Here is a 57671-nt window from a genome sequence, read left to right as displayed (position 1 = left end):
GGGCTCACCGGCCTGTGGCAGATCAGCGGACGCAGCGACCTGTCGTGGGAGGAGGCCGTTCGGCTGGACCTGCGGTACGTGGAGGACTGGTCGCTCGCCCTGGACACGGTGATCTTGTGGAAGACGCTGCGTGCGGTGCTCTACGGGCAGGGGGCCTACTGATGCACGGGGGGCGCCGAGCCGGCGCGCGGACCGCAGGCCGCCAGGGCCTGCCTGGGGGGAGGAACGGATCATGAGAGTCAGCGTTTTCGGGCTCGGCTACGTGGGCTGCGTGTCGGCCGCGTGCCTGGCCAGCATGGGTCACGAGGTCATCGGGGTGGACGTGAACCAGGTGAAGGTCGACCTGGTCAACGACGGCAAGGCCCCGGTGGTGGAGGAACGTATCGGCGAGCTCATCGCCGAGGTCGTGCGGACCGGGGCGCTGAGCGCCACCGGTGACGTCCGCGAGGCCATCATGAACAGTGACGTGTCGCTCGTCTGCGTGGGCACGCCGTCGGAGCCCAACGGCAGCCTGTGCACCACGTACTTGGAGCGGGTCACCGAACAGATCGGCGCCGCGCTGGCCGAGCGGGGCGGGCGGCACACCGTCGTGTTCCGCAGCACCATGCTCCCGGGCACCTGCCTGAACCTGCTGGTGCCGATCCTGGAGAAGTACGTCGGCGGCACGGCCGGGGTGGACATCGGAGTCGCGGTCAACCCGGAGTTCCTGCGCGAGGGTACGAGCGTGCGGGACTTCTTCGACCCGCCCAAGACCGTCATCGGGGAGCTGGACCCGGCGAGCGGCGACGCGGTGGTGGCGCTGTACGACGGCGTACCCGGCGAGGTGTTCCGGGTGCCGGTCCCGACGGCCGAGGCGATCAAGTACGCGGACAACGCGTTCCACGGCCTCAAGATCGGCTTCGCGAACGAGCTGGGCGCGGTGTGCCAGGCGCTCGGGGTCGACTCGCACCAGGTGATGGACGTGTTCCTGGCCGACCGGAAGCTGAACATCAGCCCCGCCTACCTGCGGCCCGGCTTCGCCTTCGGCGGCTCCTGCCTGCCCAAGGACCTGCGCAGCCTGGTCCACGCGGCGCAGCGGGCCGACGTCTCGGTGCCCATCCTCTCCCATGTACTGCCCTCCAACTCCGACCATCTGCAACGCGCGGTGGAGCTGGTGGAGCGCACCGGCAAACGCCGGGTGGGCCTGTTCGGGCTGTCCTTCAAGCCCGGCACCGACGACCTCCGCGAGAGCCCGCTCGTCGAGCTGGCGGAGAGACTCTTCGGCAAGGGGTACGACCTGCGGATCCACGACGCCAACGTGAGCCTCTCCCGGCTGCTGGGAGCGAACCGCGAATACGTCGAGACCCGGCTGCCGCACCTCGCGCAACTGCTCGCGGATTCCGTCGAGGAGGTGCTCGACCACGCCGAGGTGTGCCTGGTCGGGACCAGGGATCCGGCCGTGCTGGCGGCGCTGCCCCACGGCGGCGACGGCCCGGTGATCGTCGACCTCATCCACCTTCCCGACGCCGACGAGCGCCGGACCGAACCGGGGTACATGGGCCTTGCTTGGTAACACGACCAGCGACGACCGGCCGGACCGGCGTGCGTTGATCCTTGTGGAGAACCTGTCGGTGCCGTTCGACCGGCGGGTGTGGCAGGAGTGCACGACACTGCGCGACGCGGGCTGGGAGGTGCACGTCATCTGCCCCCGCGGCACCAAGCGGGACACGGAGCCGGAGGCGGTGATCGACGGGGTGCGGATCCATCGCTACCCGTTGCGCGCGGCCACCGGAGGCCCGGCCGGCTATCTGCGGGAGTACGGATCGGCGTTGTGGCACACCGTCCGGCTGGCCCGCAAGGTCGGCCCGGTCGACGTGGTCCACGCCTGCAACCCGCCCGACCTGCTGTTCCTGCCGGCCCGGTGGATGAAGCGGCGCGGCGCACGTTTCGTCTTCGACCAGCACGACCTGGTACCCGAGCTGTACCTCTCCCGGTTCGACCGCGGCGAGGATCTGCTCTACCGCGCCGTGTGCGCGCTGGAACGGCTGACCTACCGGGCAGCGGACGTGGTGCTCGCCACGAACGAGAGCTACCGGGACGTCGCGGTGAGCCGCGGCGGCCGGCGGCCCGAGGACGTCTTCGTGGTGCGCAGCGCGCCCGACATCGACCGGTTCCACCCCGTGCCACCCGAGCCGGAGCTGAAGCGCGGCAAGCCTCATCTGCTGTGCTACCTGGGCGTGATGGGCCCGCAGGACGGCGTCGACTACGCCTTGCGGGCGCTGGCGAAGCTGCGCGACGAGCTCGGGCGGACCGACTGGCACGCGGTGTTCGTCGGCGCGGGCGACACCTTCGACGCGATGGTCGAGCTGTCCCGGCAGCTCGGGCTCTCGGACCAGGTGCAGTTCACCGGGCGCATTCCGGACGCCGATCTGGTGCGCTACCTGTCCACCGCGGACGTGTGCCTCTCCCCCGACCCGCACAACCCGCTCAACGACGTGTCCACCATGAACAAGGTCCTGGAGTACATGGTGATGGGCCGGCCGGTCGTCTCGTTCGAGCTCCGGGAGGCACGGGTCTCCGCGGGTGACGCCGCCGTCTACGCCCCCGCCAACGACGAGGCCGCGTTCGCCGGGCTCATCGCGCTGCTGCTGGACGATCCGGAGAAGCGGGCCCTGATGGGCAAGATCGGCCAGGAGCGGATCAGCGGACCGCTCTCCTGGCGCAACTCCCAGCGAGCGCTGCTCGCCGCCTACGCCGCCGCCTGCGGTGACCACGCACCGGTCCCGACGGGCGACCAGAACCATGCAGGGCGGAGGCCGCGCAGTTGAGCGACGACACGATACGCCTGGTCACGATCGGACGGATTGTCCGCCGGCGCTGGCGGCTCCTCACCATCCTCACCCTGGTGGGGGCGCTCGCCGGCTACGGCGCCTCCCTGCTGTTCCCGCCGCGCTACACGACCTCGGCGTCGGTACTGCTGCCGGGAGCGTGGGAGGAGCGCGAGCTGCTGACCCAGGAGGAGATCGCGACCAGTTCGGTGGTGGTCGACCGCGCGGCCGCCACGCTCCACTGGCCCGGGGTCAGCGGCAACGACCTGCGGGACCAGGTGGGCGCCACGGCCGCCGACGGGAACATCATCAAGATCTCGGGCACGGCCGACACCCCGCAGCGCGCACAGCAGCTCTCCGACCAGGTGGCCCAGCAGTTCGTCACCTTCGCCGCGCGGGTCGTGGACGGCAACAGCGACCCCGAAGCGGCCGAACAGCTCGACGCACTGCGGCAGACGGTGGTGCAGACCAACCGCCGCATCACCGAGCTGGCCGACGCGGCCGATCCGGGGCAGACCGTGGAGAGCGTGCAGTCCCGCACCGAGCTCGAGAAGCTGCGCACCTCGTTGCAGGAGGCCATCAACAAGCTGGACCAGGCCGGCCCGGCCGCCAACAAGGCCAACATGGTCGTCATGGGGCCGGCCGCCCGGCCGTCCGGCGAGGCACCGCCGACGAGGACGCAGCTCATCGCCGCCGGGGCGCTGCTCTTCTTCCTGCTCACGGTCGTCGGCCATCTCACCGCCGCGCGCATGAGCCGCCGGCTGCGCACCGAACCGGAGATCGCCGCGGCGCTGGGCTCGACGCTGCTGGGCACCGTCGACGTACCTGGTGAACGGTCCGCGCACCGGACGGAGGGCCGCGGCCCTCGGGCCCGGCTCCGGCGGCTGCTGGGCACCGACGTCCGGTGGGACCTGCCCACTCCGCAGACGTCCGGCGACGAGGCCGGCCGGCAGATCCGCTACCGGCGGGTGTGCGCCCGCGTCCGGGCCCAGCTCCCGGCCCCCCGGCGGCTGCTGGTCGTCGTCCCGGACGGCGACGGGATCGCCCGCCGGGCCGCCGGGCAGCTCGTCGCCGAGGCCGGAAACGATCCGACGCTGCGGGTGGTGGGGGTCTCGGTGTCCCACCCGCTGGTGCCCGACCGCGACAACGAGGCCGGTGCCCTGGTCGTGCTCAGCGCGGGCTCCTGGACCGCGGTCGAGCTCGCCGGCATCGCCGAGGCGTGCGCGGACGCCAAGCACGAGGTCCTCGGCATCGTCCTCGCGGGTCCGGTCCGGGCCCGCGCGACGCAACCCGCCGGCCGTCCTCGGGATGCCGCCGTACCCGTGTTCGCGGTGGGCGACGATGCGAAGGGAAGTTCAGGGTGACGACGAGTACGAACGCGGAGTCGTCGGCCGCCGCTCCGCTGCTGGACCTGCAGGCACTGGTGGTGGCGGTGCGCAGGCGCCGCCGCCTCTGGTGCTCCATGGCGCTGCTGGGGCTGGTCGTCGGCGCGGCGCTGGCGGTCCTGCTGCCGCCACCGCCGACCGCCGTGGCCAAGGTGCTGGTCGCGCACCAGGAGGACCAGCCGAACGACCCCGGGACGCTGATCCGCACCGACGTCGGACTGCTCCAGACCACACGGATCGCCGGCACAGCCCTGCGGTCCCTCAAGTCCCCGGACAAACCCGAGGACTTCATGCGGGACTACACGGCCGTCGGCCTGACCAACAACCTGCTCCAGATCACGGTGACGGGTGACAGCGACGCGGACGCGGTGGCCCGCGCCAAGGCGCTGGCCGACGCCTTCGTCGCGGACCACGTGAGACGGATAGAGGACGCCGCCAACGCCGAGGCCAAGGCCCTGCTCGACCAGCGCGACCGGATGCAGGGCGAACTCGCCCAGGTCAACAAGGCGATCGGGGACGGATCGTCGCAGAGCGGGCCGAAGGCCTCGGCGAACCTGGAGTCGCTCTTCGCCAGCCGGGCCGAACTCACCTCGCGCATCACCGACTTCAGCCAACGCGCCGCGGAGGCGCGCATCGGCACGCCCCAACTGGTCGCCGGCACACAGGTCGTGGACGCCCCGCGCGCGATGCGGCACTCGCTGCCCAAGGCCGCCGCCACCAACGCCGCGATCGGGCTCGTCCTCGGGCTCGTCCTCGGACTCGCGGTGGCCGCGGTCGGCACGGTGGTGGCGGACCGCCCCGTGCTGCGCCGGGACATCGCGGCGAACCTCGGCGCCTCGGTCGTCGCGGAGCTGCCCCGCCGGCCGGGCAGGCTCTGGCGACGCCGACGGACCCGGGCGGCACGCCAACGACTCACCACCTCCCTGGCCCGCACCGTGCGCGGCTGCGCGGAACCGGTGTCGCTGCTGGAACTGGGCTGTGCGCGCAGCACGAGCGACATCGCCATGGACCTGGCCAGGGCACTGGCGGCGGACGGCCCCGTGGTCGTCGTCGACGGTCTGCCCGGCTCGCAGCTCGCGGGCCGGCGCCCGAAGCCGGGAGACCCGGCCGTGGTCGGCGGCGAGCGTGCCGCGGCCGTGCCGCAACAGGAACTCCGGCTCGGCGTCGGCTCGGTGGCGCCCGGCACGGCGTGGACCGACCTCCAGTACCTCGGCACGCAGACCGTGCTCGTCGTGCGCGCCGGCCGCGGCAGCGCCGCATGGCTGCACACCGTGGCGCGGCAGCTCACGGACCAGGGCATTCCGGTGATCGGTGTGGTGCTGATCGACCCCGATCCGCGTGACCGGACCGACGGCACGCTGTGGGACGGGCTGCACACCGCCCTGCGCGGCCAGAACGAGCGGCTGGCCCGACAGAACGCGTCGGGCCCACGGCGGACGGAGCGGCTGCCGATGTGGGCGGCACGCGTCCCGGACAGCGACCAGGAGGCGAGGTAGACATGTGTGGCGTCGCAGGCACGTACCTATGGCCGGACGGGAAGGCCGTGGCCGACCGGCTCACCGATGTCCTCGCCCACCGCGGTCCGGACGGGGCGGGCCGTTACAGCCACCCCGTCGGTGACGGCGAAGTACACCTCGGCCACCGCCGGCTGGCCATCGTCGACCTGTCCGAGACCGGCGCCCAGCCGATGGCCTCGGGCGGCCTCGTCCTGACGTACAACGGCGAGCTGTACAACGCGCCCGAGCTGCGTGCCGAACTGGCGGCCGCCGGGGTGCGCTTCCGCGGTACCTCCGACACCGAGGTGCTGCTGGAGGCCTGGCGGCGCTGGGGCACGGACTGCCTGCCCCGGCTGCGCGGCATGTTCGCGTTCGGGATCTTCGACGAGCGGACCGGTGAGCTGACGCTCGCCCGCGACCAGCTCGGCATCAAACCGCTGTTCCTGCTCCGGCGCGGCGGGGGTCTGGTGTTCGCCTCCGAGCTCAAGGCGCTCGCCGCCGTGACCGGCGGGTCGCTGGAGGTGGACCACGCGGCGCTGGTGGCCTCGCTCCTGTACTACTGGGTGCCGGACTCGCGCTGCGCGTTCCGCGAGGCGGAGAAGCTGCCGCCGGGAAGCTGGATCCGGTTCCGGCCCGACGGCGGGGTGGAGCGCGGCCGGTACTGGAACCTGCGGGAGGTCGCGTCCGAGGGCCGCGAGCGTGCCCTCAGCGGCGACCTGCCGGACATCGCCGCCGTCGTGGAGGAGTCGACCCGGCGCCATCTGCTCTCCGACGTGCCCGTGGCGACGTTCCTCTCCGGAGGGCTCGACTCCAGCTATCTGACCGCGCTGGCGGCCCGCGACCGGCCCGGGATCTCGGCCTACACGATCGGATTCCGCGCCGAGGACGCCAAGTTCGAGGCGATGCCGGACGACCTGCGCTACGCCCGGCAGGTGGCGGAGCAGTTCGGCGTCGACCTGCACGAGATCGAGATCGCTCCGAACGTACTCGACCTGCTGCCGCGGATGACGTACCACCTGGACGAGCCGATCGGCGACCCCGCCGCGATCAACACGTTCCTGATCTGTTCGGCCGCCCGGGAGGCCGGGGTCAAGGTGATGCTCTCGGGGATGGGTGCCGACGAGCTGTTCGCCGGCTACCGCAAGCACCTGGCCAACCTGCTCGCGCTGCGCTACCAGCGCGTCCCGCGGCCGCTGCGGCGCGGCCTGTCCGGGGCCGTGGACCGGCTGCCGGTCGCCTCGGCCCGCCGGGGGTACCGGTCGGTGCGTTTCGCGAAGCGGTTCCTCTCCTTCGCCGATCTGCCGGAGGAGACCGCGTTCCGGCGCAGCTACACCATGTACGACCAGGAGGAGTTGCTCGCCCTGGTCGATCCTGACCTGGCCGGGACGGTCGAGGACGTGCTGACCGAGCACGCGGACGTCTACCAGGACAACGACCTCGACGACTTCGTCAACCGCATGTGCCTGGGCGACGCCCGGATGTTCCTGCCGGGCCTGAACCTCGCCTACACGGACCGGTCGAGCATGGCCGCCTCGACCGAGGTGCGGGTGCCGTACGTGGACGTCGAGGTGGTCAGGGCGGCGTTCGCCGTGCCCGGTGATCGCAAGATCGTCGGACGGCAGGGCAAGGCCGTCCTCAAGGAGGCGGCCACCTCGATCCTGCCGCGGGAGATCGTGTACCGGCCCAAGGGCCTGTTCAGCGCCCCCCTGCGCGCCTGGATGAGCCGGGATCTGGCACCGCTGGTGCGCGAGGTGGTCAACGACGGCGTGCTCGTCGGTTCCGGGCTCCTGCGCCGGGACGCGCTGGCGCGCATGGTCGCCGAGGACGCCGCCGGGCAGCGGGACTTCTCCAAGCATCTGTGGCATGTGCTGACCCTCGAGTACTGGTACCGCGACGCGATCTCCGGGTCCGGCCGAAGCGCTCGCTCGGCGGCGTAGAAGACGGCGTAGAAACAAGGGGACTTCGGGTGAAACAGGTTGTACAGAACTACAAGAGCGGCGAGCTGGCGGTGCTCGACGTGCCGGTGCCGGGGTGCAAGCCGGGCGGAGTGCTGGTCCGCAGCGCCTACTCGCTGATCTCCACCGGGACCGAGCTCATGAAGGTGTCCGAGGCCGGCATGTCGATGCTGGGCAAGGCCCGTTCCCGGCCGGACCAGGTGGCCAAGGTCATGCAGAGCGTGGCCACCAACGGGGTGCCCGCCACCTACCGCAAGGTGATGGGCAAGCTGGACTCCTACACGCCGCTGGGCTACTCGCTGTGCGGGGTGGTCGAGCAGGTCGGCACCGGGATCGACGACGTGAAGGTCGGCGACCTCGTGGCCTGCGCCGGCAACGAGCACGCGCTGCACGCCGAGCTGAACTGGGTGCCCCGGAACCTCTACGCGCCGGTGCCGGACGGTCTCGCGCCACGGCACGCGGCCTTCGGCACCGTCGGGTCGATCGCGATGCAGGGCGTCCGCCAGGGTGAGCCGCAGCTCGGCGAGGTGGCGCTGGTCATCGGCCTCGGGCTGATCGGGCAGCTGGTGGTGCAGCTCCTCGCCGCCTCGGGGGTCCGCGTCGTCGGGGTCGACCCCGACCCGGCGCGCTGCGAGCTCGCCGAGCGGGTGGGCGCCGCGGCCTGCGGCGATCCCGCGTCCGCGGCCGTGGAGGCCGCCGTCGCCGAACTCACCGGCGGTCACGGCGTGGACCAGGTGTACCTGGCCGCCGGCGGGAGCAGCAACCAGCCCGTCGAGCTGGCCGCCCGGCTCTGCCGGGACCGCGGCCGGGTCGTCGACATCGGCAAGTGCCGCCTGGACCTGCCGTGGAACGCGTACTACGAGAAGGAGCTCGACGTCCGCTTCTCGCGCTCGTACGGCCCCGGGCGCTACGACCCGGAGTACGAGCTCGAAGGGCGGGACTACCCGATCGGCTATGTGCGCTGGACCGAGCGCCGCAACCTGGCGTGCTTCCTCGATCTCATGGCCCGCGGCCGCGTCGACGTGGAGCCCCTGGTCTCCCACGTCGCCGAGTTCGACGACGCCGTCGACACGTACCGGCGCCTGAAGGACGGTGACCTGAAGGCCGTGGCCGTGCTGTTCCGGTACCCCGGGCGGAAGGACGAAGCGGGGGAAGCGGGGGAAGCGGGAGAAGCGCTGGCCCCGGTGCAGGCCGTGCCCGCGGTGCGGCGCGGCGGCGGGGCGTCCGCCCCGGCCCGGTCCGCCCAGGCGCCGGTGAAGCTGGCGTTCGTCGGCGCGGGGAACTACGCGACGTCGATGCTGCTGCCGCACCTGGCACAGCGCGACGGCGTCGAGTTGTCCACGGTCGTCACCACGACGGCGCTGTCCGCGGCCAACGCGCAGCGGAAGTTCGGCTTCGCCGAGGCGACCACCGATCTCGACGCCGTGCTCGGCGACAAGGACATCGACGCGGTGTTCGTCGTCACCCGGCACAGCTCGCACGCCGAACTGACCCGGAAGGCGCTGCTGGCCGGCAAGACGGTGTTCGTGGAGAAGCCGTTGGCGCTCACCGAGGACGAGCTGGCCGGGGTGCTCGCGGCGGTGGAGGAGTCCGGCAACGACCGGCTCCAGGTGGGCTTCAACCGCCGGTTCGCGCCGCTGTTGCAGGAGGCCAAGAAGCGGTTCGGAGCCCGGACCGGTCCGGCGAGCGTCCGCTACCTGGTCAACGCGGGCCGGTTGCAGCACGGCAGCTGGTACCTCCAGCAGGGCACGGAGGGCTCGCGGTTCGCCGGCGAGGGCGGACACTTCATCGACACGGTGAGCTGGCTGCTGGACGCCGACCCGGTGTCGGTGTACGCGGTCGCCCCGTCCGGCAACGAGGACCTCCAGGTCCTGCTGCGCTACCCGGACGGGTCCACCGCCACCATCAGCTACGTCACCACCGGCGCGGCCGGCTTCCCCAAGGAGACGCTGGACCTGGTCGCGGACGGCAAGGTGCTGCGGCTCGACGACTTCGTCCGTGCCTCGCTGTACGCGGACGGCACGGCCGGCCGCAAGCGGTGGGTCAGTTCCCGGCTGCCCAAGGCCAGGGACAAGGGCCAGTCCGCCGAGCTGGCCGCGTTCGTCAAGGCCGTGCGGACCGGGGGGCCGATGCCGGTGCCGCTGGAGTCGCTGGTCGCCACCACGTCGGCCACCCTCGCCGTGCAGGCCGGCCTGGTCGGCGGCGCGCCGGTGACGCTGGCGAGGGCCCGATGACCGTGAGCTCGGGGAGTCCGGGCTGGTACCTGCGGCGGCTGTCCCGGATGGGACCGCGGGAGGTCGGCGGCCGGGCGGGCGACGCGCTGCGCAGACGGCGGTGGCGGTCCGCGCGCCCCGACTGCCCGACCGTGACCGGCGCCCGGTTCACCGCGGTGCTGCCCGCCGGGACGATCGCCGCGATACCTCCGGACGCCGCGAAACGTCTCGTCGCCGAGGCGGACCGGCTGATGTACGGGCACATCGAGTACTTCGGGGTGGTCCGCGACGACCTGGACGACCCCGACTGGTGGTGCGACCCGAAGACGGGGCGCCGGGCTCCCTGGGGCTACGCCTTCGACGTGCCGTACCGGGACGAGGACACGGTCGGGGACATCAAGCAGATCTGGGAGCTGTCCCGGCATCAGTACCTCACCGTGCTCGCCGCCGCCTACGCGATCACCGGGGAGGAGCGGTACGCCGAGCGGGTGGCCGAGCACCTGCGGTCCTGGTGGACGGCCAACCCGCCGCTGCGCGGCGTGCACTGGATCAGCGGCATCGAGCTGGGCATCCGGCTGCTGTCCTGGGTGTGGATCCGCCGGCTGCTCGACGGCTGGCCGGGCGCGGCCGGGCTGTTCGAGGACAACCCGGTGGCGCTGAACCAGATCTGGCACCACCAGCGCTGGCTGGCCGCCTTCCCCAGCCGTGGGTCCTCGGCGAACAACCACGTCATCGCCGAGGCCGCCGGGCAGTTCGCCGCGGCCTGCGCGTTCGGGTGGTTCCCCTCCTCGGCGCGTTGGCGGGCCGACTCGCTGCGGTCGCTGGAGCGGCATGTGCGCTCCAACACCTTCGACTCCGGCCTCAACCGCGAACTGGCCACCGAATATCACGGACTGGTGCTGGAGCTCGGTCTGGCCGCCGTGGCCGAGGCGGACGCCGCGGGCGTGCAGGTCCCCGCGTCGATCCGGCTGGTACTGCTGCGGATGACCGACGCGCTCGCGGCCGTCGTGGACAACCGGATACGGCCGCCGCGCCAGGGGGACGCGGACGACGGGCACGGGCTGGTCGTGGACGGCGCGGGCACCGACCGCTGGGCCTCGTTGCTGGCCACCGGTGACGCCGTGTTCGGCCGGCTCGCCTGGTGGCCGACGGTGACCGGCACCGATGTGCGCACCCCGCTGCTGGCCGCGCTCATCCGGCCGTACGCGGAGAACAGCACCGCCCCGGCCGTGACCCGCCCGGCAGGCCGGCCGGCCCATTTCGCCGACGCGGGCATGACCATCCTGCGCGGTCCGGGGGAGATCTGGTGCCGCTGCGACGGCGGTCCGCACGGGTTCCTGTCCATCGCGGCGCACGGCCACGCGGACGCGCTGTCCGTGGAGGTCCGGCACGACGGGGTCGACGTGCTCGCCGACCCGGGGACGTACTGCTACCACGGGCAGCCCGAGTGGCGGGAGTACTTCCGCTCGACCCTCGGCCACAACACCCTGCAACTGGACGGCGCCGACCAGTCCGTCTCCGGCGGACCGTTCCTGTGGACCCGGCACGCCCGCAGCCGCGTCCTGACCGCCGACGCCTCGGACGCCTCGGACGCCTCGGACGCCTCGGACGAGGCAACGAGCAGCTGGTGTGCCGAGCACGACGGCTACCAGCGCTCCGTGCACCGCCGCCGGGTGGAACTGGCGTCCGCGAGCCGGGAGTTGACGGTCGTCGACGAGGTGAGCGGCCCGCGCCGTGCCGTACGCCTGGCGTTCCACCTCGGCCCGGCGATCGCCGCGGACCTGACGGGCGACCGTGCCCTGCTCACCTGGACCCGGGACGGCGAGGACCGCTCCGCGGTGCTCGACCTGCCAGGGCAGCTGAGCTGGCAAGCGCATCGCGGCGAGAGCGATCCGCCGCTGGGCTGGTACTCCGCCGGCTTCGGGCGCAAGGAACCCGCCACCACGCTGGTCGGCACCGGCTTCGTCGACGGCACGGAGGGGTTCACCACCGTGCTCAGGTTCCGCGGCTAGGGGGGCGTGTGGGGAGCAAGAAGCGGCACTGGGCACTGGCGGCGGCACCGCTGGCGCTGGCCCTGCTGGCGGCGACCGGCTGCGAGAGCACGCCGGGCGCCCGGGCAAAGCCGGCCGCCGCGCCGTCCACGCCCGTGGCCGGGGTGTGCGCCAAGCCCGGGGCCGGGCCGGCGAAGGCACCGGCGGGCGCGGTGACCGTCGACCCCGGGGTGGTCGGTGACCTGGCGGCGAAGACCAAGAGCAGCCCGCCGAACACCACGTTCTGGCTTCGCCCGGGCGAGCACAGGCTCGAACCGGACCGCTACGCCCAGGTCATCCCCAAGGAGGGGGACAGCTACCTCGGTGCGCCGGGCGCGGTGCTCGACGGCCGGAAGAAGAACCAGTACGCGTTCGGCGGTACCGCCCGCGACGTCACCATCCGCTACCTGACCGTGCGGAATTTCGCCGCGCCGCGCGACGAGGGCGTGGTCAACCACGACTCGGCCGACGGGTGGGTGATCGAGCACGCGACGGTCCGGGACAACTCCGGCGCCGGACTGATGGCCGGTGCCCACCAGGAGGTCCGCGCCAGTTGCCTGCGCGACAACGGCCAGTACGGCATGAACGCGTACAAGGCCGACGGCCGTATCAGCGGCCTGGTGGTCGAGGGCAACGAGATCGTGGGCAACAACACCGACGACTGGGAACGGCGGCGGCAGGGCTGCGGCTGCACCGGAGGCATCAAGTTCTGGGCCGTCGACGGCGCCGACATTCGGGGCAACTGGGTGCACGACAACCGCGGAGCCGGGTTGTGGGCGGACACCAACAACAACGACTTCCGCATCGAGGACAACGTGCTCGAAGCCAACGACGGGGCCGCGCTGATCTACGAGACCAGCTACAACGCTGTCATCCGGAAGAACACGATCCGGCGGAACAACTGGGTCGAGGGCCGCAAGTACGCCGACCGCGGCGACAACTTCCCGTTCGCGACCGTCTACCTGTCGGAGTCCGGCGGCGAACCACGGATCCGGGCCCGCACGGACAAGATCGACATCTATCGGAACGTGCTGGAGAACAACTGGTCCGGGATCACCCTGTGGGAGAACGCCGACCGGTTCTGCAACAGCCCGGCCAACACCTCCTCCGGTGACTGCACGTTGCTGGTGAAGGACACCGACCGCTGCGCACAGCCGGCGATCGCCACCGCGCCGCTCTACGCCGACTGCCGGTGGAAGACGCAGCGGGTGGACATCCACGGCAACCGCTTCGTGCTGGACAAGTCCGTCGTCGACTGCACGGTGAAGTGCGACCGCATGGCGGTGCTGGCCAACTACGGCACCTATCCGGACTGGTCGCCGTACCAGGGCGAGCGGGTGGCCGAGGCGATCACCGGCAAGCAGCACAACCGCTGGCACGACAACGTCTACGTCGGACCGTGGAAGTTCGTCGCCCACGACCCGAGCCGAATCCTCGACTCCGGGCAGTGGCAGGGCACGCCGTACCAGCAGGACGCGGGCAGCACCTTCCGCGCACAGGACGGTGGTTGAGATGGGCGCGGACCGCACGCCGAAGATCATCGGGACAGTCTGGGGGCTGCTGGTCCTCAACACGCTCGGCTCCGCCGGGGCGAAGACCATCGTCCCGCTGCCCCGCTCCCTCATCCAGATGGTCACCATGGGCGCGCTGGTCGCCGCGTTCGCGCTGGCGCTCGTGGTCAATCTGCGGCTGCGCATCCGAGCCAGCGCCTTCCTGTTCCTGCTCACCCTGCTGCTGGTGGCGAGCGTGATCTCCAGCGCGCACCTGGAATCCGGGTTCGGCGCGCTGTTCCGCTGCTTCCGGCTGGCTCTCTTCGTCGGCACGCTGTGGCTGCTCAGCCGCTGGTGGGACGGCGGCCCGACGTTCGTCCGGCACCACATCCGGATGTACCTGGCGGTGCTCGGGACGGTCGCCGCCGGCCTGATCGCCTCACCGGGCGCGGCGCTGCCCGATCTCTACGGCGGGCGGCTGGTCGGAGCGTTGTGGCCGCTCACCCCGCCGCAGATCGGACAGTACGCGGCGGTGATCATCGGGCTCACCGTGCTGCTCCTCCTGGGCCGCCGGACCGACAGGACCAGCGCGGCCCTGGTCATCGTGCCGTCACTCGTCCTGCTCGCCCTGACCCATACCCGCACGGCCACGCTCGGCCTGCTCATCGGGCTGGCGCTGGCGATCGGCTCGCTCGTCCTGACCAGCGCCGCCGCCCGCCGGTTCTTCACCTGGGCGGTGGTGGTCGGCACGGTGGCCGCGGTGGGGTTCGCGTCCGCGCTGCAGACGTGGTTCCTGCGCGGACAGAGCCAGGAGAACTTCTCCAGTCTCACCGGCAGGGCCAAGGTCTGGCACGCCCTGCTGGCGGCACCCCGGACGACCTCGGAGTACCTGTTCGGCGTGGGCCTGGGCGACAAGTCGTACAACGGGCTGCCGATCGACAACAGCTGGCTGGCCGTCTACAACGAGCAGGGGATGACCGGCGTCGCCCTGGTGGCGGCGATCGTCATCGTGCTGGGCGCCGTCGCGCTGCTGCGGCCGCCCTCGCTCTCCAGGGCCTGCGCGATCTTCCTGATCAGCTACTGCGCGATCGCGTCGTACACCGAGGCCGGACTGGGCGACGCCTCGCCGTATCTGCTGCACCTGGCCGTGGCCGCGTCGCTGCTGACGGCACCCGCCGCGGCCGCTCCCCTCCCGGCGCCCGTACTCCCCCGGCGGCACATCCCACGATGGGCCCAGAGATCGGAGGTGACGTGAGCATGCACGTCCTGGTGGTGCACAACCGCTACGCCTCGGCACAGCCGAGCGGGGAGAACAAGGTCGTCGACCAGGAGGTGGCGCTGCTGCGCGAGGCCGGCCACCAGGTCGGGGTGTTCGAGCGGCGCAGCGACGACATCGCCGCCCGCTCCCTGCCGCGCAAGGCCGCGATACCGCTGCTGGTGCCGTGGAACCCGGCGGTCCGCGCGGAGCTCGCCGCCCGGCTGCGCACCGAGCGGCCGGACGTGGTGCACGTCCACAACGTCTTCCCGCTCCTGTCGCCCGCGGTGCTGGCCGCCTGCGCCGACGCGGGCGTGCCCGCCGTCGCCACCCTGCACAACTACACCCAGGTCTGCCCGCCCGGCACGTTGCAGCGGGACGGCCGGCCGTGCACCGAGTGCGTCGGGTCCGCGCCGCTGCCCGCCGTCCGGCACGGCTGCTACCGGAACTCCCGGCTGGCGACGGTGCCGCTCGCGGTCAGCCTGTCGGTCAACCGGCGGCGGTGGTGGTCCGGTGTGGACCGGTTCTTCTGCATCTCCGCGGCGCAGCGCGACGTCCTGGTGCGGGCCGGCATGCCCTCCGAGCGACTGGTGGTGAAGCACAACTTCGTGCCCGAACCGGGTGCCCGCCGGGAGGGCGCCGGCGAGCATCTGCTCTATCTCGGCCGGCTCGCGGAGGCCAAGGGCGTGCGGCTGCTCATGGCCGCGTGGGACGAACTCGCCGCCGGCGGCGGTGTGGGCGTGCCGCTCGTGATCGCCGGTACGGGGCCGCTGGAGCCCGAGGTGACCGCCTGGGCGGCGGGCCGGGACGACGTCCGCTACGTAGGTCTCTACGACACGGCGGAGTGCCGGAAGGCGATCGCGCGGGCGGTCGCCGTGGTGGCTCCCTCGACGTGGCTGGAGGCGTTCGGCCTGGTGGTCGTCGAGGCGATGGCGGCCGGGGTCCCGACCGTCGCCGCCGGTCACGGCGCCTTCGTCGAACTCGTCGCGGACGGGGTGACCGGTCTGCTGCACCGGCCGGGCGAGGCCGACTCCCTCGCGTCCTGTCTGCGCCGGATCACGGCCGAGCCGGACCGCAACCAGGAGATGGGCCAGGCGGCCCGACGCCGTTACGAGCAGGGGTTCAGCCCTGCCGTCGGCCTCGATCGCCTGCTGGAGGGGTACCGCACCGCGATCGCGGTGCGGTCCGGCGGCGGGGACAGCCCGTCGCCGGTAGGGGAGAAAAGTACTGGCTCGCGGCGGGTGCACCCGCGCGAGCGGAATGGGGGCAGTAGATGACACGATGCCGACTCTGCGGCTCGGCGGCGCTGGCGAGCGTCGTCGATCTGGGGGCGACCCCGCCGTGCGAGAGCTTTCTCGCCGCGGACCGACTGGACCAGCCGGAACCGGCGTACCCGCTGCACCTGCGGGTCTGCACCGACTGCTGGCTCGCGCAGATCCCTCCGCTGATCACGCCGGAGGAGACGTTCAGCGAGTACGCGTACTTCTCCTCCTTCTCCACCTCCTGGGTGGAGCACGCGCGCACGTTCGTCGCCGACGCCGTCGAGCGGGTGGGGCTCGGCACCGACGCCTTCGTGGTCGAGGTCGCGAGCAACGACGGGTACCTGCTGAAGCACGTGGTGGACCGGGGGATCCGCTGCCTGGGCGTCGAGCCGTCGGTGAACGTCGGCGCCGCGGCGCGGGACGCGGGTGTGCCCACGCTCACGGAGTTCCTGTCCCCCGACACCGGGGCGGCCGTCCGCGCCGAGCACGGCCCGGCGGACCTGGTCGTGGCCAACAACGTGTACGCGCACATCCCCGACGTGGTCGGGTTCACCCAGGGGCTGCGTGCCCTGGTGGCCGACGACGGCTGGGTCTCCGTCGAGGTGCAGCACCTGCTGACCCTGATCGAGGAGAACCAGTACGACACGATCTACCACGAGCACTTCCAGTACTACACGGTCGCGTCCGCGATCCGGGCGCTGGCGAGCGGCGGACTCACGCTCGTGGACGTCGAGTTGCTGCCCACGCACGGCGGCTCCATCCGGCTGTGGGCCCGTCCGGCCGAGGTGGCCGGCGAGCCCTCCGCCCGCGTGGCCGACGTCCTGGACCGGGAGAAGGCGGCCGGACTCCAGGAGCTGTCCGGGTACACCGAGTTCTCCGCCCGCGTGGCCAAGGTGCGCCGGGACCTGCTGCGGTTCCTCATCGACGCGGCCGAGCGCGGCGAGCGGGTCGTCGGCTACGGCGCCCCGGGCAAGGGCAACACACTGCTCAACCACTGCGGCATCCGGCCCGACCTGCTCGCGTACACGGTCGACCGCAACCCCTACAAGCACGGCAGGTTCACCCCGGGCACCCGCATCCCGATCCTGCCGCCCGAGCAGATAGCCGCCGACAGACCCGACTACGTCCTCGTCCTCCCGTGGAACCTGCGGGACGAGCTGGTCGAGCAGCTGTCCTTCGTGCACGAGTGGGGCGGCCGGCTGGTCTTCCCCATCCCGGAACTGAGCATTGTCGAGGTCGCGTCGTGAAGGTCGTCCTGTTCTGCGGCGGTTACGGGCTGCGCATGCGCAGCGGAGCCTCCGACGACATGCCCAAGCCGATGGCGATGGTCGGACCGCGTCCGCTGATCTGGCACGTCATGCGCTACTACGCGTACTTCGGGCACACGGAGTTCATCCTGTGCCTCGGGTACGGGGCGCACCACATCAAGAACTTCTTCCTCAACTACGAGGAGACGACGTCCAACGACTTCGTGCTGCGGGGCGGGCGGACCGAGCTGCTGTCCACCGACATCGCCGACTGGACGATCACGTTCGCGCAGACCGGTATCGAGTCGCCGATCGGGGAGCGGCTGCGCCGGGTGCGGCACCATCTGGACGGCGACGAGATGTTCCTCGCGAACTACGCCGACGTGCTCACCGACGCGCCGCTGCCGGAGATGATCGACCGGTTCGCCCGGCGCGACGCCGGCGCGTCGATGATGGTGGTGCCGCCGCAGTCGTCGTTCCACTGCGTGGACCTGGGCGAGGACGGCCTGGTGGGGGGCATCACCGCGGTGAGCGACATGCCGCTGTGGGAGAACGGCGGCTACTTCGTGCTCCGCCAGGAGGTCTTCGACCACATTCCGGAGAACGGGGACCTGGTCGCCGACGGATGTGCCCAACTGGCCAAGCGCGGACGGTTGGTGGCGCATCAGCACCGCGGCTTCTGGAAGCCGACCGACACCGTGAAGGAGCGGGCGGCGCTCGACGACGCGTACGCCCGCGGCGACCGCCCGTGGGCCGTGTGGGAACACGACGGCGCGGGAGCGGGCGCGGCCGGCGGCACGTACGGCGCCGGAGCGAGCACGTGATCCGGCTCGGCGCCGGGCGCCTGGACCGGATCGTCGCGGTGGGGGCGCACTGCGACGACATCGCCATCGGCGCCGGCGGCACGCTGCTGACGCTGTGCCTCGCGCGGCCGGGTGTCCGCGTCGACGCGCTGGTGCTCTCCGGCGGTGGCGGCGAGCGGGAGCAGGAGGAGCGGGCCGCGCTCACCGCCTTCTGCCCGGGCGCCGATCTGCGGCTGACCGTGCTCAAACTGCCGGACGGCCGGATGCCCGCGCACTGGGACGAGGCCAAGGCCGCCGTCGAGGAGCTGCGGCTGCGGACCGAGCCGGACCTGGTCCTCGCCCCGCGTACCGACGACGCGCACCAGGATCACCGCGGTCTCGCGCGGCTGCTGCCCACCGCGTTCCGCGACCACCTCGTGCTCGGCTACGAGATCGTCAAGTGGGACGGCGATCTCGGCCGTCCGGCGGTGTACCAGCCGCTGACGCCGGAGGCCGCCGAGGAGAAGGTGCGGCTGCTGGAGGAGCACTACCCCTCACAGCGGCACCGCTCCTGGTACGACCGGGAAGCCTTCCTCGGGCTGGCCCGGATCCGCGGTATCGAATGCAACGCGCGCTACGCCGAGGCGTTCGCCGTCACCAAACTCATGCTCGATCTGGGGGAATGAACCTTGCGCGTACTGCTGACCGGACACCAGGGCTACCTGGGCACCGTGATGGCCCCGGTACTGACGGCCGCCGGACACGAGGTCGTCGGTCTCGACGCCGGCCTCTTCGCCGACTGCGTGCTGGGCCCGGCGCCCGCGGACCCCCCGGGGCACCGGGTGGACCTGCGCGACGTGACGGCCGAGCACGTGGCCGGGGTGGACGCCGTGATCCACCTGGCCGCCCTCTCCAACGACCCGCTGGGATCGCTGGCGCCGGAGCTCACCTACGACATCAACCACCACGCGTCCGTGCGGCTGGCCCGGCTGGCCCGCGACGCCGGGGTGCGGCGCTTCCTGTACGCGTCGACCTGCTCCGTCTACGGCGCCTCCGGCGGCGCCGACCTGGTGGGCGAGGACGCCCCGCTGCGGCCGGTGACGCCGTACGCGGAGTCGAAGGTGCGCGTGGAGGACGACCTGCACGCGCTGGCCGACGGCGACTTCACCCCGGTGTTCATGCGCAACGCCACCGCCTTCGGCCACTCGCCGCGGCTGCGTGCCGACATCGTGCTGAACAACCTGGTGGGCCACGCGCTCCTGTCCGGCGAGGTGCTGGTGCTCTCCGACGGCTCCCCCTGGCGCCCGCTGGTGCACGCCGCCGACATCGCGCGGGCCTTCACGGCCGCGCTGACCGCGCCGCGCGAGGCGGTGCACGACCGGGCGTTCAACATCGGCAGCGAGATCAACAACGTCACGGTCGCCGAGATCGCCGAGCAGGTCGCCGAGGCGGTGGCCGGCTCGAAGGTGGTGATCACCGGGGAGAGCGGCGCCGATCCGCGGTCGTACCGGGTGGACTTCTCCCGGTTCCGCGCCGCGGTGCCCGGCTTCGACTGCGAGTGGACGGTGAAGCGGGGCGCGCTCGAACTCGCCGACGCCTACCAGAAGTACGGACTGACCCGGGAGGACTTCGAGCGCCGCTTCACCCGGCTGGCCGTGCTGCGCGCGGCGTCCGACGCCGGCGCCGTCGACGACACCCTGCGGTGGCGCCGATGACCGAGGCGGGCGAGGAGATGTACGCGCTGGTGGAGCGGTTGTACCCGCTGTGCCGGAGCATCACCGGCGACGGGGTGCGCGCCACCCTGGAGATCGTCGGCGAGTACGTACCGCTACAGGTGTACGAGGTGCCGACCGGGACCCAGGTGCTCGACTGGACGGTGCCGCAGGAGTGGAACATCAGGGACGCGTACGTCGCCGACCCGGCCGGCAATCGGGTCGTCGACTTCGCCGCGTCCAGTCTGCACGTGCTCGGCTACAGCGTGCCGGTGTCGGCGACCATGCCGCTGACCGAGCTCCGCGCGCACCTGCACACCCTTCCGGAGCACCCGGCCTGGGTGCCGTACCGCACCAGCTACTACACGCCGGAGTGGGGTTTCTGCCTGGCCCAGGAGACCTTGGACGCGCTGCCGGAGGGCGATTACGAGGTGCGCGTCGACTCCACACTCGCCGACGGTCACCTCACCTACGCCGAGCACGTGATCCCCGGGCAGGTCGCCGACGAGGTGATCGTCTCCTGCCACGTCTGCCACCCGTCGCTGGCCAACGACAACCTGGCGGGCATCGCGGTGGCGACGTTCCTGGCCCGGGCGCTGGCGCGCGAGACCCCGTACTACACGTACCGGTTCATCTACGCGCCCGGCACCATCGGAGCGATCACCTGGCTGGCCCGCAACGCGGAGCGGATCGAACGGGTCAAGCACGGGCTCGTCCTGGCCTGCGCCGGCGACCCGGGCCGGCTGACGTACAAACAGAGCAGGCGCGGCGACGCGGAGATCGACCGGGTGCTGCGGCATGTCCTGGACGCCTCCGAACGCCCGCACCGCATCACCGAGTTCACCCCGTACGGCTACGACGAGCGGCAGTTCTGCTCGCCCGGGTTCGATCTCGGCGTGGGCTCGCTCAGCCGGACCCCGTACGCCGGCTACCCCGAGTACCACACCTCGGCGGACAACCTGGACTTCGTCTCCCCGGAGGCGATGGCGGACACTCTCGCCCTCTGCCGTGAGGCGTTCACCGTCCTCGACCGCAACCGGCGGTACGTCAACCTCAGCCCCTACGGCGAACCACAGCTCGGCCGACGCGGGTTGTACGACTCCCTCGGCGGCCGCAGCGACGCGAAGCAGGCCCAGATGGCCATGCTCTGGGTGCTCAGCCTCTCCGACGGCGAGCACAGTCTGGTGGACGTCGCCGAGCGGTCCGGGCTGCCCTTCGACGCCGTCGCCGCCGCGGCCGACGCCCTGTGCGGCGCCGAACTGATCAAGGCATGACGCCGATGACCACCGAGGGGGAGAATCCGCGGACAACGGCGCAACCGGCCGGCTCGGCCCGGCGGGCCCTCGTCGGCCGGCTGTCCTGGGGACTGGCCGACCAGGCGGCCTCCAGCGTCAGCAACTTCGCGGTGGGCATCTACGTGGCCCGCTCGCTGGGGGTGACCGCGTTCGGCGTGTTCAGCCTCGCCTGGGTGACCTACGGCGTGGTGCTCAACGTCTCCCGCGGGCTGGCCACCGACCCGCTCGTGGTGCGCTTCAGCGGCGTACCGGACGCGTCCTGGCGCGGGGCTGTGGCCCGGTCGACGGGTACCGCGCTCGGCGTCGGCGCCGCCCTCGGCGCGGCATGTCTGGTGGCCGGGCTGGGGCTCGGCGGCCGCGTCGGGCCCGCGTTCGCCGCCCTCGGTGTCATGCTGCCAGGGCTGCTGCTCCAGGACGCCTGGCGGTTCTCGTTCTTCGCCGCCGGAGCAGGACGCAAGGCGTTCGTCAACGACGTCGTGTGGGGTGTCGCGCTCGTCCCGGCCATGGTGGTGGCGGCCCACGTGGGCACCGTGGCGGCCTTCGTGCTCGCCTGGGGCGCGTCCGCCACGGTGGCGGCGGGGTACGGCTACCTCCAGTCCGGCATCCTGCCCCGGACGACCCTGGCCCGCGGGTGGCTGCGCGAGCAGCGCGATCTCGGCTACCGGTACCTGGTCGAGAACGTCAGCCTCAGTGGCGCGAGCCAACTGCGGGCGTACGGCCTCGGTGCGATCGTCGGGGTGAGCGCGGTGGGCGCGGTGCGGGGCGCCGAGCTCCTGCTCGGCCCGTTCCTGGCGGTGCTCATGGGGCTCTCGCTGGTCACCGTCCCGGAGGCGGCACGGGTGCTGCGACAGGCCCCGCACCAACTGGGCAGGTTCTGCCTCCTCCTCGGCGGCGGGCAGGCCGCCGGAGCTCTGCTCTGGGGCTCGGCGCTGCTGCTGATGCCGGACCGGCTCGGTGAACTCGCACTCGGCGACGTCTGGCGCTCCTCCTCGCACCTCATCGTGCAGATCACCCTCAGCGTCGCGGGAGCGGGCCTCGGCACCGGCGCGGCGGCCGGGCTGCGCGCGCTCGGCGCGGCCCGGCGCAGCCTGCGCTGCCAGCTGTTCGCCTCCGCCTGCTACATCGGCGGCGGGCTCGGCGGGGCGGCCGTCGCCGGCACGGCCGGCTCGGCCTGGGGCGTCGCCGCCGCGACCGTCAGCGGCTCGGCCGTGTGGTGGCTGCAACTGCGGTCCGCCCTGCGCGAGCACCACCACAAACCCGTCCCCGAAGTGAGGACCTCATGACCGCCCGACCCAGGCTGAGCATCGGCCTGCCCGTGTACAACGGCGAGGAGTACCTGGCCGAGTCGTTCGACGCCCTGCTCGGGCAGACCTACGAGGACTTCGAGCTGGTCGTCTCCGACAACGCCTCGACCGACCGGACCCAGGAGATCTGCCGCGAGTACGCCGCGCGGGACCCACGCATCCGGTACCTCCGGCTGCCACGGAACATCGGTGCCACGCCGAACCACAACCACGTGCTCGCCGAGTCCCGCGGCGAGCTGTTCAAGTGGGCCTCGCACGACGACCTGTACGGCAGGGACCTGCTGCGGCGCTGCGTGGAGGCGCTGGACGAGCGGCCGGACATGATCCTCGCGCACACCGGCCAGGCGGTCATCGACGGCGACGGCCAGGTGAAGGTCCCCTACGAGTACACGCTCGCCACCGACTCCCCGCACGCCCCGGACCGCTTCCGCAGTCTGCTGTTCGAGCCGGGCGGCGACGACTTCTACGGGGTGATGCGGACCGACGTGCTGCGCCGAGTGAAACCGATGGACAGCTACCACCACGCGGACCGCACGTACGTCGCCGAGATCACCCTGCACGGCCCCTTCCACCAGGTGCCGGAACTGCTGTACTTCCGCCGGGACCACCCCACCCGCGCCGAGCGGGCGAACCCGTCCAAGCGCTCCCGGTGCGTCAACCTCGACCCGCGCCGGGCCGGACCGCTGCACCCGACACCCCGGCTGCTCGCCGAGTACGTCTGGGGCTTCGCCTCGGCGATCCGGCGGGCGCCGCTGTCCCCGGCCGACCGGCGCGCGTGCTATCGCCACCTGGCCGCGTGGATGACCAGCCGGGTCCGGCCGGGCGCCGGCGAGCGGGTCGAGGACCGTGCCCCGGTCGACCCGGCCCTGCTCACGGTCTCCGTCGACGCCCTCGTCGCCGGCCGTGAGGGGAGGCGGGCATGACGTCCGCGGACGGAACGCCGGTGCGCGTCGGGGTGTTCGGCCTGCTCGGCTCCGGCAACCTCGGCAACGACGGATCGCTCGAAGCCGTGCTCGGGTACCTCGGCGCCGAACACCCGGAGGCGGTCGTGGACGCGCTGTGCGGCGGCCCCGAGGCCGTGACGACCCGGTTCGGGATCCCCGCGACGCGGCTGCACTGGTACCGCGGGGAGTACCGGACCGCGTCGCGCGCGGGCGCGGTCGCGGCGAAGGGGCTGGGCAAGCTCGTCGACGTCTTCCGCACCGCCGCCTGGGTGCGCCGGCACGACGTGGTGATCGTGCCGGGCATGGGCGTCCTGGAGGCCACCCTGCCGCTGCGGCCGTGGGGCTTCCCGTACTCCCTGTTCCTGCTCTGCGCGAGCGGCCGGCTGCTGCGCACCCGGGTCGCGCTGGTCAGCGTCGGCGCCGCGCCGATCGGCAACCGGCCGACCCGGGCCCTGGTGCGCTGGTCGGCGCGGCTGGCCACCTACCGGTCGTACCGGGACGCGCAGTCCCGCGACGCGATGCGGGCGATGGGCGTGGACACCGCGCGCGACGAGGTCTACCCGGACCTCGCGTTCGCCCTGCCGGCCCCACGGGCGGGCGCGCCCTCGAACCCGTCGCTCCCGTCGGGTCCGGTCTGCGTCGGCGTCATGGACTTCCACGGCGGCAACGACGATCGCGCCCGGGCCGAAGAGATCTACCGGCGCTACCTCGACGGGACGGTCCGGTTCGTCCGCGCGCTCGTCGAGGAGGGCAGGGCCGTCCGGCTGCTCACCGGTGACGAGTGCGACGCGTCGGTGGTCGCCGCGATCCTCGACGCGGTGGACTCGCCGCTGGTCACCGCTGCCGAACCGGCCTCACTGGCCGACCTGATGAAGGAGATGGCGGCTGCCGAGACCGTGGTGGCGATCCGGTACCACAACCTGATCTGCGCGCTGAAGACCGGTACGCCGGTGCTCGCCCTCTGCTACGCGGCGAAGAGCGACGCGCTCATGGCGGAGAGGGGCCTCGGCGCGTTCTGCCACCCGGCGCGCGAGGTCGACGCCGACCGGCTGCTGGAACAGTTCCGTGCGCTGGAGAAGCGGTCGGCCGAACTGCGGCAGCTGCTCGCCGAGCGGAACCTGGACGCGGCCCGGCAACTCGACCACCAGTTCACCGCCTTGACCGCGGCCCTGTTCCCGGCGACCGACCACACCCACGCCCACGCTCGGCAGGAGTCTCCATGAAAGCGACCGAAGTCCCGGAGATCACCGGCGCGTTCCTCTTCGAGCCCACGCCGTACGCCGACGAACGCGGCTTCTTCTGCCGCACCTTCGACGCCGACGTGGTCCGCTCGGTGGGCCTGGATCCGCACGCCTTCGTCCAGGACAGCGTGTCCCGCTCGGTCCGCGGCGTGCTGCGCGGCCTGCACCTGCGCTCCGGCGCCGGCGAGGCCAAGCTGGTGCGGTGCTCGTACGGGAGGATCTTCGACGTCGTCGTGGACCTGCGGCCGGACTCTCCCACCTACCGCAACTGGGCCTCCTTCGAATTGTCAGGAGAAACACAACCAACTCTTTACATTCCCGCGGGATGCGCGCACGGTTTTCAAGCACTGACCGACACCGCAGACACCTCGTACCGCATCGACCGCCCGCACGATCCGGCCGAGGACGTGACCATCGCCTTCGACGACCCGGAACTCGCCATTCCGTGGCCGCTGCCGGTCGCACTGATGTCCCAACGGGACCGTGAGGCGCCGAGTCTCGCCGAGGTTCTGAAGCACCGAGAAAGTTGAGGTCCCCGTGGACACCGAAGAGCTTCACCTGCCCCTGTCGCGCACCGCCAACGAGCGGCTGCACGCCATGATCCCCGGGGGTGCGCACACCTACGCCAAGGGCGACGACCAGTACCCGGAGAACCTGGCCCCGGTCATCAGCCACGGCAGCGGTGCCCACGTGTGGGACGTCGACGGCAACCGTTACATCGAGTACGGCTCCGGCCTGCGGTCGGTCAGCCTCGGCCACGCCCACCCACGCGTGCTGGAGGCCGTACGGCGGGAGCTCGACCGCGGCAGCAACTTCGTCCGCCCGTCCATCGTCGAGGTCGAGGCCGCGGAACGCTTCCTGGCCACGGTACCGACCGCCGAGATGGTGAAGTTCGCGAAGAACGGCTCCGACGCCACCACAGCCGCGGTGCGTCTCGCCCGCGCCGCCACCGGGCGCCCCCGGGTGGCCCTCTGCGCCGACCATCCGTTCTTCTCCGTCGACGACTGGTTCATCGGCACCACGCCGATGTCCGCCGGTGTTCCGTCGGCGACCAACGAGCTCACCGTGGCGTTCCCTTACGGGGACCTGGCCGCCACGGAGGAGCTGCTCACCCGGTACCAGGACGAGGTCGCCTGCCTGATCCTCGAACCCGCCACCCACACCGAGCCGCCGCCCGGATACCTCGCCGGCCTGCGCGAGCTGGCCGACCGGCACGGCTGCGTACTGATCTTCGACGAGATGATCACCGGCTTCCGCTGGTCCGAGGCGGGCGCCCAGGGCCTGTACGGCGTCGTCCCCGACCTCTCCACCTTCGGCAAGGCGCTGGGCAACGGATTCGCCGTGTCCGCGCTGGCCGGGCGCCGCGACCTGATGGAGCTTGGCGGACTGCGTCACTCCGGCGACCGGGTGTTCCTGCTGTCCACCACGCACGGGGCGGAGACGCACTCCCTGGCCGCCGCGATGGCCGTGCAGGCCACCTACGTCGAGGAGGGCGTGACCGCACGGCTGCACGCCCTCGGCGAGCGGTTGGCCGCCGGCGTCCGTGACGCGGCGGCCGCGATGGGTGTCGGCGACCACATCGTCGTCCGGGGCCGGGCCAGCAACCTGGTCTTCGCCACCCTCGACGAGAACGGGCAGCCCTCGCAGGAGTACCGCACCCTGTTCCTGCGCCAACTCCTCACGGGCGGGGTGCTGGCTCCGTCGTTCGTGGTGAGCAGCGCGCTCAGCGACGCCGACATCGATCACACCGTCGACGTGGTCGCCCAGGCCTGCGCGGTGTACCGGAAAGCCCTGGACGCCACCGATCCCTCACCCTGGCCGGCCGGACGACCGGTGAAACCCGTGTTCCGCCGCCTGGTGTGACGCACCGTGAACTGACCTGACGTCAGTGACGCTTCCACCGACCGGCGTCGGACCTCCGACCGGCCCGCCGCTCGCCCAGCCGGTCGGCGATCCGGTCGACCGTCCACGCGGTCGCCGGTGTCACCGTCAGCGCGGTGCACCAGCCGCCCAGGGCATCGGTCGGGTAATGCGCGCCCAGGGCGACCTCCGCCCAGCCCATGGCGGTGCCGGCCACCAGAGCCGCCGCGAGCACGAGGCACGTGCCGGCGGCCCCGCCGAGGCCGAGCCCGGCCGTCGCGAACAGCGCCGCCATGACGGCGAGGGCGGTGAGGAAGGCGGTGTGTCCGCTCGGGTAGGACAGGTTGTCGGCACCGTGGATGGTGCGTCCCACCAGGGACTTGAGCAGCGTCGCCGTTCCCACGGTCGCGCCGACACCGGCCACGACGAGCACGGCCGCGCGCGGACGCCGAAGCGCCAGGCAGCCCGCCACGGCGGCCGCGATCAGCGTCGCCGCTCCCACGGGCTCCCCCAGGAAGTCCAGAGCCAGAGCGGCGTACCGCCAGGGCGGCCGCACCCCGTCCACCACCGCCAGGATCCGCGCGTCCACCGCGCCGGGGGTGCCGTGGTCGGCATACAGGACGCCGAGCCCCACGACCACCAGCGCGGCGAGGCCCGCGATCACCCCGAGCCGCACGCGCAGCGACGGGGGCAGCACCGCGGGCCCCGGCCGCCCGGTCACCCGCCCACCGCGTCGATCCGGCCCCCGGCACTCTCCAGCGGTCGGCGGATGATGTTCCGGAACTCCGGCCGACGTGGCCTCCGGCCGCTCTACGCGCCAACTCCCCACCAACGAGCCCCCCGTCGTGTCCGGCCCGGCTCGCACGGAGGCCGGCACCCTGCACGGCCCCGAACTCGCCTGCCTGTCCGCCACCTTGGTCAAGGGCGACGGATTCGGTCTCCGCCCGCCACCCTAACCAACAACGCTGTGAGGACGGACGGCTGCCGGAAAGTCAGCGATGGGGGGTCCGTGCCGAGGCCGCGGAGCGTCGCCGCGGCCTCAGGTCAGGCGTCTTGCTTGACCGGTTCGAGGAGGGCGCCACAGATAGAGTCCGAGAGGCGCGTCTCACCACTCCGGACTGTCACTGCGTCGCATCAAGAAGAGCCACTCATGAACCTGCCTTTTGATCGAAGCCGCTCCATCGAGGACCTCGAAGGGCGCCGCTGGCCCGACCCGCCCAGTGATGCCACGTCGCTCGTACGAGCAGTGCACGCTCTGCGGAAGAGTCCGATCAGCGACTTGACGGTGGAGCAATTGGCCAGACTCATCGGACAGGATGTCGGATTGCCATGGCTGCTTCCTGTGGGAGTGGAGGTATTGCGGAGCGAGGCTGCAGAAGGGGCGGCCGGCGGCTGGTTCGACGATGACTTGTTGACCGCAGTTCTTACGCGCAACGCCACAACATGGGCCGAAGTACCGGAGCTCGCCCAAGACATCAAGCGTGTACTCGACACGCTTGGCGATGAACTTTCGCCCTGCCTAAGAGACGACGCCGACGGATTTCGGGCATCCCTTCCGCATTAGCCCGAGCGTCTCGTGATGGAACAGCGCAAGGCTCCCTGCCACAGGCACCGGCTGCCCTCGACGGCGAACGTACCGAGGCGGCGGCAGCCGAACGTGACCCCACGGCGGCCTGTGCCGCAGAGGTCACCGGTTCGCTGCCCGCCCCACTCGGCGCCGACCAGGAATTTCGCCACCGATACAGGCGCTGGGTGGAACGCCTCGTGGACCCCTCACCGGACCTGGGCCCTCCGGAACGCATGTTCGTCGTCCGGCTGACCTTGTAGACCGTGGCGGCAGCCGCCTGACCTCAGGGGAACACGGGCCGGCTGCCCTACGCTCTCGTGCCGTGCGGGCCTCGGACCGTTACTGACACCCGGTCAGAACGAGCGTCACGAGCGTCATTTCAACGTCAGGACATCGCCCGTGACGCCCGCACCGCACATCATGCGCAAACCGAAGGTCAGACGCTCTTCGCCACCGGCTCCAGAATCGCCACGCACTCGACGTGATGCGTCATCGGAAACAGATCGAACGCCCGCAGAGTCCGCACCTTGTACCCCCCGTCCCGGAAGTACGCCAGGTCACGAGCGAGTGCCGCCGGGTCGCAGGCCACGTACGCGATCTTGCGCGCGCCCATCGACGACAGGAGTTCGACCGTCTTCTTGCCGGCGCCGGCGCGGGGCGGGTCGAGGACGATGAGGTCGACCTCGGTGATGCCGGTACGCGGCAGGACCGCCTCGACCTTGCCCTGTTCGATGCGGACGCGCTCGAAGGCGGCCAGGTTGTGGCGGGCGTCCTCGACGGCGCGCTTGCCGGACTCGATGCCGAGGACCGCGCCCTTGTCACCGAGGCGGTCGGCGAGGGCGCCGGCGAAGAGGCCGACGCCGCAGTACAGGTCGAGGGCCATGTCGCCCTTGCGCGGCAGCAGACCCTGCATGACGGCCTTGACGAGGGTGTCGGCGGCCATCGGGTGGACCTGCCAGAAGCCGCCGCTGCCGACGCGGTAGGTGCGTCCGTCGGCACGCTCGCGGACGAAGGCGCGGCCGTGGACGCGGTGGATGCCGCCGTCCTGTTCGGCGACCCGCATCACGGAGACCGGCTTGTCGAGTTCGACGAGGGGCAGGCGGGCGCCGGGCCGGGGCTCCAGGATCACCATGCGGTCCTGGGATCCGGTCGCGGCGATCGCGTCGACGGACTCCATGCCGGACCAGTCGCGGTCCTCGATGCCCAGCTCACTGACGCCCGGTGCCGCGATCATGCAGCGTTCGATGGGCTCGACCTCGTGCGAGCGGTGGCGGCGCAGTCCGGCGTTGCCGTCGGGGTCCACGGCGTACTGGACGCGGGTGCGCCAGGCCGGGACCTCGCCGGCGGGCAGCTTGTCGCCCTCGGCGGGCATCACGGTGCCGTCCCAGCCGGCCTCCTCCGGGGTGAGCCCCGCGAGCCGCTGCAACTGCTCGGCGATGACTTCGCCCTTGAGGCGGCGCTGCGCGCCCGGCTTGGCGTGCTGCCAGTCGCAGCCTCCGCAGCGGCCAGGACCGGCGTACGGGCAGGGGGCCTGGACCCGGTCCTTCGAGGGGTCCAGGATCTCGACGGCGTCGGCGCGCAGGAAGCGCGCACCCTCCTCGCCCTCCGTCACGCGGGCGACGACGCGCTCACCGGGCAGGGCGTGCCGGACGAAGAGGACCTGGCCCTCGGTCGTACGGGCGATGCAGTGCCCGCCATGCGCGACGGGGCCGACCTCCACCTCGTACTCGTCCCCCACCAGCGACTTCTTCGGTTCTGCCTGCATGGCGGGGTGACTCCAGGTGCGAAAGGGGGGTGATACGGGGGACAGGAACGGGGGTCTCGGCCACCCCCGCGGACGGGAACGGCCGGACAACAGCCCACCAGTCTACGTGGACCGTGCCCGGCCGTTCGACACGCGTGCGTCAGCCCTTGGGAGTGCTGGACTCCTTCGGCCGCTCCTCCGCCGGGCCCCGGCGCACCGCGCCCGGCGCGTTCCAGTCCTGGCGCCTGCGGGCCCGCTGCTTCGCGGCCTCGGAGGACTCCAGCTGGTAGGGCACGGAGGTCACCATCACGCCGGGCGTGAACAGCAGCCGGCCCTTGAGGCGCAGGGCGCTCTGGTTGTGCAGCAGGTGCTCGTACCAGTGGCCGACCACGTACTCGGGGATGATGACGGAGACCGCGTCGCGCGGTGACTCCCTGCGCAGTCCCTTCACGTACTCGATGACCGGCCGGGTGATCTCGCGGTACGGGGAGTCGAGGACCTTCAGCGGCACGGTGATGCCGCGTCGCTCCCACTCCTCGCGCAGCGCCTTGGTCTCGGCCGGGTCGACGTTGACGCTGAGCGCTTCGAGGGTGTCGGAGCGCATCAGCTTGGCGTAGGCGAGGGCGCGCAGGGTCGGCCGGTGGATCTTGGAGATCAGGACGACGGAGTGGACGCGGGAGGGGCGCACGCTGTCGTCGGAGGGGCCCTCGGGGGCGGCGATCTCCTCGGCGACCCGGTCGTAGTGCTTACGGATCGCGCTCATCGTCGCGTAGAAGATCACCATGCCGAGCAGGGCGACCCAGGCGCCGTGCGTGAACTTGGTGACGAGGACGACGACGAGCACCAGGCCGGTGAAGAAGGCGCCGAAGGTGTTGATGGCCCGGGAGCGGATCATGTGGCTGCGCTTGGCCGGGTCCGTCTCGGTGCGCAGATGACGGTTCCAGTGCCGGACCATGCCGGTCTGGCTGAGCGTGAAGGAGACGAAGACGCCGACGATGTAGAGCTGGATGAGCCGCGTCGAGTCCGCGCCGTAGATGACCACCAGCAGGGTCGCCGCGCCCGCGAGCAGCACGATGCCGTTGGAGAAGGCGAGGCGGTCGCCGCGGGTGTGCAGCTGGCGCGGGAGGTAGCGGTCCTGGGCGAGGATCGAGCCGAGCAGCGGGAACCCGTTGTACGCGGTGTTCGCGGCGAGGAACAGGACCAGCGCGGTGGCCGCCGCGAGCACGATGAACAGGAAGCTGCCCTTGCCGAAGACGGCCTCGGCCACCTGGGAGATCACCGGGTTCTGGACGTAACCGGGGCCGATCGGGACGCCGTTGTGGATCAGGTCGGTGCCCGGGTTCTCGGCCATCCGGACCTTGGTCGTCATGGCCAGCGCGATGATCCCGCAGAACATGGTGACGGCGAGCAGGCCCATCGCGGCCAGCGTGGACGCGGCGTTCTTCGACTTGGGCTTGCGGAAGGCGGGGACGCCGTTGGAGATGGCCTCGACGCCGGTGAGGGCGGCGCAGCCGGAGGAGAAGGCGCGCAGCAGCAGGAAGACGAGCGCGAAGCCCGCGAGGCCCTGGTGTTCGGCCTTGATGTGGTAGTCGGAGGTCGGCGCCCGCATGGTGTCGTTCAGGACGAGCCCGCGGAAGGCGCCCCAGGCGATCATGATGAAGACGCCCGCCACGAAGACGTACGTCGGGATCGCGAAGAGCTTTCCGGACTCCTTGACCCCGCGCAGGTTCATCAGGGTGAGCAGCACGATGACGACGACGGCGCAGAGCACCTTGTGCTCGACGACGAAGGGGATGGCGGAGCCGAGGTTCTCGATGCCGGACGTGATCGACACGGCGACGGTGAGTACGTAGTCGACGAGGAGCGCGCTGGCGACGGTGAGGCCGGCCCTGGGGCCGAGGTTGGTGTTGGCCACCTCGTAGTCGCCGCCGCCGCTGGGGTACGCGTGCACGTTCTGGCGGTACGACGCCACGACCGTGAACATCAGCACGACGACCGCGACCGCGATCCAGGGGCTGAAGTGGTAGGCCGACACGCCCGCGATGGAGAGCACCAGGAGCACTTCTCCGGGTGCGTACGCCACGGAGGAGAGCGGGTCGGAAGCGAAGACGGGGAGTGCGATGCGCTTCGGCAGGAGCGTCTCTCCGAGCCGATCACTGCGCAGTGCGCGCCCGATCAGGATCCGTTTGGGCACGTCGGTCAGTTTGGACACGCAGAGGATCGTAAGCGTTCGAACGGGGGGTCGCCCACCCGCCGTCCCGCATCACCTCACCTTCCCCTCGCCATCTGCTCTCCGGGTGAAAACGGGGACGGGTCCCGTTGCGGATTCCGCACATCCGAGGGCCGCATGCCTATATGGCGAAGTTCCCTTTTTGTCCCGTTATGGAGGTTCCATGCACGCGACCGCGCAGCTCATCGGTGCCGCCGCAGGACTCGTCGGCCTCGGAATCCTGACCCTCGTCAGCGTGCGCAGCATCAGCCGCCGCTGAGCGGGGCGACCGGGAGACGGATTTCGCTCACTGTGTGGTTCTCGTCTCTTTTCCCGAACTTTCCCTGATGATGACCTGCGCCTGCCCTAGCCCAGGTCTCCCCGTCCTCCCGGCTCCCCTTTCCTTCCGGCACCCGCCCCTCCCCTTCTTCTTCCTCCCCCGCGATCTCCTCCGCGATCCCTTCCGTGTCCTCCCCCGTGTCCCGCCCGTGCGCCCCTGCCGCGTGGCGGGGGCTCCGTTCCCTCGGCCGGTTCAGGTCGTTGTCCGGGGTATGGACGCTCCGTACAACGCCCCGGCCGAGACGACCGGCGACCGGCACGAGGGCGCCCCGACCGCGCCGACAGCCCCGGACGCCCCGGCTGCCCTGGCCGGCCCCACCCTCGCCCCCGGCGCCCCGGCGGCCTCCGTGACCTCGGCGGCCTCCGTTGCCTCCGCGGCTTCCACCGCCTCCGTTGCCTCCGCCGCCCCCGCCGCCTCCGCACCGGCGCGCTCCCCCATGGCCTGGGTGGTGCCCCCGGGTCTGCCGCCGCGCCCGTCGCACCCCGGCGCGTAAGGCGCCGGGAGGACCCCACCACGTACGCCGGCGGGACCCCGCCCGGGATCGGCGCAGGAGATCCCCGCACCGATGAGGGCAAGACCGCCGTTGCGCCTTAAGCTCGTTCCCGGCAACGCCGCATGCCGTTGCCCCGTCCGGGCCCGGCAGACCGAGAGAGAAGAGTGAGCAGGGTGTTTTCGCAGGTCAGCGGGATGACCAGGACTGCGGGGTTGGGCTAGGTGCACATCGTCATCATGGGCTGCGGCAGAGTGGGTTCCGCTCTCGCCCAGACCCTGGAGCAACAGGGGCACACGGTCGCGGTGATCGACCAGGACCCCACCGCCTTCCGGCGGCTCGGCTCCGGTTTCGGCGGACGCCGTGTCACCGGAGTCGGTTTCGACCAGGACACCCTGCGCGAGGCGGGCATCGAGGAGGCCGGCGCCTTCGCCGCCGTGTCCAGCGGGGACAACTCGAACATCATCGCCGCCCGGGTCGCCCGGGAGATGTTCGGCATCGAGAACGTCGCGGCGCGCATCTACGACCCGCGCCGGGCCGAGGTCTATCAGCGTCTGGGCATCCCGACCGTCGCCACCGTCCGCTGGACGGCCGACCAGATGCTGCGCCGCCTGCTGCCGTCGGGCGCCGAGCCGCTGTGGCGCGATCCCACCGGTGGGGTGCAGCTCGCCGAGGTGCACGCCTCCGCCTCCTGGGTCGGCCACAAGATCAGCCGTCTCCAGGACGAGACCGGCGTGCGGGTGGCCTTCCTGACCCGGCTGGGCGAGGCGATTCTGCCCAGCTCGCAGACGGTGCTGCAGGAGGGCGACCTCGTGCACGTGATGATGCGCACGGACGACGTCGAAAAGGTCGAGGCCTCGTTCGCCGAGGGCCCCGAAGAGGAGAGCGGTCACTGATGAGGGTCGCCATTGCCGGTGCCGGCGCCGTGGGCCGCTCGATCGCGGGCGAGCTCCTGGAGAACGGCCACGAGATCCTGCTGATCGACAAGGCGCCGACCGCCATCTCGGTCGAGCGCGTCCCGCAGGCGGAGTGGCTGCTCGCCGACGCCTGCGAGATCACCTCCCTGGACGAGGCGGCGCTCCAGCGCTGCAACGTGGTCATCGCGGCCACGGGTGACGACAAGGTCAACCTGGTCGTCTCGCTGCTCGCCAAGACCGAGTACGGCGTGCCGCGCGTCGTCGCCCGGGTCAACAACCCGAAGAACGAGTGGCTGTTCAACGAGGCCTGGGGTGTCGACGTCGCCGTCTCCACCCCCCGCCTGATGTCGGCCCTGGTGGAGGAGGCGGTGAGCGTCGGCGACCTGGTCCGTCTGCTGCGCTTCAGCCATGGCGACGCGAACCTGGTCGAGCTGACCCTGCCGCCGGAGTCGGCCCTGGCCGGCACACAGGTGGGTGACGTGGAGTGGCCCCAGGACACCTCCCTGGTCACGATCATCCGCGGCACCCGGGTGCTCACCCCCTCCCAGGAGGACTCCTTGGAGGCGGGCGACGAGCTCCTCTTCGTGGCCGCCCAGGCCCGTGAGGAGCAGCTGGAGGACCTGCTCTCGGTCCGCCGCGAGGACGCGCCGAACTAGCCGGCCCCCTGTCGAATGCCGGTGAAGCCTCCGCGGGACACCCCGTGGAGGCTTCACCGTTTTCGTCAGGACCTCTGGAGATCGTCGGCCGCCGGGCTGTACGGCAGTGCGAAGGGCAGACCCAGGTCGCCGGGCAGCAGCGCCCCGATCCAGATGTCCCGCAGACCGTCCCGGCCGGTCTGTGCCGCCCGCAGCACGCCCTCCCGTACGAAGCCGGCCTTCCGGGCGACGGCCCATGAGCCCCGGTTGCCCGCCTCCGCCCGCCACTCCAGACGCTGCACGCCCAGTTCGGTGAACGCCCACCGCGCGAGGGCACCGACGGCCTCCGCGGCGTAGCCACGGCCCCGGTGCTCCGCCACGGTCCAGTACCCGACGCCCCAGACGTCGGCCTGCCGGTGCACGTTGACGGACGCCACGAAGGTGCCGTCGCCGTCGTCCCGCCGCTCCACCGCGAAGTGGTACATCGTGTCGTCGCGCCAGCCCTTCGGCACCAGCGCCCGCAGGTAGAAGGCGGCGTGCCGGCGCTCGTAGGGCGTGGGGAAGTCCGTCCAGCGCGCGATCGCGGGGTCCTGACAGGCGGCGAGGAGCGTGTCCTCGTCACACGCCGCGTGCGGGCGGATCAGCAGACGCTCCGTGGTGAGCGAGACAGGTTCCATGAGCGGCGATTCTGACGCCCGCCCCGCCGCGGGGCCATCGGATTCCCCCGAAGGCGGGACACGAGGGCGGGGCGTACGGGTACGGGGCGGGGGCGCCCGGATACGGGTCGGGGCGCCCGGAAGTCCTCGGGCGCCCCAAGCTCGTACGGGTGACTAGGCGTCGCGGCGATGACGGCCGGCCGCGGCCTCGGTGTCCTCCTGCGCGAGGGCGGCCTTGCGCTCCTTCTCGGCCTGCTCCTCCGCCTCCATCTCCGCGAACACGTCGATGGGGGCCGGGGCCTTCGCCAGGAACACCCAGGTGAGCCAGACGGCCAGCAGGAACGGAGGGATCTTCAACGCGACCAGGACCCAGCCCAGTTGCGCGGTGTTGGCCCACCAGTAGAGCGGGAAGAGGACCGCGCACTTGGCGAGCAGGATCAGGCCCCAGGCCCAGCTCGCCTTCGCGTACGCCTTCTTGCGGCCCGGGTTGCGGGTACGCCAGGAGAGGTTCTCCTTGAAGACCGGGCCGAGGATCAGGCCGATCAGGGGCACGCCCGCGAGGGTCGTGACGATGTAGGCGACGGCCAGGCCGAGCGTGTAGAGCATGCCCGGCAGGTAGAAGTCCTTCGCGTTGCCCGTCATCATCGCGAAGACCACGCCGAACGCGACGCCGAAGACGCCGCTGAAGGCGTGCTTGACGGTGTCGCGCATGACGAGGCGGACGGCGACGAGCAGCAGGGACACGCCGAGGGCGGCGATCGCCGACCAGTGCAGGTCCTTGTTGATCGTGAAGATGGTGACGAAGAGCAGGCCGGGCACCACGGTCTCGACCATGCCCCGCACACCGCCGAACGCCTCGAAGAGCGCGGCCTCCGTCACCGCCCTCGCGTCCTGCTGGGCGTCTTCGGTCGGCTTGTCGAGCGACGTCACCGGCTACTCCCGTCCGAGCGGTCTGAGTTCGTACTTCGGGTTGAACAGCACCCTACGGCCCCGGCTCATCGAGATGCGGCCCGAAGCGATCATCTTGCGCCCCGGTTCGATTCCCACGATGGAGCGTCTGCCGAGCCAGACCACGTCCAGAGCCGCCGAGCCGTCGAACAGCTCGGCCTCCAGCGCCGGGACTCCGGCTCGTGGCCGCAGAGTGACCGTGCGCAAGGTACCAGTAACCGTGACGATCTGCCGGTCGTGGCAGTCACCGATGCGGGTGCACCCCGTCGTCTCGGCTTCCTCGCGCAGCTCCTCGGACTCCAGGTCCTCCTGGGACGAGGAGAGCCGGTCTATCATGCGCCGGAACCGGCCCGCCGGCTTTTCGGAACGAGGAACAGCACTCATACCGAAAGCGTACCGGGGCCGATGACAGCGTCGTACCCGCGAGGCAGCTCTCTCAAGCACCGCTCATCTCTCGAACCGGTAGCCCATCCCCGGCTCCGTGATGAAGTGCCGCGGATGCGAGGGGTCCGCCTCCAGCTTGCGGCGCAGCTGGGCCATGTAGACCCGCAGGTAGTTCGTCTCCGTGCCGTACGACGGCCCCCAGACCTCCTGGAGCAGCTGTTTCTGGCTGACCAGGCGGCCGGTGTTGCGGACCAGGACCTCCAGGAGGTGCCACTCCGTGGGGGTCAGCCGGACATCGCGTCCGGCGCGGTTGACCTTCTTGGCCGCCAGGTCCACCGTGAAGTCCTCGGTGTCGACCACGACGTCGTCCTCGCCGGACCCGGTGGGCTCGGCGCGGCGGACGGCGGCGCGCAGCCGGGCCAGGAGTTCGTCCATGCCGAAGGGCTTGGTGACGTAGTCGTCGGCGCCCGCGTCGAGCGCCTCGACCTTCTCGTCGGAGGAGTGCCGGGCGGAGAGCACCAGGATCGGTACCCGGGTCCAGCCGCGCAGCCCCCTGATCACCTCGACGCCGTCCATGTCGGGCAGCCCGAGGTCGAGCACGATGACGTCGGGGTGGCGTGCGGCGGCGAGCTGGAGCGCGGTGGCGCCGTCGGGGGCCGCGTCCACCTCGTACTTGCGTGCCTTCAGGTTGATGACGAGGGCTCGGGTGATCTGCGGCTCGTCGTCGACCACGAGGACCCGGGTCATGACACCTGCCTTTCTGCGACTGCGGGTGAGGTGAGCGGTCCGGGACGGCGGTCCACCGCCCGGACCGTGAGCACCATGGTGAGTCCGCCGCCGGGGGTGTCCTCGGCGTTCAGTGTGCCGCCCATCGACTCGGCGAAGCCCCGGGCGACCGCGAGTCCGAGGCCCACCCCGGCGCCGCGCGGGGCGTCGCCGTAGCGCTGGAAGGGCGCGAAGATGCGTTCCTTGGCCTCGTCCGGGACACCGGGGCCGCGGTCCACCACGCGTACCTCCACCCGGTCGGCGATGGCGCTCGCGGAGACGAGGACCCGGTCGTCGACGGGGCTGTACTTCACGGCGTTCTCGACGAGGTTGGCGACCGCGCGCTCCAGCAGCCCCGCGTCGACGGCGACCATCGGCAGGGCCTCCGGTATCTCCAGGTCCACGCTGTCCTCGGGCACGCCGCCGAGCGCCATCGGCACCACCTCGTCGAGGTCGATCTCGCGGATCAGCGGGGTGACCGTGCCGGTCTGGAGGCGGGACATGTCGAGCAGGTTGCCGACCAGGTGGTCGAGTCGGTCGGCGCCCTCCTCGATCGCCTCCAGGAGCTCCGCCTGGTCCTCCTCCGACCAGGCGACGTCGTCGGACCGCAGCGAGGACACGGCGGCCTTGATCGCGGCCAGCGGGGTGCGCAGGTCGTGGCTGACGGCGGCCAGCAGCGCGGTGCGGATGCGGTTGCCCTCGGCGAGCTCCTTGGCCTGGTCGGCCTCGTGCTGGAGGCGCTGGCGGTCCAGCACGACGGCGGCCTGGGCGGCGAACGCGGCGAGCACCCGGCGGTCGGAGGCGGGCAGCACGCGTCCGGAGAGCGCGAGCGCCATGTGGTCGCCGACCGGCATGTCCACGTCCGCGTCCTCGGGGCGCAGCGGCGAGCGCGGGCCCACGCTGCCCGCGCAGGTCCACGGGTCGACGTCGCCCGCCCGTTCGAGCAGCGCGACCGACTCCATCCCGAAGGTCTCCCGGACCCGTTCCAGGAGGGCTTCCAGGCTGGTCTCGCCGCGCAGGACGCTGCCCGCGAGGAAGGACAGGATCTCCGACTCGGCGCGCAGCCTGGCCGCCTGGTGGGTGCGGCGGGCGGCCAGGTCCACCACGGAGGCGACGGAGACGGCGACGCCCACGAAGATCGCGATGGCGACGATGTTCTTGGGGTCGGCGATCGTGAGGCGGTGCAGCGGCGGTGTGTAGAAGTAGTTCAGCAGCAGGGAGCCGAAGGCCGCCGAGGCGAGCGCCGGGAACAGTCCGCCGAGCAGGGCGGCCGCGACCGTCACCGTCAGGAACAGCAGCATGTCGTTGGCGAGGCCGAGGTCGACGGTGTTGAGCAGCAGCGCGAGGATCACCGGGCCGCCCACGCCGATCAGCCAGCCCCAGATGATCCGGGAGCGGCCGAGCCGCGCGCCGCGGGCCGCGGGCAGTCCGCGCCCCTTGGCGACCTCGTCGTGGGTGACGATGTGGACGTCCAGGTCGGGGCCGGACTCCCGGGCGACCGTGGCGCCGACGCCGGGGCCGAAGACGTACTGCCAGGTCTTGCGGCGGGAGGAGCCGAGGACGATCTGGGTGGCGTTGACCCCGCGTGCGAAGTCCAGCAGCGAGGCGGGGACGTCGTCGCCGATGACGTGGTGGAAGGTGCCTCCGAGATCCTCGACCAGGGTGCGCTGGACGGCCAGTTCCTTGGGCGAGGCGTTCGTGAGTCCGTCACTGCGCGCGATGTAGACGGCCATGACCTCGCCGCCCGCGCCCTTCTCGGCCAGCCGCGCGGCGCGGCGGATCAGGGTCCTGCCCTCGGGGCCGCCGGTCAGGCCGACCACGATCCGTTCGCGCGAGCCCCAGATCTTGGAGACCCGGTGCTCGCTGCGGTACTCGGTCAGGTACTCGTCGACCCGGTCGGCCACCCAGAGCAGGGCCAGCTCGCGCAGCGCGGTGAGATTGCCGGGGCGGAAGTAGTTGGACAGGGCCGCGTCGACCTTGTCGGACTTGTAGATGTTGCCGTGCGCCATACGGCGGCGCAGCGCCGGGGGCGACATGTCGACCAGCTCGATCTGGTCCGCCCGGCGGACGACCTCGTCGGGGACGGTCTCCCGCTGCCGTACGCCGGTTATCGACTCGACGACGTCGCCGAGTGACTCCAGGTGCTGGATGTTGACGGTCGAGACGACGTCGATCCCGGCCGCGAGCAGCTCCGCCACGTCCTGCCAGCGCTTGGCGTTGCGGGAACCGGGGACATTGGTGTGCGCGAGTTCGTCCACCAGGGCGACGGCCGGGGCGCGCAGCAGTACGGCGTCCACGTCCATCTCGGTGAAGGAGGAGCCGCGGTAGTCGAGCTCCTTGCGCGGGATCTGCTCCAGGCCGTGCAGCATCACCTCGGTGCGCGGCCGGTTGTGGTGCTCCACGAAGGCGACGACGCAGTCGGTGCCGCGCTCCAGGCGCCGGTGCGCCTCGGAGAGCATCGCGTACGTCTTGCCGACGCCCGGTGCCGCGCCGAGGTAGATCCGAAGCTTGCCGCGTCCCATGGCCCCATTGTCTTCCTGTCAATGCTCTGTACGCTGCGTCGACCTTACGGCCCATAATTACGACAAATGGGGCGCCGGGTCGACGGGTGTCCGTCTTTGACACAACCCTGATGCGCAGGTCGGGTCAGTGCGCGGTGAGCTTTCCGTCGTTCAGCTCCAGCACCCGGTCGGCGGGGCCCGCCGGAGCCGCGTCGCGTGCGGCGACCAGGGCTGTCAGGTGTTCGTGGCGGACGACGGCGCGCAGCAGTTCGAGGAGGGCGGGGCCGGTTTCGGCGTCGGGCCGGCCGGTGGGTTCGTCGGCGATCAGGAGCGCGGGGCGGTGGACGAGGGCGCGTGCGAGGGCCGCGCGGCGGCGCTGTCCGGCGGACAGTTCGCCGGGCCGGCGTGCCGCGTGGCCGGCCAGGCCGACGAGGGAGAGCAGTCGCTCGACGCGGTCCCCGTGTTCGTGCCGCGGGGTCCCGCTCAGCCGCAGCGGCGCGGCGACGTTCTCGGCGACGGTGAGGAGGGGGACGAGCCCGGCGGACGGGAGCAGGAAGCCGATCCGGTCCCGGCGCAGATCGCGGAGCGCGTCCTCGTCCAGGGCGCCCAGCTCCAGCCCGTCGACGGTGATCCTTCCGGTGTCCGGTTCGTGGAGGCCGCCGACGAGGTTGAGGAGGGTGCTCCTGCCCGCTCCGGGACGGCCCCGCAGGACGACGAGCTCGCCGCGCGGCACCTCGAAGGAGACACCGCGCAGCGCGTGCACGGCGGCACCACCGCTGCCGTACGTGTGGTGCAAGTTCTCGACGCGCACCGCGGTGTCCGTGGCGACCTGGGTCATGGCTCTCCCGCACCGGCCGGGTGCTGTCCCGGCCGGACGTCCGGGCGCACGGTCGTCGCACCGTGTGCCCGGACGGGGCGGCGGGTCAGCTGGGGTTGTCCCCGTGGGTCAGAGTCTCCCAGGCGACGAACAGGTTGTTGCTGCCGGACGGCCGGTTCTGTTCGGTCAGCCTCTGGGTGTTGGTCATGGCGATGCCGAGGCGGTTGTGCAGGGCGTTGTAGCCGACCTCGGTGACCGGTCCGAGCCCGAGGTTGAGGGAGCCGCCGCACAGTGAGCCCGGCACCGCCTCGCCCAGCTGGTACTTCGACTGGAAGCCGAGCGCCTGGCGCAGCCGCTCGCCGACGTCGGTGCCGTAGAGGTCCGCGCCCTGGATGCGGCTGGTCTCGGCGATGTGGGAGATGGCCGAGATGCCGTATCCGGTGTGCGTGAAGTCGCGGCAGGTCTCCTGGGTGAGCCCGGTGACGAAGGTGGACTGCCCCTGCCAGTAGCTGACGATCTTCGCCCTGGTGTCGAGGTTCTGGCTCGGCACGGTCTTGGGCAGGTCGCCGTCGGAGGCGAGGTAGACGTACGCGGCCGTCCGGGTCCGGAACTTCGCCATGGCCTTGTCGTACGAGGTCTTGTCCTCCAGGAAGACGGAGATGCCGACGGCGGCCTCCATCATCGACAGCTCCCAGTTCCCGTTGGAGTTGGAGCCGTTGATCACCTCGGGCAGGTAGACGGTGCGCAGCATGGTCGCGAAGCGTCCGGAGTTGGCCCAGGTGCCGGTGTAGGTGTACTTGATGATCTCGGCGGCCTTGGGCCAGGAGGAGCCGGCCCAGCCGGTCTGCAGGGGCGCGTTGCTGTTGGTGTGGTCCTTGATGACGCCCGACCAGGCGTCCATCAGCTCGATGGCCTTCTTCGCGTACCGGTCGTCGCGGGTGATGTACCAGGCGAGGGCGTCGGTGTACGCGGCGATCGCGTCCTCGCGCTCGTCGGTGCAGCCGTAGTTGGGGTTGGAGTACGAGCCGCACTCCACGGTCGCGCGGGGCTTGGCGGTGCGGGTCAGCGAGGCGTACTTGCTCGCCATCATCTGGTCGTACGCGCCCTTCCAGGGCTGGGCTCCCGCGTTGACCTTCGTGCGGGCGAAGTCCAGCTGCCCCTGGGAGACGGTGACTCCGGGGTGCGTGAAGGCGGCGGGGGCGGCGTCGGCGCGGTGGGCGGCGGGCCAGGTGAGGAGGCCGGAGACCAGGGCGGCCGTCGCGGCGACGGCGAGGAGGGCGGTGCGTGGCCGGCGGCGATGACGTGCGGGGGCGTCGAGCATGTGGGGGACATCCGTTCTCGTATGTGAACGACACACTGGTTTCTGAACACGCGCGCTGGCCGGTGACCATAGGTACGGACCAGACTTCCGTCAAGGCCTGAAGAAAGACGCGCAGTTCAACTGCCGTTCATGGATGAGAACTTGCCGCAGGAGGGCGGACCCGGCGCGCGGTCTTCCGCGGGCGTACCGCCCCGCTCGCGCACGGAGAAAGGGCCGCACCCCCGCCGGGGGTACGGCCCTTTCGTAGGTACTCGTCGAGCGCGGTGGCTAGCGGACCTCGGTGATCTCCGGTCCGCGCTGAAGCTGCCCCATGCCGCCGGAGAAGCGGGAACCGGCCTGCTCCTCCTGCTGGACACCCTCGGCCACCATCTGCGCGTCGTCCGGCAGCTTCAGGACGATCGGGTCACGGGGGGCCATCGGGCCCTCGCCGCGTACGACGACCGTGTCCCTGAAGATCTGCTCCAGCAGCCCCGCGGCCTGCGGCTGCACCGCGCCCTGCCCGGAGATCACTCCGCGCAGGAACCAGCGGGGGCCGTCCACACCGACGAACCGCACGACCTGGAAACCGCCCGTGCCGTCCGGCAGCTGCACCGGCACCTGCGCCCGCAGCTCCCAGCCCAGCGGGCCCTCGACCTCGTCGATGACACCGCCCTGCTGGGTGATGCCGGAGGCGATCTCCTCGCGCACCTCGCCCCAGATGCCCTCGCGCTTGGGAGCGGCGAAGGCCTGCAACTGCACGGCGCTGTCCTTGAGGACGACGGTGGCGGCGACGATCGCGTCGCCCGCGACCTCGACCCGCAGCTCCATGCCGTCGACTCCGGGGACCAGGAGACCGCCCAGGTCCACCCGGCCCTCGGCGGGGTCCCGCACCTCCGAGTCGTCCCAGGGTCCGTCGGGTCGCGGCTCCGGCTCGAGCCTCACGCGCTCCCGCTCCACCTCGTCCGTCTCAGTATCGACTCCGTCGACGACCTGCTCGGCCTCGCCCGCCGCGTCCTCGGCGGCACTGCCCTTCTTGCGACGTCCGAACACGTCACTGTCCTTCCCGGTCGGATACGACCGAAGCGTATCGATTCCCACCCGTTGCGCCGCCCACGGCGGCATGACCGCCGGTGGACCCGAGGCCCCCTGCGGCCCGCGCCGAGCCGGGAAGCTCCGCCACCTCGTGGAAGCGGACCTTCTCGACCTGCTGGACGACCAGTTGGGCAATCCGGTCGAAGCGCTCGAACCGCACGGACTCGTACGGGTCGAGATTCACCACGATCACCTTGATCTCCCCACGGTACCCGGCATCAACCGTCCCCGGGGCATTCACGAGGGCGACACCGCAGCGGGCGGCGAGCCCCGAACGCGGGTGCACGAAGGCCGCGTACCCCTCCGGCAGCGCGATGGACACTCCGGTGGGCAGAACGGCACGTTCACCCGGCTTCAGTTCGCGCTCCTCGGTGGTGCGCAGATCGGCGCCGGCGTCACCGGGATGTGCGTATTCGGGAAGCGGAACTTCCGGGTCTACGCGTCGGATCAGCACGTCCACGGGATGACGGGTCACGGGTTCACCTCGAAGGCACGGACACGGCGGTTCCGGTCCGGGTCGTTCATGGCGGCCCGGATCTCCTCCGGGCGGCCGTTGTCGATGAAGTGGTCGACCTTGACCTCGATGAAGAGGGCGTCCGCACGGACGGCCAGGGGCCCCTCGGGCCCGCCGATCCGGCCGGTCGCGGTCGAGTAGATCTTGCGGCCGGCCACCGCGGTGACCTCGGCCTCCAGGTACAGCACGGTGCCCACCGGGACCGGCCGCACGAAGTCGGTCTCCAGACGGCCGGTGACGGCGATGACGCGCAGCAGCCAGTTGAGCGAGCCCAGCGTCTCGTCGAGCGCCGTGGCCAGCACGCCGCCGTGCGCGAGCCCGGGAGCGCCCTGGTGGGCGGCCCGCACGGTGAACTCCGCCGTGATCCTGACGCCCTCACCGGCACGGGCCGCCAGATGCAGTCCGTGCGGCTGCTCCCCGCCGCATCCGAAACACTGTTCGTAGTGCGCGCCGAGGAGCTCGCCGGGGGCGGGCGCGTCGGGGTGCCGCACCGGCGCGGCGGCGTCGGGGGGAGGCGTCAGAGCTGCGGAAGTACCACTCACAGCCGCAGACCTTACCCGCGCGTCGGCGGAGTGTACGCACCGTGCCAAGCTTGGCCCCATGCAGCTCTCCGCCTCCCCGTACGAAGAACGCCTCACCGCCCCCCGCAGCTGGTGGGCGGTCTGCTTCCTGGTCGGGGTCGCGCTGGCCCTGGTCTTCCTCCCCTTCGGGACGCTGCCCCTGCTGGGCGCGCTGGTCGGCGGCACCGCGGTCTCGGCCGTCGTGGCCAGCTCGTACGGCTCGGTCCGCATCCGGGTCGTCGGTGACTCGCTGATCGCGGGCGAGGCGCGGATCCCGGTCGCCGCCCTGGGCGACGCCGAGATCCTGGACCAGGAGGAGGCGCGCGCCTGGCGTACGCACAAGGCGGACACCCGCGCCTTCATGCTGCTGCGGTCCTACATCCCCACGGCGCTGCGCGTGCAGGTCACGGACCCGGCCGACCCGACCCCGTACCTGTATCTGTCGACACGGGAGCCGGAGCGGCTGAGGGCGGCACTGGAGACGGCTCGGGCGTCGGCCTAGAGCCCGTCGTCCGGACCGGGCGGCGCCGGGGCGCGGACGCCGCCGGGCCCGGTCAGGACCCCAGCTCCTTGGGGATCTCCCCCATCCGCAGTGGATCGGCCGGTTTCTCCAGGGGCGGCAGTGCGGGCAGCTCGTCCCAGGGCACCTGGTTTCTGCGGAGGTCCTTGCGGATGCGCGCCGCCAGGCGCTTGGTGTCCCGGCGGTTCATGACCGCCCCGACCGCGGCGCCCACCATGAACGGCATCAGGTTCGGCAGGTCGCGGACCGTGCGTTTCATGATCTGCTGGCGCAGCTCGCGCTTCATCTGGCCGCCCAGCGCGGCGTTGAGGGTCGACGGCTTGGTCACGTCGATCCCGCGCTCGGAGGACCACGAGTTCAGGTAGGCGGTGCTGCGCTGCGGGAGGGTGCCCGGTGGCCGCAGGCCGTAGACCTCGTGGAGCTCGGCGATCAGCTTCAGCTCGATCGCCGCGACGCCGGTGATCTCGGCGGCGAGTTCCGTGGGCATGGCGGGCGGTACCGGCAGCATGGCGGCCGCGCCGATGCCGGCGCCCACCGTGGAGGTCGCGTTGGCCGCGCCCGCGACGAGCTTGTCCGCGAGCTCCTCGACACTGAGACCGGGGAACTGCCGGCGGAGGGTCGCGAGGTCACGTACCGGGACACGGGGCGCGATGTCGATGATCCGGTCGGCGAGATGGGCCAGGCCCGCCCTGGCCGCGCTGCCGCTCTTGCGGACGCCCTTTCTGACCCCGTCGCGAACGGCCGCCGCACGGCCGCCGGCGGCGGGCGCGGGGGCGTCCGTCGGCTCCGGGTCCTCACCCGGTGCGGGGGTGCCGGCCGGAGACGGGTCACCGGCCCCCGCGGAGGCGCCTGTCGGCGCTGTGGCGGGCGCCGGGTCGAGCGAGGCTGATCCTGGTCGGGAAGAGCCCCGCTCGTCGTCACGCACGCCTTCAGGGCCCTGTGACGGCCCTTCGTCCGCTTCCCCGTGGGGGAGGCGGCGCTTCCAAGGTGGGGTCGAGCCAGTCACGGCCGACCCTGCCTCAGTCGCAGTCGCGGCAGATCGGCTGACCGTTCTTCTCGCGGGCCAGCTGACTGCGGTGGTGCACCAGGAAACAGCTCATGCAAGTGAACTCGTCCTGCTGCTTGGGCAGTACCCGGACGGCCAGCTCCTCGTTCGAGAGGTCGGCCCCGGGCAGTTCCAGGCCTTCTGCGGCCTCGAACTCGTCTACGTCGACGGACGACGTGGACTTGTCGTTACGGCGAGCCTTCAGTTCTTCAAGGCTGTCCGAGTCGACGTCGTCGTCGGTCTTGCGTGGGGTGTCGTAATCCGTTGCCATGTCGCTCTCCCCCTCTGGGTGTCTGCGGTGTCTCCAGCGCACGTAACGCGTGAGAGGCCGGACTTGTGCCCGACCTGAGGCGGAGATTTTGCCTCACATCAAGGTCTGTTACTCAATCGACACCCAACCGGTCTCCTCAAGAGTGATCGGCTTGGATGGCGATGCGGACCGTACACGGTCTGAAGGTCGCACTTCAAAGGCGTCCCACCGTGTACTTCCCGTGATCAAGACCCCCGAAAACCCGGATTTTCCCGGCTTTCCGGCAGCTTGCGCGACCACGGAGAGTAGATGGCCGGAATATCGGCCTTGTGATCGATCACACACGGGCCTCCCAGGTGGGCGACCAGAAAATTCCGCGCAAAGCGAACATCCTCGCGTGTGGGGGTCATGCTCTCAGATCGGAAGGGTGACTCGCATCACGAGACCTCCTCCCTCGCGCGGCTCCGCGGCGATGTGACCCCCGTGGGCACGGGCCACCGACCGGGCGATCGACAGGCCGAGGCCCACGCCCTTGTCGCTGCCCGTGCGTTCCGTGCGCAGCCGCCGGAAAGGCTCGAAAAGATTGTCGATCTCGTACGCGGGAACCACCGGTCCCGTGTTCGAGACCAGCAGGACCGCGTGACCGTGCTGGACCAGGGTCGTGACCTCGACCCACCCGCCCTCCGGCACGTTGTAGCGCACCGCGTTCTGGACGAGGTTCAGCGCGATCCGCTCCAGCAGGACGCCGTTGCCCTGGACGACCGCCGCGGCACGCTCCCCGCGGATCCGCACGCCCTTGGCCTCGGCCTCGGCGTGCACCTGGTCCACGGCCTGCGAGGCGACCTCGGCCAGGTCGACGGGCTTGCGCTCCACGATCTGGTTGTCGCTGCGGGCGAGCAGCAGCAGGCCCTCGACGAGCTGCTCACTGCGCTCGTTCGTGGCGAGCAGGGTCTTGCCGAGCTGCTGCAGTTCGACCGGCGCGCCCGGGTCGGCGAGATGGACCTCCAGGAGCGTGCGGTTGATCGCGAGCGGGGTGCGCAGTTCGTGCGAGGCGTTGCCGACGAACCGCTGCTGGGCGGTGAAGGCGCGCTGGAGCCGCTCCAGCATGTCGTCGAAGGTGTCCGCCAGCTCCTTCAGCTCGTCGTCCGGGCCGTCCAGCTCGATCCGCCGGGACAGGTCCGAACCCGCCACCGCGCGGGCGGTACGGGTGATCCGTCCGAGCGGCGAGAGCACCCGGCCCGCCATCGCGTAGCCGAAGGCGAAGGCGATGATCGCGAGGCCGAGCAGCGCGAGCAGGGAACGGCTGAGCAGGTCGTCCAGAGCGTGCTGGCGCTGCTGGTTGGCGCAGGCGTTCATCGCGGCGTTGAGCTCGTTCTGCGACGGCGCGGACGGGAAGTTGCAGATGCTGCTTCCGACCTGGCCCGAGATGATCCTGAACGGAAGCTCGCTGCCCACGTTCAGTGCCTGGGCGGCGAGCAGGTAGATGATCGACAACAGCATGATGCCGGCGATCAGGAACATGCCGCCGTAGAGCAGGGTGAGCCGTATGCGGATGGTCGGGCGCAGCCAGGGGAACGGAGGCTCCGCCCGCCGGGGGTCCCAGGTGGGCTTCGGAGGCGCCGTCGACGGCGCGGGGGTCGTGGCCACCGCCGGTCAGATCCGGTACCCGGAGCCGGGCACGGTGACGATCACCGCGGGCTCGCCGAGTTTGCGGCGCAGGGTCATCACGGTCACGCGCACGACGTTGGTGAAGGGGTCGGTGTTCTCGTCCCAGGCCTTCTCCAGGAGCTGCTCGGCGGAGACGACGGCGCCCTCGCTGCGCAGCAGCACCTCCAGGACGGCGAACTCCTTGGGCGCGAGCTGGACCTCCTTGCCGTCGCGGAAGACCTCGCGGCGGTTGGGGTCGAGCTTGAGCCCGGCGCGCTCCAGGACGGGCGGCAGCGGCACACTCGTACGGCGGCCGAGGGCACGCACGCGTGCCGTCAGCTCACTGAAGGCGAACGGCTTGGGGAGGTAGTCGTCGGCGCCGATCTCCAGGCCCTCGACACGGTCGCTGACGTCGCCGGAGGCGGTCAGCATCAGGACGCGGGTGGGCATCCCCAGCTCGACGATCCTGCGGCAGACGTCGTCCCCGTGCACGAGCGGGAGGTCGCGGTCGAGGACGACCACGTCGTAGTCGTTGACGCCGACGCGCTCCAGGGCGGCCGCGCCGTCGTACACGACGTCGACGGCCATGGCCTCCCGGCGCAGTCCGGTGGCCACCGCATCGGCGAGCAGCTGCTCGTCCTCGACGACGAGTACGCGCACGTCGCTTGTCCTTCCTCTGTCCACCCGCGCAGCGCCTTCTCGGCGCGCGCGGGTGGGGGGTCCGTCTCGGGTAAGACCTCCATCCTGCCTTTTTCGGCCGTAAACCGGCTGTAAGACGGGTGGGAGGGCGTCCGTCGCGGGGGTTCGGGGCCCCGGGAATGCGGGATTTTCTCTTCGGGTTGAGGTTTCCACGGAAGAGAGCGGGGGGAGGACGGATTTACACCCCGCGATCACGCTCTGCATGTGGCAAGCCACCTTGTGGTACGTCCAACCGCTTCCGCAGAGCGGGCGTGGGTGTCCGGCACCGTCGCCGCCCAGCCCGGGCAGCGCTGGGCACCCATCTGGAGACGTGATCGCCCCTTCCCAACGGCACACCCCCGTGCCATCGACCCACGACCCAGGACGAGGGGGCGCAGCATGGACGCATTCACCGCAGGACTTCTGCAGCGCATAAAGGCGACCGAGTCCGACCTGACGCGGGCTCGCGAGACCGGCGACGACTTCCTCGCGGAGGTCGAGCAGGCCGAGCTCGAGGACCTGCGTCGCCTCGCCGCCGAGCACGGTGTGGAGGTCGGCGCGACGCGCGTCTGATCAGTGCGTGGCAGTTCGCGCACGAGCGGGGCCCCGGTGTCGATCCAGCACCGGGGCCCCGCTTCGTCGGCCGTCGCGGGGACGGCGCCCGTCCCGCCCGGAGGCCGTCAGTCGTGCCAGGCGCCGAACTCCTCCAGGAGCCGCTGGAGGGGCTCGAAGACGCCGGGTGAGGCCGCCACCGCCAGTTCGCGCGCGGGCCGCTCTCCGGGGCGTCCGCCGGTCAGGGCGCCCGCCTCACGGGCGATCAGGTCGCCCGCCGCGAGGTCCCAGGGATGGAGGCCGCGCTCGTAGTAGCCGTCGAGGCGGCCGGCCGCGACGTCGCACAGGTCGACCGCCGCGGAGCCGGAACGCCGGATGTCGCGCAGCAGCGGGATCAGCCGCTGGGCGACGTCGGCCTGGTGGGCCTTGACCTCGCTCACGTAGTTGAAGCCGGTCGAGACCAGGGCCTCGTCCAACGGAGGCGAGGGCCGGCAGGTCAGCCGGCGTTCGCCGACCCAGGCGCCGGTGGCCCGGGCGCCCCGGCCGCGCACGGCGCTGTAGGTCTCGCCGCGCATCGGTGCCGTGACGACCCCGACGACGGTCTCGCCGTCCTGCTCGGCCGCGATGGACACCGCCCAGGTCGGCAGCCCGTAGAGGTAGTTCACCGTGCCGTCGAGCGGGTCGACCACCCAGCGGATACCGCTGGTGCCCTCGCTGGCGGCGCCCTCCTCACCGAGGAAGCCGTCGTGCGGGCGGTGCTGGGAGATCAGGTCGGTGATCAGCTTCTCGGCGGCGATGTCCATCTCGGTGACGACGTCGATCGGGCTGGACTTGGTGGCGGCGACCGTGAGGTCGGCCGGGCGCCCGTCGCGCAGCAGCTCGCCGGCACGGCGGGCGGCGTCGTGCGCGAGCTGGAGCAGTTCGGTGTGCAGGGGCTCGATCACGGGGCTCCTCGGGAGATGGCGTCTGGTCGTCTGGACTGGCGGGACGACATCCCCTAGGCGTACGGGCTGTCGGCGCCCGCGGCGGCGGGCTTGGGGGCGCGGGCCGGGCAGCAGCCCACCGGGCACAGGTCCCGGCTCGGGCCGAGGGCGCCGAGCACGCAGGGGGCCGGCCGCCGCCCGCTCTCGGTCGCGGCGCGTTCCAGGACGAGGTCGCGGACCGCCGCGGCGAACCGGGGGTCGGCACCGACGGTCGCCGAGCGGCGCACCGGCACCCCGAGCTCGGCCGCCTTGGCGGTGGCCTCCGTGTCGAGGTCGTACAGCACCTCCATGTGGTCCGAGACGAACCCGATGGGGGCCATCACGACGGCCGGGACCCCGGCGCCGTGCAGCTCCTCCAGGTGGTCGCAGATGTCGGGCTCCAGCCAGGGGATGTGCGGGGCCCCGGAGCGGGACTGGTAGACGAGCCGCCAGGGGTGCTCGATCCCGGTCTCCTCGCGCACGGCGTCGGCGATCAGCCGGGCCACGTCCAGGTGCTGCGCTACGTAGGCACCGCCGTCGCCGTGGTCCTCGACGGGGCCGGAGGTGTCGGCCGCCGCGTCCGGGATCGAATGGGTCGTGAAGGCGAGGTGCGCCCCTTCCCGTACGTCCTCGGGCAGGTCGGCGAGGGACTTCAGGACGCCGTCGACCATGGGGCGCACGAACCCCGGGTGGTTGAAGTAGTGCCGCAGCTTGTCCACCCGGGGCGGCTCCAGGCCCTCGGCCTCCAGCGCGGCCAGGGACTCGGCGAGGTTCTCGCGGTACTGACGGCAGCCCGAGTACGAGGCGTAGGCGCTGGTGGCGAGGACCAGGACGCGGCGGCGGCCGTCGGCGGTCATCTCCCGCAGGGTGTCGGTCAGGTACGGCGCCCAGTTGCGGTTGCCCCAGTACACGGGGAGGTCGAGGGCGTGCTCCGCGAAGTCCTTGCGGAGGGCGTCGAGCAGGGCACGGTTCTGGTCGTTGATGGGGCTGACCCCGCCGAACAGGAAGTAGTGCCGGCCGACTTCCTTGAGCCGTTCCTTGGGGATGCCTCGCCCACGCGTCACGTTCTCCAGGAACGGAACCACGTCGTCCGGGCCTTCGGGGCCGCCGAACGAGAGCAGGAGCAGGGCGTCGTAGGGGTGGGCGTCGAGCGCATCTGGCATGGGTCCGATCCTGCCATCCGCCACCGACGGCGGGACAACGGCCACGGGCCGGACGCGTTCGAGGAGTGCATTAGGGTCACCTAACCCGTAAGCTGTATCGGCTACCTTCACGCCTTACCGGAGTCCGGACGCCCCGTGGTGACCGGGTGGCCGGGCCGAGCCCACCGGAGACACCCCGTGCCCAGCCCGTACAGCGCCCTGTTCGCCGCCCCCGGCTCCAAGGGCTTCTCCGCCGCGGGCTTCCTCGGGCGGATGCCGCTGTCGATGATGGGCATCGGCGTGGTCACGATGATCTCCCAGCTCACCGGGCGCTACGGGCTCGCGGGCGCGCTGTCGGCGACCATGGCGCTGGCGGCCGCGGCGCTGGGTCCGCAGGTCTCCCGGATGGTGGACCGGTACGGGCAGCGCCGGGTGCTGCGCCCCGTCACCCTGTTCGCGCTCGCCGCGTCCGCCGGGCTGCTGCTCACCGCGCACTTCGAGTGGCCCGACTGGGTGCTGTTCCTCTGCTCGGCCGGGATCGGCTGCGTGCCCAGCATGGGCGCGATGGTCCGGGCGCGCTGGGCGGCCCTCTACCGGGACACCCCGCAGTTGCACACCGCGTACTCCTTCGAGTCCGTGGTCGACGAGGTCTGCTTCATCTTCGGGCCGATCCTCTCGATCGGGCTGTCCACGGTGTGGTTCCCCGAGGCCGGACCGCTGCTCGCGGCCTGCTTCCTGGCAGCCGGCGTCTTCTGGCTGACGGCCCAGCGGGCCACCGAACCCGTGCCGCACCCGCGCGAGCAGCACACCAGCGGTTCGGCGATGGGCTCGGCCGGACTCCAGGTCCTGGTGGCCACCTTCGTCGCGACCGGGGCGATCTTCGGGGCCGTCGACGTGGTCACCGTGGCCTTCGCCGAGGAGCAGGGGCACAAGGGCGCCGCGAGCGTCGTCCTGGCCCTGTACGCGGCCGGCTCCTGTCTGGCGGGGGCCGTGTTCGGGCTGTTGTCCTTCAAGGGGTCGCCCGAAGCCCGGTGGCTGCTGGGCATATGCGCGATGGCCGTGAGTATGATCCCCCTCCTACTGGTCGGAAACTTGCCGTTCCTGGCCGTGGCGCTGTTCGTTGCGGGGCTTTCCATCGCTCCCACGATGATCACGACGATGTCCCTCATCGAACAGCACGTACCACGCGCGAAACTGACCGAGGGCATGACCTGGGTGAGCACCGGACTCGCGGTCGGGGTCGCGCTCGGCTCCTCCGTGGCCGGCTGGGTGATCGACGCCGCCGGCGCGAAGGCCGGGTACGGGGTTCCGGCCGTGTCCGGGGCCGTCGCGGTCGCGGTCGGTTTCCTCGGGTATCGCCGGCTGAACAGGCCGGTTCCGCAGCGGGAGGGGACCCATGAGCACCACAGTGAGCGGGAAGAGCGGCACGTGGCGTAACTGGGCGGGGAACGTCACCGCCCGTCCCGTACGGGAGGTCACCCCCGCCTCGGTCGAAGAGCTCTCCGCCGCCGTACGCGCGGCCGCGGACGAGGGCCTGACGGTGAAGGCCGTCGGCACCGGACACTCCTTCACCGCCGCCGCCGCGACCGACGGCGTGCTGATCCGCCCTCAGCTGCTGACCGGCATCCGCGCCCTCGACCGCGAGGCCGGCACCGTCACCGTCGAGGCGGGCACCCCGCTCAAGCGCCTGAACCTGGCGCTCGCGCGTGAGGGGCTGTCGCTCACCAACATGGGCGACATCATGGAGCAGACGGTGTCGGGCGCGACCAGCACCGGAACCCACGGCACGGGGCGCGACTCGGCCTCGATCGCCGCCCAGATCAAGGGCCTTGCGCTGGTCACCGCGGACGGCTCGGTCCTGACCTGCTCCGAGAAGGAGAACCCGGAGGTCTTCGCGGCCGCCCGGGTCGGCATAGGCGCCCTGGGGGTCGTCACGGCGATCACCCTCTCCGTGGAGCCCCTCTTCCTGCTCACGGCCCGCGAGGAGCCGATGACCTTCGACCGGGTCACCGCCGACTTCGACGAACTGTTCACCGAGAACGAGCACTTCGAGTTCTACTGGTTCCCCCACACCGGCAACTGCAACACCAAGCGCAACAACCGCAGCGCCGGCCCCGAGCGGCCCGTCGGGCGGCTCGGCGGCTGGATCGAGGACGAGTTCCTCTCCAACGGCGTCTTCCAGGTGGCCAATCTGCTCGGCCGCGCCGCGCCCGCCGCCATCCCGGCGATCGCCAAGATCTCCAGCCGCGCGCTCTCCGCGCGGACGTACACCGACATCCCCTACAAGGTCTTCACCTCCCCGCGCCGGGTGCGCTTCGTGGAGATGGAGTACGCGGTCGCGCGCGAGGCGCTCGTCGACACGCTGCGCGAGCTGAAGGCGATGGTGGACCGTTCCCCCCTGCGGGTGAGCTTCCCCGTCGAGGTGCGCACCGCCCCCGCGGACGACATCACGCTGTCCACCGCGTCCGGCCGGGAGAGCGCCTACATCGCCGTGCACATGTTCCGGGGTACGCCCTATCAGGCGTACTTCACGGCGGCCGAGCGGATCTTCACGGCGCACGAGGGCCGCCCGCACTGGGGCAAGGTGCACACGCGGGACGCGGAGTACTTCTCCGGGGTGTATCCGCGCTTCGGTGAGTTCACGGCGTTGCGGGATCGGCTGGACCCGGATCGGCGCTTCGGGAATGACTACCTGCGTCGGGTGCTGGGCTCGTAGACGCGCTCGGCGTCGGTGTCCCGTCGGGCGTCTGCGGGCCGGCGCTGGAACTCGGCGTCGGCGTGGGGGTCGTCACCCCGTTCCCGCCGCCCGTCGTGCCGGAGCCGTCGCCCGAACCGGGGTCCGAGGGCGGCCGGGAGGAGCCGGTGGAGGGTGTCGTGCCGGAAGTGCCCGGAGTGCTGGGAGTGCCGGACTCCGGTGCGGAGTCCGGGCCCGTACCGGACGAACCGCTGCCGGAGCCGCTCCCCTTGAGGGCGTCACCGACGGTCGTGCTCCCGTCCCCGCTGAAGCTCCGCCCGGAGGCCAGTTCGTACGTGGTGACGCCCGCCATGGTGACGCCGAAGACGAGCGCCGCGGCGACCAGCGGCCGCTTCCAGCTCCTGACCCGGGCGCGGTAGACGGTCCCCTCGCCGAACTCCCCCGGCGCGGACGCGGTGGACTCCGCCGGCGCCGGCGCGGGCCGGACCCCCGGCCGCGTCGGCTTCGCCTGGACGCTCACGTCGCGTATCTGCTCGCCGGTGCGCTTGAAGAAGTGCTGGAAGACGGTGCCGCCGCAGGTGGCGACGACACTGACCAGGCCCGCGCCCAGGATCGTCCCGTAGACGCCGAAGTAGGAGGCGAGTTTCGCGGCCACCACGGCGGCCACCGCGCTGCCCGCCACTTGCGGGAGGCTCAGCTCCAGCCGCTTCCTCCCGGCCTCCGCCGCGGCATTCGGATCTTCCCCCGCACCCGGCATTCCACGCATACCCGGACCTTGCCTGCCTTTCCCGTACTTGGTCGACCTACTGCACGAGAAAGGACGGCTGAAGGAAGCCTTTAGTTCCGTTTGCGCCGGTTACGTGAAGTACGCCACGTTTCATGGCCACGAAAACCGCGCATCGGGCGGCCAACTACCACCCCCCGCTAGAAGTTGGGCGGCGTGCCGATCCACGCACATGGCCCGAATGGAGTACTGTTGCGAGCCCTGGGTCCGGACTCCCGCCAGGGTGTCCGGGGCCTGTCAGGACCGCCGGGAGGGGGCTCGTTGCACAGGGTGATGGAGTTCGTCACTTAGCGTTGCGAATAGGTAACCGTGCCATAACGGCGAGCTCGGGCCCGTGCCCGACACGCCGGGCAACTCGGCAAGGTTGTGGCAGGCTGCACCCGGGCAGGCCACACTCGACTAGCGGAAGCAGCGACGCACGTGACGTCGGCAGGCACCACCCGGGAGGTCCCCATGCCGGAACTGCGTGTCGTGGCCGTCTCTAACGACGGCACACGGCTGGTGCTGAAGGCTGCGGACAGCACGGAGTACACGCTTCCGATCGATGAGCGTCTGCGCGCCGCCGTCCGCGGCGACCGTCCCCGCCTCGGCCAGATCGAGATCGAGGTGGAGAGCCATCTCCGCCCCCGTGACATCCAGGCGCGTATACGAGCCGGTGCCTCCGCGGAGGAGGTCGCCCAGCTCGCCGGGATCCCCGTCGACCGTGTGCGCCGCTTCGAGGGCCCCGTGCTCGCCGAGCGCGCTTTCATGGCGGAGCGCGCCCGGAAGACTCCCGTCCGCCGCCCCGGCGAGAACGCCGGACCCCAGCTCGGCGAGGCGGTCCAGGAGCGGCTGCTGATCCGGGGCGCCGAGAAGGACACCGTCCAGTGGGACTCGTGGCGTCGCGACGACGGCACCTGGGAAGTCCTGCTGGTCTACCTGGTCGCGGGCGAGCCGCACTCCGCGAGCTGGACGTACGACCCGCCCCGGCGGCTCGTCCAGGCCGTCGACGACGAAGCGCGTTCGCTGATCGGCGAGTCCGACGATCTCGCCGCGCCCGAGCCGAGCTTCCCGTTCGTACCGCGCATCGCGCGACTGCCCCGGGACCGGCCCCTCGACCGCGCCCTGGACCGGCAGATGGAGCGGCCGAGCCTGCCGCCGTCCGAGCCGGTCGAGGAGGGCGCGGGCGACCGCGACTCGCTCACCAGCCTCCTGGAGGCGGTGCCCAGCTTCCGGGGCGACATGGTGGTGCCCGAGCGGCCCTCCACCACGGAACTCCCGCCCACGGAGGAGCCCGAGACGGAACCCGAGACGGAGGAGCCCCCGGCTCCCGCCGCCTCGGCCGGCGCCGGTTCCGCCTACGCGGACGTCCTGATGCCCCGCTCGGTGGGCAGCCACCGCGACCGCCTGGTCGGCGCGACCGACCGCCAGGCCGAGGCCGACGGCGTCCGCCCCGGCCGCAGAGCGGCGGTACCGAGCTGGGACGAGATCGTCTTCGGCACCCGGCGCAAGAAGCAGGACTGAGGGAAGTAGCCGGCTTGAAGCAGCGGGACGGAAGTCCGGATGCGGCCGGAACGCGACCAGCGGCCACTCGGCCGGTCACTCGTACGAGCGATGGGGCCCCCACCGGATCAACGTCCGGATCGGTGCGGGCCCCGTCGTCGTCACTGGGGGTCGGGCCCCACGGCGACCGGACGGTTCCCGTCCCGGGACCACTCCGACCACGAACCCACGTACAGCGCGGCCGGAATGCCCGCGACGGCGAGCGCCAGCACCTGATGAGCCGCGGAGACGCCCGAGCCGCAGTAGACACCGACCTCCGAAGTGCCGGTCGCGCCCAAGGACTTGAAACGTTCGGCCAGCTCGGCGGCGGGCCTGAACTCCCCGCTCTCGGTGACGTTCTCCGTGGTCGGCGCGGACACCGCGCCCGGGATGTGACCGCCCACGGGGTCGATCGGCTCCACCTCGCCCCGGTAGCGCTCACCCGCCCTCGCGTCGAGCAGCAGCCCCGTACGGGCGAGCGCGGCGGCGCCGTCCGCGTCGAGCAGCGAACGGGCTCCCGGCACCGGGACGAAGCTACCGGCGGCGGGCGGGGGGACGTCGGTGGACAAGGGCCCGCTCCACGCGGACAGGCCACCGTCCAGCACACGCACCGACGGGTGACCCGTCCAGCCCAGCAGCCACCAGGCGCGGGCCGCGGCCCAGCCGATCCCGCCGTCGTACACGACGACATCGCGGTCGTCGGACACGCCCGCGGCGCGCATCGCCGCGCCGAAGACCTCGGGATCGGGCAACGGATGACGGCCGGCGTCACCCGCCTTTCCGGCCAATTCGGCGTCCAGGTCGACGAAGACCGCACCGGGGATGTGGCCCGCCTCGTAGGCGGCCCGGCCGTCGAAGGGCGCGGCCCCGTCGGCCGTGGCCAGGGAGAGCTGCCAGCGGATGTCGAGCACGACCGGCGGGTTCGGACCCGCCAGATCGCTCGCGAGTTCGGAGGCGGAGATGATGGCGTTCATGGCCACCATCCTCGCGCACGGGGTGGCCCCGGCGTCCAGCTCCGGCTACTCTGCTCGGCCGGACAGGTCCGATCACGAGGCGTACGGGATCGGGCACGTGCTGTACAGCCGATGGACACCCTGCGGCAATGGTGCGGAAACGGACGGGAAACGGCACATCGGGCATCCTCCGGCAGTGGACCGCGACATGACGGTGCGGTCAGGGCGCGCAGGGTGACGGGTAGTGCGAGCATCGACACGGGGCGTGCACGCGCGCGGCTGCGGCACGCGTGTTGGTTAGGCGGACGGTGAACGGCCACCGCGAGGGGCCGAGGAGAGAGTGACGATGACCGAGGCACGGGGGCCGGCCGGCCTGAACGGCACAACGCACACGCGGCACGCGCCCGGCGTTCCCTGCTGGGTGAGCCTGATGGTGCACGCGATGGACACGACCCAGGAGTTCTACGGAGAACTGTTCGGCTGGGAGTTCGAGCCCGGCCCGCAGCAACTCCCGCGGCAGCTCGGCCCCTCCGCTCGGGCCCTGCTGGACGGTCACGAGGTGGCGGGCATCGGCCAGATGCCGCCCGACCAGCATCTGTCGATCGCCTGGACACCGTACTTCGCCTCGGACGACGTGAACCAGACCGCCGAATCGGTACGGCACTGCGGTGGCACCGTGGGTGTGGGTCCGCTCGACGCGGGCGACGCCGGACGGCTGGCGATCGGTCTGGACCCGACCGGCGCCGTCTTCGGGATCTGGCAGGCGGCGGCCCATCTGGGCACCGGGATCATCGGGGTGCACGGCACGCCGGTCTGGATCGAGCTGGTGACCCGCGACACCGAGAGTGTCGTCAAGTTCTACCAGGGGGTCTTCGGGCACGAGCTGGAGCCCGTCGTCTCGGCCGACTTCGACTATGTGACCCTCCAGTCGGACGGCCGCGCGGTCGCGGGCATCCACGGCGTCGGCCACGGCCTGCCCCGCGATCGCGGCCCGCACTGGCTGACGTACTTCGAGGTCAGGGATGTCGACGCCGCCACTGCCCAGGTCGCCGAGCTCGGCGGGCACATCCTCCGGGCCGCCCACGACTCGACCTACGGACGCGTGGCCACGGTGGCGGATCCGGAGGGCGCGGTGTTCTCGGTCATCCACACCGACCGCTGACGGGACCGCCGGAGCGCCCGCACGACCGGAAGAACGCCGGGCC

Annotated in this window: 52 protein-coding genes (1 of these 52 running past the window's edge); 31 read left to right on the top strand and 21 right to left on the bottom strand. The window is 71.7% G+C overall.

What is annotated here, in order from left to right; translation table 11 throughout:
* From ACFV2J_RS10245 to ACFV2J_RS10145, 21 genes are all read left to right on the top strand, one after another.
* A protein-coding gene (locus ACFV2J_RS10245) for a sugar transferase (protein WP_385438089.1) crosses the window boundary here: on the top strand, positions 1–162 show its 3' portion. The gene continues 1317 nt to the left of window position 1, outside the view; the window shows 162 of its 1479 coding nt (coding positions 1318–1479); its start codon lies off the left edge, out of view; its stop codon occupies positions 160–162.
* A gap of 70 nt (positions 163–232) precedes the next feature.
* Positions 233–1552, top strand: a complete 1320-nt coding sequence (locus ACFV2J_RS10240; protein WP_385086636.1) for a nucleotide sugar dehydrogenase — start codon at positions 233–235, stop codon at positions 1550–1552.
* A complete protein-coding gene (locus ACFV2J_RS10235) occupies positions 1542–2807 on the top strand; it encodes a glycosyltransferase family 4 protein (RefSeq protein ID WP_385086639.1) in 1266 nt (421 codons plus the stop codon). Before ACFV2J_RS10240 ends, ACFV2J_RS10235 begins: the two co-directional genes overlap by 11 nt.
* Positions 2804–4171: a Wzz/FepE/Etk N-terminal domain-containing protein gene (locus tag ACFV2J_RS10230; RefSeq protein WP_385086642.1), complete on the top strand. Its 1368-nt coding sequence runs from the start codon at positions 2804–2806 to the stop codon at positions 4169–4171. Before ACFV2J_RS10235 ends, ACFV2J_RS10230 begins: the two co-directional genes overlap by 4 nt.
* On the top strand, positions 4168–5688 hold the full coding sequence (locus ACFV2J_RS10225; RefSeq protein ID WP_385438084.1) for a Wzz/FepE/Etk N-terminal domain-containing protein: 1521 nt from the start codon (positions 4168–4170) through the stop codon (positions 5686–5688). The genes ACFV2J_RS10230 and ACFV2J_RS10225 overlap by 4 nt, the downstream gene beginning before the upstream one ends.
* A 2-nt stretch (positions 5689–5690) precedes the next feature.
* Positions 5691–7625, top strand: a complete 1935-nt coding sequence (asnB, locus tag ACFV2J_RS10220) for an asparagine synthase (glutamine-hydrolyzing) (protein WP_385086422.1) — start codon at positions 5691–5693, stop codon at positions 7623–7625.
* A gap of 29 nt (positions 7626–7654) precedes the next feature.
* Positions 7655–9877, top strand: coding sequence for a bi-domain-containing oxidoreductase (locus ACFV2J_RS10215; protein WP_385086425.1), 2223 nt, complete (start codon positions 7655–7657; stop codon positions 9875–9877).
* Entirely contained in the window at positions 9874–11868 is a 1995-nt protein-coding gene (locus ACFV2J_RS10210) for an alginate lyase family protein (protein WP_385086428.1), read from the top strand. The genes ACFV2J_RS10215 and ACFV2J_RS10210 overlap by 4 nt, the downstream gene beginning before the upstream one ends.
* 8 nt (positions 11869–11876) lie before the next feature.
* Positions 11877–13397, top strand: coding sequence for a right-handed parallel beta-helix repeat-containing protein (locus ACFV2J_RS10205; RefSeq protein WP_385086431.1), 1521 nt, complete (start codon positions 11877–11879; stop codon positions 13395–13397).
* Between the two features lies 1 nt (position 13398).
* Positions 13399–14631 carry an O-antigen ligase domain-containing protein gene (locus tag ACFV2J_RS10200; RefSeq protein ID WP_385086434.1) on the top strand — a complete coding sequence of 411 codons (1233 nt, stop codon included), beginning with the start codon at positions 13399–13401 and terminating at the stop codon, positions 14629–14631.
* A 2-nt stretch (positions 14632–14633) separates the two neighbouring features.
* Positions 14634–15908, top strand: coding sequence for a glycosyltransferase (locus ACFV2J_RS10195; protein ID WP_385438107.1), 1275 nt, complete (start codon positions 14634–14636; stop codon positions 15906–15908).
* A complete protein-coding gene (locus tag ACFV2J_RS10190) occupies positions 15905–17140 on the top strand; it encodes a class I SAM-dependent methyltransferase (protein WP_385086437.1) in 1236 nt (411 codons plus the stop codon). Before ACFV2J_RS10195 ends, ACFV2J_RS10190 begins: the two co-directional genes overlap by 4 nt.
* The gene (locus ACFV2J_RS10185; RefSeq protein ID WP_385086440.1) at positions 17137–17964 is read left to right on the top strand and encodes a glucose-1-phosphate cytidylyltransferase; all 828 of its coding nucleotides are present in this window, start codon (positions 17137–17139) and stop codon (positions 17962–17964) included. The genes ACFV2J_RS10190 and ACFV2J_RS10185 overlap by 4 nt, the downstream gene beginning before the upstream one ends.
* Positions 17961–18608, top strand: coding sequence for a PIG-L deacetylase family protein (locus ACFV2J_RS10180; protein WP_385086443.1), 648 nt, complete (start codon positions 17961–17963; stop codon positions 18606–18608). The genes ACFV2J_RS10185 and ACFV2J_RS10180 overlap by 4 nt, the downstream gene beginning before the upstream one ends.
* Positions 18609–18611: 3 nt before the next feature.
* A complete protein-coding gene (locus tag ACFV2J_RS10175; protein WP_385086446.1) occupies positions 18612–19637 on the top strand; it encodes an NAD-dependent epimerase/dehydratase family protein in 1026 nt (341 codons plus the stop codon).
* Positions 19634–20908 carry a DUF4910 domain-containing protein gene (locus ACFV2J_RS10170; protein ID WP_385086449.1) on the top strand — a complete coding sequence of 425 codons (1275 nt, stop codon included), beginning with the start codon at positions 19634–19636 and terminating at the stop codon, positions 20906–20908. The genes ACFV2J_RS10175 and ACFV2J_RS10170 overlap by 4 nt, the downstream gene beginning before the upstream one ends.
* The gene (locus ACFV2J_RS10165) at positions 20905–22212 is read left to right on the top strand and encodes a hypothetical protein (RefSeq protein ID WP_385438076.1); all 1308 of its coding nucleotides are present in this window, start codon (positions 20905–20907) and stop codon (positions 22210–22212) included. Before ACFV2J_RS10170 ends, ACFV2J_RS10165 begins: the two co-directional genes overlap by 4 nt.
* Positions 22209–23156 carry a glycosyltransferase family 2 protein gene (locus ACFV2J_RS10160; protein WP_385438074.1) on the top strand — a complete coding sequence of 316 codons (948 nt, stop codon included), beginning with the start codon at positions 22209–22211 and terminating at the stop codon, positions 23154–23156. The genes ACFV2J_RS10165 and ACFV2J_RS10160 overlap by 4 nt, the downstream gene beginning before the upstream one ends.
* Positions 23153–24400, top strand: coding sequence for a polysaccharide pyruvyl transferase family protein (locus tag ACFV2J_RS10155; RefSeq protein WP_385438072.1), 1248 nt, complete (start codon positions 23153–23155; stop codon positions 24398–24400). Before ACFV2J_RS10160 ends, ACFV2J_RS10155 begins: the two co-directional genes overlap by 4 nt.
* Positions 24397–24948 carry a dTDP-4-dehydrorhamnose 3,5-epimerase gene (gene rfbC, locus ACFV2J_RS10150; RefSeq protein WP_385087831.1) on the top strand — a complete coding sequence of 184 codons (552 nt, stop codon included), beginning with the start codon at positions 24397–24399 and terminating at the stop codon, positions 24946–24948. The genes ACFV2J_RS10155 and rfbC overlap by 4 nt, the downstream gene beginning before the upstream one ends.
* Before the next feature lie 7 nt (positions 24949–24955).
* Entirely contained in the window at positions 24956–26281 is a 1326-nt protein-coding gene (locus ACFV2J_RS10145; protein ID WP_385087829.1) for a glutamate-1-semialdehyde 2,1-aminomutase, read from the top strand.
* A 22-nt stretch (positions 26282–26303) separates the two neighbouring features.
* On the opposite strand, the gene ACFV2J_RS10140 is transcribed toward ACFV2J_RS10145, so the two are convergent.
* Entirely contained in the window at positions 26304–26999 is a 696-nt protein-coding gene (locus tag ACFV2J_RS10140; RefSeq protein WP_385087827.1) for a phosphatase PAP2 family protein, read from the bottom strand.
* Between the two features lie 429 nt (positions 27000–27428).
* On the opposite strand from ACFV2J_RS10140, the gene ACFV2J_RS10135 reads away from it, so the two are divergent.
* The gene (locus ACFV2J_RS10135; RefSeq protein WP_385087825.1) at positions 27429–27842 is read left to right on the top strand and encodes a contact-dependent growth inhibition system immunity protein; all 414 of its coding nucleotides are present in this window, start codon (positions 27429–27431) and stop codon (positions 27840–27842) included.
* Positions 27843–28281: 439 nt separating this feature from the next.
* Here ACFV2J_RS10135 and ACFV2J_RS10130 read toward each other — a convergent pair whose 3' ends face one another.
* A complete protein-coding gene (locus tag ACFV2J_RS10130) occupies positions 28282–29610 on the bottom strand; it encodes a class I SAM-dependent RNA methyltransferase (protein ID WP_385087823.1) in 1329 nt (442 codons plus the stop codon).
* A gap of 139 nt (positions 29611–29749) precedes the next feature.
* Positions 29750–31801, bottom strand: coding sequence for an APC family permease (locus ACFV2J_RS10125; protein ID WP_385087821.1), 2052 nt, complete (start codon positions 31799–31801; stop codon positions 29750–29752).
* 548 nt (positions 31802–32349) lie between these two features.
* Between ACFV2J_RS10125 and ACFV2J_RS10120 the strand changes: the two genes are divergently transcribed.
* The 3 genes from ACFV2J_RS10120 (at position 32350) to ACFV2J_RS10110 (ending at position 34201) form a co-directional block, all read left to right on the top strand.
* Positions 32350–32631 carry a hypothetical protein gene (locus ACFV2J_RS10120; RefSeq protein ID WP_385087819.1) on the top strand — a complete coding sequence of 94 codons (282 nt, stop codon included), beginning with the start codon at positions 32350–32352 and terminating at the stop codon, positions 32629–32631.
* A gap of 221 nt (positions 32632–32852) precedes the next feature.
* Positions 32853–33524 (top strand): potassium channel family protein, encoded by a 672-nt coding sequence (locus tag ACFV2J_RS10115; RefSeq protein WP_385087817.1) that lies wholly within the window; start codon positions 32853–32855, stop codon positions 33522–33524.
* Positions 33524–34201 (top strand): TrkA family potassium uptake protein, encoded by a 678-nt coding sequence (locus tag ACFV2J_RS10110; protein WP_148010917.1) that lies wholly within the window; start codon positions 33524–33526, stop codon positions 34199–34201. Before ACFV2J_RS10115 ends, ACFV2J_RS10110 begins: the two co-directional genes overlap by 1 nt.
* 65 nt (positions 34202–34266) lie before the next feature.
* Here ACFV2J_RS10110 and ACFV2J_RS10105 read toward each other — a convergent pair whose 3' ends face one another.
* The 10 genes from ACFV2J_RS10105 to ACFV2J_RS10060 all read right to left on the bottom strand — a co-directional run bounded on the left by ACFV2J_RS10105 (position 34267) and on the right by ACFV2J_RS10060 (position 43699).
* Positions 34267–34857 (bottom strand): GNAT family N-acetyltransferase, encoded by a 591-nt coding sequence (locus ACFV2J_RS10105; protein ID WP_385087815.1) that lies wholly within the window; start codon positions 34855–34857, stop codon positions 34267–34269.
* Positions 34858–35010: 153 nt separating this feature from the next.
* Complete coding sequence (locus ACFV2J_RS10100) at positions 35011–35766, bottom strand: DUF3159 domain-containing protein (RefSeq protein ID WP_385087813.1); 756 nt, start codon at positions 35764–35766, stop codon at positions 35011–35013.
* A gap of 3 nt (positions 35767–35769) precedes the next feature.
* The gene (locus ACFV2J_RS10095; protein WP_148010914.1) at positions 35770–36168 is read right to left on the bottom strand and encodes an OB-fold nucleic acid binding domain-containing protein; all 399 of its coding nucleotides are present in this window, start codon (positions 36166–36168) and stop codon (positions 35770–35772) included.
* 63 nt (positions 36169–36231) lie between these two features.
* Positions 36232–36915, bottom strand: a complete 684-nt coding sequence (locus ACFV2J_RS10090) for a response regulator (protein WP_385087811.1) — start codon at positions 36913–36915, stop codon at positions 36232–36234.
* A complete protein-coding gene (locus ACFV2J_RS10085; RefSeq protein WP_385087809.1) occupies positions 36912–39455 on the bottom strand; it encodes an ATP-binding protein in 2544 nt (847 codons plus the stop codon). Before ACFV2J_RS10085 ends, ACFV2J_RS10090 begins: the two co-directional genes overlap by 4 nt.
* A 124-nt stretch (positions 39456–39579) precedes the next feature.
* Positions 39580–40272 carry an ABC transporter ATP-binding protein gene (locus tag ACFV2J_RS10080; protein ID WP_385087807.1) on the bottom strand — a complete coding sequence of 231 codons (693 nt, stop codon included), beginning with the start codon at positions 40270–40272 and terminating at the stop codon, positions 39580–39582.
* Positions 40273–40357: 85 nt separating this feature from the next.
* A complete protein-coding gene (locus ACFV2J_RS10075; protein ID WP_385097487.1) occupies positions 40358–41572 on the bottom strand; it encodes an alginate lyase family protein in 1215 nt (404 codons plus the stop codon).
* A gap of 267 nt (positions 41573–41839) precedes the next feature.
* Positions 41840–42601, bottom strand: coding sequence for a DUF3710 domain-containing protein (locus tag ACFV2J_RS10070; protein WP_385097484.1), 762 nt, complete (start codon positions 42599–42601; stop codon positions 41840–41842).
* A gap of 1 nt (position 42602) precedes the next feature.
* A complete protein-coding gene (dut, locus tag ACFV2J_RS10065) occupies positions 42603–43118 on the bottom strand; it encodes a dUTP diphosphatase (RefSeq protein ID WP_385097482.1) in 516 nt (171 codons plus the stop codon).
* On the bottom strand, positions 43115–43699 hold the full coding sequence (locus ACFV2J_RS10060; RefSeq protein WP_385438060.1) for a PaaI family thioesterase: 585 nt from the start codon (positions 43697–43699) through the stop codon (positions 43115–43117). Before ACFV2J_RS10060 ends, dut begins: the two co-directional genes overlap by 4 nt.
* Before the next feature lie 58 nt (positions 43700–43757).
* Here ACFV2J_RS10060 and ACFV2J_RS10055 point away from each other — a divergent pair, with 58 nt between their 5' ends.
* Positions 43758–44219, top strand: a complete 462-nt coding sequence (locus ACFV2J_RS10055) for a DUF3093 domain-containing protein (RefSeq protein ID WP_385096270.1) — start codon at positions 43758–43760, stop codon at positions 44217–44219.
* A 52-nt stretch (positions 44220–44271) separates the two neighbouring features.
* Here ACFV2J_RS10055 and ACFV2J_RS10050 read toward each other — a convergent pair whose 3' ends face one another.
* The 4 genes from ACFV2J_RS10050 to ACFV2J_RS10035 form a co-directional block, all read right to left on the bottom strand.
* Complete coding sequence (locus ACFV2J_RS10050) at positions 44272–45243, bottom strand: hypothetical protein (RefSeq protein ID WP_385096272.1); 972 nt, start codon at positions 45241–45243, stop codon at positions 44272–44274.
* Between the two features lie 13 nt (positions 45244–45256).
* A complete protein-coding gene (locus tag ACFV2J_RS10045) occupies positions 45257–45553 on the bottom strand; it encodes a DUF4193 domain-containing protein (RefSeq protein WP_003997302.1) in 297 nt (98 codons plus the stop codon).
* Positions 45554–45946: 393 nt separating this feature from the next.
* Positions 45947–47179, bottom strand: a complete 1233-nt coding sequence (locus tag ACFV2J_RS10040; protein WP_385096274.1) for a sensor histidine kinase — start codon at positions 47177–47179, stop codon at positions 45947–45949.
* A gap of 6 nt (positions 47180–47185) precedes the next feature.
* Positions 47186–47839, bottom strand: coding sequence for a response regulator transcription factor (locus tag ACFV2J_RS10035; protein WP_385096277.1), 654 nt, complete (start codon positions 47837–47839; stop codon positions 47186–47188).
* A 417-nt stretch (positions 47840–48256) separates the two neighbouring features.
* Here ACFV2J_RS10035 and ACFV2J_RS10030 point away from each other — a divergent pair, with 417 nt between their 5' ends.
* A complete protein-coding gene (locus tag ACFV2J_RS10030) occupies positions 48257–48430 on the top strand; it encodes a hypothetical protein (RefSeq protein WP_168530603.1) in 174 nt (57 codons plus the stop codon).
* A gap of 107 nt (positions 48431–48537) precedes the next feature.
* Here ACFV2J_RS10030 and ACFV2J_RS10025 read toward each other — a convergent pair whose 3' ends face one another.
* Complete coding sequence (locus ACFV2J_RS10025) at positions 48538–49353, bottom strand: inositol monophosphatase family protein (RefSeq protein ID WP_385084028.1); 816 nt, start codon at positions 49351–49353, stop codon at positions 48538–48540.
* Positions 49354–49406: 53 nt separating this feature from the next.
* Positions 49407–50534 carry a ferrochelatase gene (locus ACFV2J_RS10020; protein ID WP_385084027.1) on the bottom strand — a complete coding sequence of 376 codons (1128 nt, stop codon included), beginning with the start codon at positions 50532–50534 and terminating at the stop codon, positions 49407–49409.
* A 177-nt stretch (positions 50535–50711) separates the two neighbouring features.
* Between ACFV2J_RS10020 and ACFV2J_RS10015 the strand changes: the two genes are divergently transcribed.
* Together ACFV2J_RS10015 and ACFV2J_RS10010 are read left to right on the top strand one after the other, a co-directional pair.
* Entirely contained in the window at positions 50712–51950 is a 1239-nt protein-coding gene (locus tag ACFV2J_RS10015; protein WP_385084026.1) for an MFS transporter, read from the top strand.
* Positions 51910–53229: a D-arabinono-1,4-lactone oxidase gene (locus ACFV2J_RS10010; protein WP_385084025.1), complete on the top strand. Its 1320-nt coding sequence runs from the start codon at positions 51910–51912 to the stop codon at positions 53227–53229. Before ACFV2J_RS10015 ends, ACFV2J_RS10010 begins: the two co-directional genes overlap by 41 nt.
* Here the strand turns inward: ACFV2J_RS10010 and ACFV2J_RS10005 are convergent.
* Positions 53153–53974 (bottom strand): hypothetical protein, encoded by an 822-nt coding sequence (locus ACFV2J_RS10005; protein ID WP_385084024.1) that lies wholly within the window; start codon positions 53972–53974, stop codon positions 53153–53155. The two genes, ACFV2J_RS10010 and ACFV2J_RS10005, sit on opposite strands and share 77 nt — an antisense overlap.
* 471 nt (positions 53975–54445) lie before the next feature.
* Here ACFV2J_RS10005 and sepH point away from each other — a divergent pair, with 471 nt between their 5' ends.
* Entirely contained in the window at positions 54446–55495 is a 1050-nt protein-coding gene (sepH, locus tag ACFV2J_RS10000) for a septation protein SepH (RefSeq protein WP_385084023.1), read from the top strand.
* A gap of 140 nt (positions 55496–55635) precedes the next feature.
* Here sepH and ACFV2J_RS09995 read toward each other — a convergent pair whose 3' ends face one another.
* A complete protein-coding gene (locus ACFV2J_RS09995; protein ID WP_385084022.1) occupies positions 55636–56487 on the bottom strand; it encodes a sulfurtransferase in 852 nt (283 codons plus the stop codon).
* Between the two features lie 325 nt (positions 56488–56812).
* Between ACFV2J_RS09995 and ACFV2J_RS09990 the strand changes: the two genes are divergently transcribed.
* Positions 56813–57628, top strand: a complete 816-nt coding sequence (locus ACFV2J_RS09990; RefSeq protein WP_385084021.1) for a VOC family protein — start codon at positions 56813–56815, stop codon at positions 57626–57628.
* Positions 57629–57671 lie beyond the last annotated feature (43 nt).

It is taken from the genome of Streptomyces sp. NPDC059668 (genome assembly GCF_042734135.1).
In the GTDB taxonomy this organism is placed as follows: domain Bacteria; phylum Actinomycetota; class Actinomycetes; order Streptomycetales; family Streptomycetaceae; genus Streptomyces.
This window is presented reverse-complemented; position numbering and strand designations above follow the sequence as displayed.

Coding starts and splice junctions, on each gene's coding strand:
- ACFV2J_RS10240 (WP_385086636.1), top strand. CDS start 233: ATGAGAGTCAGCGTTTTCGGGCTCGGCTACGTGGGCTGCGTGTCGGCC.
- asnB (WP_385086422.1), top strand. CDS start 5,691: ATGTGTGGCGTCGCAGGCACGTACCTATGGCCGGACGGGAAGGCCGTG.
- ACFV2J_RS10210 (WP_385086428.1), top strand. CDS start 9,874: ATGACCGTGAGCTCGGGGAGTCCGGGCTGGTACCTGCGGCGGCTGTCC.
- ACFV2J_RS10200 (WP_385086434.1), top strand. CDS start 13,399: ATGGGCGCGGACCGCACGCCGAAGATCATCGGGACAGTCTGGGGGCTG.
- ACFV2J_RS10195 (WP_385438107.1), top strand. CDS start 14,634: ATGCACGTCCTGGTGGTGCACAACCGCTACGCCTCGGCACAGCCGAGC.
- ACFV2J_RS10190 (WP_385086437.1), top strand. CDS start 15,905: ATGACACGATGCCGACTCTGCGGCTCGGCGGCGCTGGCGAGCGTCGTC.
- ACFV2J_RS10170 (WP_385086449.1), top strand. CDS start 19,634: ATGACCGAGGCGGGCGAGGAGATGTACGCGCTGGTGGAGCGGTTGTAC.
- ACFV2J_RS10165 (WP_385438076.1), top strand. CDS start 20,905: ATGACGCCGATGACCACCGAGGGGGAGAATCCGCGGACAACGGCGCAA.
- ACFV2J_RS10160 (WP_385438074.1), top strand. CDS start 22,209: ATGACCGCCCGACCCAGGCTGAGCATCGGCCTGCCCGTGTACAACGGC.
- ACFV2J_RS10155 (WP_385438072.1), top strand. CDS start 23,153: ATGACGTCCGCGGACGGAACGCCGGTGCGCGTCGGGGTGTTCGGCCTG.
- rfbC (WP_385087831.1), top strand. CDS start 24,397: ATGAAAGCGACCGAAGTCCCGGAGATCACCGGCGCGTTCCTCTTCGAG.
- ACFV2J_RS10135 (WP_385087825.1), top strand. CDS start 27,429: ATGAACCTGCCTTTTGATCGAAGCCGCTCCATCGAGGACCTCGAAGGG.
- ACFV2J_RS10130 (WP_385087823.1), bottom strand. CDS start 29,610: ATGCAGGCAGAACCGAAGAAGTCGCTGGTGGGGGACGAGTACGAGGTG.
- ACFV2J_RS10120 (WP_385087819.1), top strand. CDS start 32,350: ATGGACGCTCCGTACAACGCCCCGGCCGAGACGACCGGCGACCGGCAC.
- ACFV2J_RS10110 (WP_148010917.1), top strand. CDS start 33,524: ATGAGGGTCGCCATTGCCGGTGCCGGCGCCGTGGGCCGCTCGATCGCG.
- ACFV2J_RS10105 (WP_385087815.1), bottom strand. CDS start 34,857: ATGGAACCTGTCTCGCTCACCACGGAGCGTCTGCTGATCCGCCCGCAC.
- ACFV2J_RS10095 (WP_148010914.1), bottom strand. CDS start 36,168: ATGAGTGCTGTTCCTCGTTCCGAAAAGCCGGCGGGCCGGTTCCGGCGC.
- ACFV2J_RS10090 (WP_385087811.1), bottom strand. CDS start 36,915: ATGACCCGGGTCCTCGTGGTCGACGACGAGCCGCAGATCACCCGAGCC.
- ACFV2J_RS10085 (WP_385087809.1), bottom strand. CDS start 39,455: ATGGGACGCGGCAAGCTTCGGATCTACCTCGGCGCGGCACCGGGCGTC.
- ACFV2J_RS10080 (WP_385087807.1), bottom strand. CDS start 40,272: ATGACCCAGGTCGCCACGGACACCGCGGTGCGCGTCGAGAACTTGCAC.
- ACFV2J_RS10075 (WP_385097487.1), bottom strand. CDS start 41,572: ATGCTCGACGCCCCCGCACGTCATCGCCGCCGGCCACGCACCGCCCTC.
- ACFV2J_RS10055 (WP_385096270.1), top strand. CDS start 43,758: ATGCAGCTCTCCGCCTCCCCGTACGAAGAACGCCTCACCGCCCCCCGC.
- ACFV2J_RS10045 (WP_003997302.1), bottom strand. CDS start 45,553: ATGGCAACGGATTACGACACCCCACGCAAGACCGACGACGACGTCGAC.
- ACFV2J_RS10030 (WP_168530603.1), top strand. CDS start 48,257: ATGGACGCATTCACCGCAGGACTTCTGCAGCGCATAAAGGCGACCGAG.
- ACFV2J_RS10020 (WP_385084027.1), bottom strand. CDS start 50,534: ATGCCAGATGCGCTCGACGCCCACCCCTACGACGCCCTGCTCCTGCTC.
- ACFV2J_RS10010 (WP_385084025.1), top strand. CDS start 51,910: ATGAGCACCACAGTGAGCGGGAAGAGCGGCACGTGGCGTAACTGGGCG.
- ACFV2J_RS10005 (WP_385084024.1), bottom strand. CDS start 53,974: ATGCGTGGAATGCCGGGTGCGGGGGAAGATCCGAATGCCGCGGCGGAG.
- sepH (WP_385084023.1), top strand. CDS start 54,446: ATGCCGGAACTGCGTGTCGTGGCCGTCTCTAACGACGGCACACGGCTG.
- ACFV2J_RS09995 (WP_385084022.1), bottom strand. CDS start 56,487: ATGAACGCCATCATCTCCGCCTCCGAACTCGCGAGCGATCTGGCGGGT.
- ACFV2J_RS09990 (WP_385084021.1), top strand. CDS start 56,813: ATGACCGAGGCACGGGGGCCGGCCGGCCTGAACGGCACAACGCACACG.